This is a genomic window from Pseudomonas sp. BW7P1, from assembly GCF_024981055.1.
GTDB lineage: Bacteria > Pseudomonadota > Gammaproteobacteria > Pseudomonadales > Pseudomonadaceae > Aquipseudomonas > Aquipseudomonas bananamidigenes.
In genome coordinates, this window is sequence record NZ_CP103374.1 from 1,215,686 (window position 1) to 1,271,313 (window position 55,628).

The 55,628-nt window shown below is 60.9% G+C and carries 56 protein-coding genes and 1 pseudogene (2 of these 57 running past the window's edge); 31 read left to right on the forward strand and 26 right to left on the reverse strand.

Annotated features, from left to right (window positions below; genetic code table 11):
* The 3 genes in view from NWV16_RS05320 to NWV16_RS05330 are tightly spaced (at most 60 nt apart) and all read right to left on the reverse strand, a layout consistent with a single transcriptional unit that may run on beyond the window.
* Window positions 1-354 carry the 5' end (the start) of an acyltransferase gene (locus tag NWV16_RS05320; RefSeq protein WP_260522238.1) on the reverse strand. Its footprint begins 549 nt before the window's first position, so the window shows 354 of its 903 coding nt (coding positions 1-354); it begins with the start codon at window positions 352-354; its stop codon lies off the left edge, out of view.
* Window positions 355-358: 4 nt separating this feature from the next.
* Window positions 359-2,458 carry a phosphate acetyltransferase gene (gene pta / locus NWV16_RS05325; RefSeq protein ID WP_260522239.1) on the reverse strand — a complete coding sequence of 700 codons (2,100 nt, stop codon included), beginning with the start codon at window positions 2,456-2,458 and terminating at the stop codon, window positions 359-361.
* Window positions 2,459-2,518: 60 nt separating this feature from the next.
* Entirely contained in the window at window positions 2,519-2,845 is a 327-nt protein-coding gene (locus tag NWV16_RS05330; RefSeq protein WP_260522240.1) for a DUF3565 domain-containing protein, read from the reverse strand.
* On the opposite strand from NWV16_RS05330, the gene NWV16_RS05335 reads away from it, so the two are divergent.
* From NWV16_RS05335 to NWV16_RS05345, 3 genes are all read left to right on the forward strand, one after another.
* Window positions 2,814-3,299 carry a peptidylprolyl isomerase gene (locus tag NWV16_RS05335; RefSeq protein WP_260522241.1) on the forward strand — a complete coding sequence of 162 codons (486 nt, stop codon included), beginning with the start codon at window positions 2,814-2,816 and terminating at the stop codon, window positions 3,297-3,299. The two genes, NWV16_RS05330 and NWV16_RS05335, sit on opposite strands and share 32 nt — an antisense overlap.
* 122 nt (window positions 3,300-3,421) lie before the next feature.
* Window positions 3,422-3,904, forward strand: coding sequence for a glutathione peroxidase (locus tag NWV16_RS05340; RefSeq protein ID WP_260522242.1), 483 nt, complete (start codon window positions 3,422-3,424; stop codon window positions 3,902-3,904).
* 157 nt (window positions 3,905-4,061) lie between these two features.
* Entirely contained in the window at window positions 4,062-5,165 is a 1,104-nt protein-coding gene (locus tag NWV16_RS05345) for an NADH:flavin oxidoreductase (RefSeq protein ID WP_260522243.1), read from the forward strand.
* On the opposite strand, the gene NWV16_RS05350 is transcribed toward NWV16_RS05345, so the two are convergent.
* Together NWV16_RS05350 and cysZ are read right to left on the reverse strand one after the other, a co-directional pair.
* Entirely contained in the window at window positions 5,134-6,354 is a 1,221-nt protein-coding gene (locus NWV16_RS05350; RefSeq protein ID WP_260522244.1) for a glycosyltransferase family 4 protein, read from the reverse strand. The two genes, NWV16_RS05345 and NWV16_RS05350, sit on opposite strands and share 32 nt — an antisense overlap.
* Window positions 6,355-6,396: 42 nt before the next feature.
* Entirely contained in the window at window positions 6,397-7,149 is a 753-nt protein-coding gene (gene cysZ / locus NWV16_RS05355) for a sulfate transporter CysZ (RefSeq protein ID WP_260522245.1), read from the reverse strand.
* A 312-nt stretch (window positions 7,150-7,461) separates the two neighbouring features.
* Between cysZ and trxB the strand changes: the two genes are divergently transcribed.
* Window positions 7,462-8,424, forward strand: a complete 963-nt coding sequence (gene trxB / locus NWV16_RS05360) for a thioredoxin-disulfide reductase (protein ID WP_065261753.1) — start codon at window positions 7,462-7,464, stop codon at window positions 8,422-8,424.
* Between the two features lie 64 nt (window positions 8,425-8,488).
* On the opposite strand, the gene NWV16_RS05365 is transcribed toward trxB, so the two are convergent.
* The 6 genes from NWV16_RS05365 to NWV16_RS05390 form a co-directional block, all read right to left on the reverse strand.
* Window positions 8,489-8,827, reverse strand: coding sequence for a HopJ type III effector protein (locus NWV16_RS05365; RefSeq protein ID WP_260522246.1), 339 nt, complete (start codon window positions 8,825-8,827; stop codon window positions 8,489-8,491).
* Complete coding sequence (locus NWV16_RS05370; RefSeq protein ID WP_260522247.1) at window positions 8,820-9,116, reverse strand: DUF1244 domain-containing protein; 297 nt, start codon at window positions 9,114-9,116, stop codon at window positions 8,820-8,822. The genes NWV16_RS05365 and NWV16_RS05370 overlap by 8 nt, the downstream gene beginning before the upstream one ends.
* A 96-nt stretch (window positions 9,117-9,212) precedes the next feature.
* On the reverse strand, window positions 9,213-9,584 hold the full coding sequence (folX, locus tag NWV16_RS05375) for a dihydroneopterin triphosphate 2'-epimerase (protein WP_065261486.1): 372 nt from the start codon (window positions 9,582-9,584) through the stop codon (window positions 9,213-9,215).
* A complete protein-coding gene (gene folE, locus NWV16_RS05380) occupies window positions 9,585-10,145 on the reverse strand; it encodes a GTP cyclohydrolase I FolE (protein ID WP_260522248.1) in 561 nt (186 codons plus the stop codon). It abuts the gene before it with no gap.
* 21 nt (window positions 10,146-10,166) lie between these two features.
* The gene (folM, locus tag NWV16_RS05385) at window positions 10,167-10,877 is read right to left on the reverse strand and encodes a dihydromonapterin reductase (RefSeq protein WP_260522249.1); all 711 of its coding nucleotides are present in this window, start codon (window positions 10,875-10,877) and stop codon (window positions 10,167-10,169) included.
* A gap of 56 nt (window positions 10,878-10,933) precedes the next feature.
* Entirely contained in the window at window positions 10,934-11,503 is a 570-nt protein-coding gene (locus NWV16_RS05390) for an antibiotic biosynthesis monooxygenase (protein WP_260522250.1), read from the reverse strand.
* A 213-nt stretch (window positions 11,504-11,716) separates the two neighbouring features.
* Between NWV16_RS05390 and NWV16_RS05395 the strand changes: the two genes are divergently transcribed.
* On the forward strand, window positions 11,717-12,676 hold the full coding sequence (locus tag NWV16_RS05395; RefSeq protein ID WP_260523482.1) for a MerR family transcriptional regulator: 960 nt from the start codon (window positions 11,717-11,719) through the stop codon (window positions 12,674-12,676).
* A gap of 3 nt (window positions 12,677-12,679) precedes the next feature.
* Here NWV16_RS05395 and NWV16_RS05400 read toward each other — a convergent pair whose 3' ends face one another.
* Together NWV16_RS05400 and NWV16_RS05405 are read right to left on the reverse strand one after the other, a co-directional pair.
* The gene (locus NWV16_RS05400) at window positions 12,680-13,285 is read right to left on the reverse strand and encodes a hypothetical protein (RefSeq protein WP_065261482.1); all 606 of its coding nucleotides are present in this window, start codon (window positions 13,283-13,285) and stop codon (window positions 12,680-12,682) included.
* 54 nt (window positions 13,286-13,339) lie between these two features.
* Complete coding sequence (locus tag NWV16_RS05405; RefSeq protein WP_260522251.1) at window positions 13,340-13,816, reverse strand: PAS domain-containing protein; 477 nt, start codon at window positions 13,814-13,816, stop codon at window positions 13,340-13,342.
* 153 nt (window positions 13,817-13,969) lie between these two features.
* Between NWV16_RS05405 and NWV16_RS05410 the strand changes: the two genes are divergently transcribed.
* On the forward strand, window positions 13,970-14,425 hold the full coding sequence (locus NWV16_RS05410; RefSeq protein WP_260522252.1) for a flavodoxin: 456 nt from the start codon (window positions 13,970-13,972) through the stop codon (window positions 14,423-14,425).
* On the opposite strand, the gene NWV16_RS05415 is transcribed toward NWV16_RS05410, so the two are convergent.
* A complete protein-coding gene (locus tag NWV16_RS05415; protein ID WP_260522253.1) occupies window positions 14,415-15,302 on the reverse strand; it encodes a LysR family transcriptional regulator in 888 nt (295 codons plus the stop codon). The two genes, NWV16_RS05410 and NWV16_RS05415, sit on opposite strands and share 11 nt — an antisense overlap.
* Window positions 15,303-15,397: 95 nt before the next feature.
* On the opposite strand from NWV16_RS05415, the gene NWV16_RS05420 reads away from it, so the two are divergent.
* From NWV16_RS05420 to NWV16_RS05450, 7 genes are all read left to right on the forward strand, one after another.
* Window positions 15,398-15,784 (forward strand): CidA/LrgA family protein, encoded by a 387-nt coding sequence (locus tag NWV16_RS05420; RefSeq protein WP_260522254.1) that lies wholly within the window; start codon window positions 15,398-15,400, stop codon window positions 15,782-15,784.
* Window positions 15,774-16,460: an LrgB family protein gene (locus NWV16_RS05425; protein ID WP_260522255.1), complete on the forward strand. Its 687-nt coding sequence runs from the start codon at window positions 15,774-15,776 to the stop codon at window positions 16,458-16,460. Before NWV16_RS05420 ends, NWV16_RS05425 begins: the two co-directional genes overlap by 11 nt.
* 131 nt (window positions 16,461-16,591) lie before the next feature.
* The gene (locus NWV16_RS05430) at window positions 16,592-17,374 is read left to right on the forward strand and encodes a class II aldolase/adducin family protein (RefSeq protein ID WP_260522256.1); all 783 of its coding nucleotides are present in this window, start codon (window positions 16,592-16,594) and stop codon (window positions 17,372-17,374) included.
* Window positions 17,374-18,276, forward strand: a complete 903-nt coding sequence (locus NWV16_RS05435; RefSeq protein WP_260522257.1) for an alpha/beta fold hydrolase — start codon at window positions 17,374-17,376, stop codon at window positions 18,274-18,276. Before NWV16_RS05430 ends, NWV16_RS05435 begins: the two co-directional genes overlap by 1 nt.
* A 151-nt stretch (window positions 18,277-18,427) precedes the next feature.
* A complete protein-coding gene (locus NWV16_RS05440) occupies window positions 18,428-19,339 on the forward strand; it encodes an SDR family oxidoreductase (protein ID WP_260522258.1) in 912 nt (303 codons plus the stop codon).
* A 62-nt stretch (window positions 19,340-19,401) separates the two neighbouring features.
* Window positions 19,402-19,617 carry a hypothetical protein gene (locus NWV16_RS05445; protein WP_260522259.1) on the forward strand — a complete coding sequence of 72 codons (216 nt, stop codon included), beginning with the start codon at window positions 19,402-19,404 and terminating at the stop codon, window positions 19,615-19,617.
* Between the two features lie 667 nt (window positions 19,618-20,284).
* Window positions 20,285-23,734: a dermonecrotic toxin domain-containing protein gene (locus NWV16_RS05450; protein ID WP_260522260.1), complete on the forward strand. Its 3,450-nt coding sequence runs from the start codon at window positions 20,285-20,287 to the stop codon at window positions 23,732-23,734.
* Window positions 23,735-23,746: 12 nt separating this feature from the next.
* Here the strand turns inward: NWV16_RS05450 and NWV16_RS05455 are convergent, their stop codons facing one another.
* A complete protein-coding gene (locus NWV16_RS05455; RefSeq protein WP_260522261.1) occupies window positions 23,747-24,529 on the reverse strand; it encodes an IclR family transcriptional regulator in 783 nt (260 codons plus the stop codon).
* A 163-nt stretch (window positions 24,530-24,692) separates the two neighbouring features.
* Here NWV16_RS05455 and hmgA point away from each other — a divergent pair, with 163 nt between their 5' ends.
* The 4 genes from hmgA (at window position 24,693) to NWV16_RS05475 (ending at window position 29,399) form a co-directional block, all read left to right on the forward strand.
* The gene (hmgA, locus tag NWV16_RS05460) at window positions 24,693-25,988 is read left to right on the forward strand and encodes a homogentisate 1,2-dioxygenase (RefSeq protein ID WP_260522262.1); all 1,296 of its coding nucleotides are present in this window, start codon (window positions 24,693-24,695) and stop codon (window positions 25,986-25,988) included.
* A 3-nt stretch (window positions 25,989-25,991) separates the two neighbouring features.
* Window positions 25,992-27,296 (forward strand): fumarylacetoacetase, encoded by a 1,305-nt coding sequence (gene fahA, locus NWV16_RS05465; protein ID WP_260522263.1) that lies wholly within the window; start codon window positions 25,992-25,994, stop codon window positions 27,294-27,296.
* Window positions 27,297-27,308: 12 nt separating this feature from the next.
* Complete coding sequence (maiA, locus tag NWV16_RS05470; protein ID WP_260522264.1) at window positions 27,309-27,947, forward strand: maleylacetoacetate isomerase; 639 nt, start codon at window positions 27,309-27,311, stop codon at window positions 27,945-27,947.
* A gap of 81 nt (window positions 27,948-28,028) precedes the next feature.
* Window positions 28,029-29,399, forward strand: a complete 1,371-nt coding sequence (locus tag NWV16_RS05475) for an MFS transporter (RefSeq protein WP_260522265.1) — start codon at window positions 28,029-28,031, stop codon at window positions 29,397-29,399.
* Between the two features lie 51 nt (window positions 29,400-29,450).
* Here NWV16_RS05475 and NWV16_RS05480 read toward each other — a convergent pair whose 3' ends face one another.
* Window positions 29,451-30,254, reverse strand: a complete 804-nt coding sequence (locus NWV16_RS05480; RefSeq protein WP_260522266.1) for a transglutaminase family protein — start codon at window positions 30,252-30,254, stop codon at window positions 29,451-29,453.
* A gap of 183 nt (window positions 30,255-30,437) precedes the next feature.
* Between NWV16_RS05480 and NWV16_RS05485 the strand changes: the two genes are divergently transcribed.
* Window positions 30,438-31,457 (forward strand): Glu/Leu/Phe/Val dehydrogenase family protein, encoded by a 1,020-nt coding sequence (locus tag NWV16_RS05485; protein ID WP_260522267.1) that lies wholly within the window; start codon window positions 30,438-30,440, stop codon window positions 31,455-31,457.
* Between the two features lie 153 nt (window positions 31,458-31,610).
* Here NWV16_RS05485 and NWV16_RS05490 read toward each other — a convergent pair.
* Window positions 31,611-31,868: pseudogene (locus tag NWV16_RS05490) on the reverse strand (YebG family protein); the annotation flags it as partial.
* A gap of 293 nt (window positions 31,869-32,161) precedes the next feature.
* Here NWV16_RS05490 and NWV16_RS05495 point away from each other — a divergent pair.
* On the forward strand, window positions 32,162-32,662 hold the full coding sequence (locus NWV16_RS05495) for a phosphate-starvation-inducible protein PsiE (RefSeq protein WP_065261465.1): 501 nt from the start codon (window positions 32,162-32,164) through the stop codon (window positions 32,660-32,662).
* On the opposite strand, the gene NWV16_RS05500 is transcribed toward NWV16_RS05495, so the two are convergent.
* From NWV16_RS05500 to NWV16_RS05510, 3 genes are all read right to left on the reverse strand, one after another.
* Window positions 32,659-32,976 (reverse strand): DUF3509 domain-containing protein, encoded by a 318-nt coding sequence (locus NWV16_RS05500; protein ID WP_260522268.1) that lies wholly within the window; start codon window positions 32,974-32,976, stop codon window positions 32,659-32,661. The genes NWV16_RS05495 and NWV16_RS05500 overlap by 4 nt on opposite strands.
* A gap of 199 nt (window positions 32,977-33,175) precedes the next feature.
* Window positions 33,176-34,477: an HAAAP family serine/threonine permease gene (locus NWV16_RS05505; protein WP_260522269.1), complete on the reverse strand. Its 1,302-nt coding sequence runs from the start codon at window positions 34,475-34,477 to the stop codon at window positions 33,176-33,178.
* Between the two features lie 63 nt (window positions 34,478-34,540).
* On the reverse strand, window positions 34,541-35,917 hold the full coding sequence (locus tag NWV16_RS05510) for an L-serine ammonia-lyase (protein ID WP_260522270.1): 1,377 nt from the start codon (window positions 35,915-35,917) through the stop codon (window positions 34,541-34,543).
* 135 nt (window positions 35,918-36,052) lie between these two features.
* On the opposite strand from NWV16_RS05510, the gene NWV16_RS05515 reads away from it, so the two are divergent.
* The 6 genes from NWV16_RS05515 to NWV16_RS05540 all read left to right on the forward strand — a co-directional run bounded on the left by NWV16_RS05515 (window position 36,053) and on the right by NWV16_RS05540 (window position 42,275).
* Window positions 36,053-36,994, forward strand: a complete 942-nt coding sequence (locus NWV16_RS05515) for a LysR substrate-binding domain-containing protein (RefSeq protein WP_260522271.1) — start codon at window positions 36,053-36,055, stop codon at window positions 36,992-36,994.
* Window positions 36,995-37,201: 207 nt separating this feature from the next.
* Complete coding sequence (locus NWV16_RS05520) at window positions 37,202-37,609, forward strand: HPF/RaiA family ribosome-associated protein (RefSeq protein ID WP_260522272.1); 408 nt, start codon at window positions 37,202-37,204, stop codon at window positions 37,607-37,609.
* Window positions 37,610-37,817: 208 nt separating this feature from the next.
* Complete coding sequence (locus NWV16_RS05525) at window positions 37,818-38,123, forward strand: DUF3649 domain-containing protein (protein WP_260522273.1); 306 nt, start codon at window positions 37,818-37,820, stop codon at window positions 38,121-38,123.
* A 65-nt stretch (window positions 38,124-38,188) separates the two neighbouring features.
* Window positions 38,189-38,755 (forward strand): RNA polymerase sigma factor, encoded by a 567-nt coding sequence (locus NWV16_RS05530; protein WP_260522274.1) that lies wholly within the window; start codon window positions 38,189-38,191, stop codon window positions 38,753-38,755.
* Window positions 38,752-39,741 carry a FecR family protein gene (locus NWV16_RS05535; protein ID WP_260522275.1) on the forward strand — a complete coding sequence of 330 codons (990 nt, stop codon included), beginning with the start codon at window positions 38,752-38,754 and terminating at the stop codon, window positions 39,739-39,741. Before NWV16_RS05530 ends, NWV16_RS05535 begins: the two co-directional genes overlap by 4 nt.
* 104 nt (window positions 39,742-39,845) lie before the next feature.
* A complete protein-coding gene (locus NWV16_RS05540) occupies window positions 39,846-42,275 on the forward strand; it encodes a TonB-dependent receptor (protein ID WP_260522276.1) in 2,430 nt (809 codons plus the stop codon).
* 65 nt (window positions 42,276-42,340) lie between these two features.
* Here NWV16_RS05540 and NWV16_RS05545 read toward each other — a convergent pair whose 3' ends face one another.
* Complete coding sequence (locus NWV16_RS05545; RefSeq protein ID WP_260523483.1) at window positions 42,341-43,216, reverse strand: AraC family transcriptional regulator; 876 nt, start codon at window positions 43,214-43,216, stop codon at window positions 42,341-42,343.
* A gap of 143 nt (window positions 43,217-43,359) precedes the next feature.
* Between NWV16_RS05545 and NWV16_RS05550 the strand changes: the two genes are divergently transcribed.
* The gene (locus tag NWV16_RS05550) at window positions 43,360-44,262 is read left to right on the forward strand and encodes a DMT family transporter (protein WP_260522277.1); all 903 of its coding nucleotides are present in this window, start codon (window positions 43,360-43,362) and stop codon (window positions 44,260-44,262) included.
* 52 nt (window positions 44,263-44,314) lie between these two features.
* Here NWV16_RS05550 and NWV16_RS05555 read toward each other — a convergent pair whose 3' ends face one another.
* The 3 genes from NWV16_RS05555 to NWV16_RS05565 form a co-directional block, all read right to left on the reverse strand.
* Window positions 44,315-45,289: a 2-hydroxyacid dehydrogenase gene (locus NWV16_RS05555; protein WP_260522278.1), complete on the reverse strand. Its 975-nt coding sequence runs from the start codon at window positions 45,287-45,289 to the stop codon at window positions 44,315-44,317.
* A gap of 548 nt (window positions 45,290-45,837) precedes the next feature.
* A complete protein-coding gene (locus NWV16_RS05560; protein ID WP_260522279.1) occupies window positions 45,838-46,212 on the reverse strand; it encodes a DUF6124 family protein in 375 nt (124 codons plus the stop codon).
* 317 nt (window positions 46,213-46,529) lie between these two features.
* Complete coding sequence (locus NWV16_RS05565) at window positions 46,530-47,498, reverse strand: LysR family transcriptional regulator (RefSeq protein WP_085711718.1); 969 nt, start codon at window positions 47,496-47,498, stop codon at window positions 46,530-46,532.
* A 182-nt stretch (window positions 47,499-47,680) separates the two neighbouring features.
* Here NWV16_RS05565 and NWV16_RS05570 point away from each other — a divergent pair, with 182 nt between their 5' ends.
* The 4 genes from NWV16_RS05570 (at window position 47,681) to NWV16_RS05590 (ending at window position 52,580) form a co-directional block, all read left to right on the forward strand.
* A complete protein-coding gene (locus NWV16_RS05570; RefSeq protein WP_260522280.1) occupies window positions 47,681-49,180 on the forward strand; it encodes an efflux transporter outer membrane subunit in 1,500 nt (499 codons plus the stop codon).
* A 140-nt stretch (window positions 49,181-49,320) separates the two neighbouring features.
* A complete protein-coding gene (locus tag NWV16_RS05580) occupies window positions 49,321-51,513 on the forward strand; it encodes an FUSC family protein (RefSeq protein WP_260522281.1) in 2,193 nt (730 codons plus the stop codon).
* The gene (locus NWV16_RS05585) at window positions 51,503-51,703 is read left to right on the forward strand and encodes a DUF1656 domain-containing protein (protein ID WP_003221811.1); all 201 of its coding nucleotides are present in this window, start codon (window positions 51,503-51,505) and stop codon (window positions 51,701-51,703) included. The genes NWV16_RS05580 and NWV16_RS05585 overlap by 11 nt, the downstream gene beginning before the upstream one ends.
* 10 nt (window positions 51,704-51,713) lie before the next feature.
* Window positions 51,714-52,580 carry an HlyD family secretion protein gene (locus NWV16_RS05590; RefSeq protein WP_085698530.1) on the forward strand — a complete coding sequence of 289 codons (867 nt, stop codon included), beginning with the start codon at window positions 51,714-51,716 and terminating at the stop codon, window positions 52,578-52,580.
* 122 nt (window positions 52,581-52,702) lie between these two features.
* Here NWV16_RS05590 and NWV16_RS05595 read toward each other — a convergent pair whose 3' ends face one another.
* Window positions 52,703-53,527 (reverse strand): SDR family oxidoreductase, encoded by an 825-nt coding sequence (locus tag NWV16_RS05595; protein ID WP_260522282.1) that lies wholly within the window; start codon window positions 53,525-53,527, stop codon window positions 52,703-52,705.
* Between the two features lie 35 nt (window positions 53,528-53,562).
* Complete coding sequence (locus NWV16_RS05600) at window positions 53,563-54,027, reverse strand: multidrug transporter (protein WP_260522283.1); 465 nt, start codon at window positions 54,025-54,027, stop codon at window positions 53,563-53,565.
* A gap of 181 nt (window positions 54,028-54,208) precedes the next feature.
* On the opposite strand from NWV16_RS05600, the gene NWV16_RS05605 reads away from it, so the two are divergent.
* Window positions 54,209-55,628, forward strand: partial view of an RHS repeat domain-containing protein gene (locus tag NWV16_RS05605; protein ID WP_260522284.1) — the 5' portion only. The gene runs 1,262 nt beyond the window's last position; the window shows 1,420 of its 2,682 coding nt (coding positions 1-1,420); its start codon is at window positions 54,209-54,211; the stop codon falls past the right edge of the window.

Sequence of the window (55,628 nt, forward strand, 5' to 3'; positions counted from 1 at the left end):
GAGAAAGAACTTCAGCGGCTGGATGCGCCGGTTCAGCACGTATTGCAGCACCAGAATGTCGACCCAGCTCTGGTGATTGCTGGTGATCAGGTATGAGTGCCGGTAGTCCAGGCCCTGCAGACCGCTTAGGTGCCACCGGGTGCGACGGACCAGGTTCATCCAGCCCTTGTTGTTGCTGATCCAGGCTTCGTGGGTGTGGCTCATCAGCCAGCGCGAAGCACGACGGGCGAGGTCGAACGGCAGCACTTTGATCAGCGCCACGAGAAACAGGAACGAGCACAGCAGAATCGTGTTCAGCGCCAACAGCAGCGCGGCGATCACGCCGCGCAGGGTGGCAGGGAGAAAAGCCAGCATCGGGTCAGATATCCAGAGGTCGGTTGGCAGCCTGAATGGCGGTCAGGGCGATGGTGTAGACGATATCGTCGACCTGCGCGCCACGCGGCAGATCGTTCACCGGTTTGCGCAGGCCTTGCAGCATCGGGCCGAGGCTCACGCAGTCGGCGCTGCGTTGCACGGCCTTGTGGGTGGTGTTGCCGGTGTTCAGGTCGGGGAACACGAAGACCGTGGCGCGCCCGGCCACCGGGCTGTTCGGCGCCAGTTGCCGGGCGACGGTTTCGTTGGCGGCGGCGTCGTACTGCAACGGCCCGTCGATCAGCAGCGAGTGCTGTTGTTCATGGGCGAGCAGGGTGGCTTCGCGGACTTTCTCGACTTCTTCACCAGTGGCGGATTCACCGCTGGAGTAGCTGATCATCGCTACTCGTGGCGTGATGCCGAACGCGGCGGCCGAGTCGGCGCTTTGCAGGGCGATCTCGGCCAGTTCGCTCGCGCTCGGGTGCGGGTTCATCACGCAGTCGCCGTAGACCAGCACTTCTTCGGGAAACAGCATGAAGAACACCGACGACACCAGCGTGCAACCCGGCGCCGTCTTGATCAGTTGCAGAGCCGGACGGATGGTATTGGCGGTGGTGTTGATGACGCCGGAGACCAGTCCGTCGACCTCATCCAGCGCCAGCATCATGGTGCCGATCACCACGGTGTCTTCCAGTTGCTGCTCGGCCATCGGTGCGTTGAGGCTTTTGCTCTTGCGCAGGGCCACCATCGGTTCGACGTAGCGCTCGCGGATCAGATCCGGATCGAGGATTTCGAGGCCCGGCGGCAACACGATGCCCTGGGCCCGGGCGACAGCTTCAACGTCCGCCGGTCTGGCCAGCAGCACGCAGCGGGCAATCCCGCGTTCCTGACAGATCGCCGCCGCCTGCACGGTGAGCGGCTCGCTGCCCTCGGGCAGGACGATGCGCTTGTTGGCGGCCTGCGCACGTTGAATCAATTGATAGCGGAACACCGCCGGCGACAGGCGCATTTCCCGCGGTGTACCGCAGCGCTGATGCAGCCAGTTGGCATCCAGATGACTGGCGACGAAATCAGTGATGATCTCGGCGCGCTCGCGGTCATCGACGGGGATTTCCTTGTTCAGGCCGTTGAGCAGGTTGGCGGTGTCGTAGGAGCCGGTGCTCACCGACAGCACCGGCAGACCGGCCTGCAGCGCGCCACGGCACAGGTCCATGATGCGCGGGTCGGGCAGGGTATCGCTGGTCAGCAGCAGGCCGGCCAACGGTACGCCGTTGATGGCCGCGAGGCTGACGGCGAGGATGATGTCGTCGCGGTCGCCGGGGGTCACGACCAGCACGCCGGGTTTGAGCAGGTCCACGGTGTTGCGCATCGTGCGCGCACAAATGATGGTCCTGGTCATGCGCCGGGTTTCGTAGTCGCCGGCATTGAGTACCTGGGCGCCCATCAGGTCGGCGACGTCACGGGTGCGCGGGGCGTTCAGTTCCGGCTGGAACGGGATGCAGCCGAGCAGACGGAAATCACCGCTGCGCAGCAAGGGCGAATGCTCTTTCAGGCGCGCGGCGAAGGCGTCCATGCTTTCGTCGGTCTTGACCTTGTTGAGGATCACGCCGAGGACTTTCGGGTCTTTCGGCCCGCCGAACAGTTGCGCCTGCAACTCGACGCGACCGGAGAGTTCGGTGAGCACTTCGTTTTCCGGAGCCGAGACCAGAATCACTTCGGCGTCCAGACTTTTGGCCAGGTGCAGGTTGACCCGCGCCGCATAGCTGGCGCTGCGGGTCGGCACCATGCCTTCGACGACCAGTACGTCCTTGCCGACGGCAGCCTGCTGGTAAAGCGTGATGATTTCTTCGAGCAACTCGTCGAGCTGACCGTCGCCGAGCATCCGTTCGACGTGTGCCAGGCCCAGTGGCTGCGGTGGTTTCAGGCCGTGGGTGCGAGCCACCAGTTCGGTCGAGCGCTCAGGGCCGGTGTCGCCCGGGTGCGGCTGGGCAATCGGTTTGAAGAAGCCGACTTTCAGCCCGGCCCGTTCCAGCGTACGCACCAGCCCGAGGCTGATGGAGGTCAGACCCACTCCAAAATCGGTGGGTGCGATAAAAAAAGTTTGCATGCGGATTCTCTAAGGGTGCATGGCAAGGGCGTGGGCCTGTGGCTGGCCTTCCACCGTTTTTCAGGCGTCAAGGTTAGCGCTAACCGCGCCCTGAGCGCACCAACCGCAAGCAAAGGGTTGGCCTATTTTTTCAATACGTTGCGTTGCGTCCAGCACCCATTCACGCGACTGCCAGGGGGGCTGGTGGCGCAGATGCTGGGTATGGCCGCAGGAGAGCTGGACCACCCAGTGACCGTCCTCGTCCTGATGGAAACCGGTGATCGTCGAATCCCGTTTGTCAGGGTTGTGTTCGCTTTCGAGCGATTGCTTCGCTAAACTTGTCCTTTCTATATTCTTATGCAAAAGGTCTCGCCCCATGCTGATCGCCGCCAATAAGGCTGTCTCCATCGACTATACCCTGACCAACGACGCTGGTGAGGTCATCGACAGCTCCGCCGGCGGCGCTCCGCTGGTTTACCTGCATGGCGCAGGCAACATCATCCCGGGCCTGGAAAAAGCCCTGGAAGGCAAGGAAGCCGGCAACGAGCTGGAAGTTTCCGTAGAGCCGGAAGAGGCTTACGGCGAGTACTCGGCCGAACTGGTCAGCACCCTGAGCCGCAGCATGTTCGAAGGCGTCGACGAACTGGAAGTCGGCATGCAGTTCCACGCTTCGGCGCCGGACGGCCAGATGCAGATCGTCACCATCCGTGACCTGGACGGCGATGACGTCACCGTCGACGGCAACCACCCACTGGCCGGTCAGCGCCTGAACTTCAAGGTGAAGGTCGTTGCCATCCGTGATGCCAGCCAGGAAGAAGTCGCTCATGGTCACGTCCATGGCGAAGGTGGCCATCATCACTGATTTTCTGCGCTAAGCTCAGAGAACTGGAGAGGCGCCCGAGGGCGCCTTTTTAGTCCGCGGCTGTCCCTGGCCGTTTCGCCAGGTGGCTGTTTCGAGTAGAACACGGGAATCTGGAGTCCGTCATGAGTGCTTTTCACGACCTTAAGTTGACAGCCCTGGATGGTCAGGAGCTACCGCTGGCACCCTTCAAGGGCCAAGTCGTGCTGGTGGTCAACGTCGCCTCCAAATGCGGCTTGACTCCACAGTACGCGGCGCTGGAAAACCTCTATCAGCAGTACAAGGGCAAAGGCTTCAGCGTGCTGGGCCTGCCGTGCAACCAGTTTGCCGGTCAGGAGCCTGGCAGCGAGAAGGAGATCCAGGAGTTCTGCAGCCTCAACTATGGCGTGAGCTTTCCGTTGTCGAAGAAACTCGAAGTCAACGGTCATGACCGCCATCAGCTGTACCGGCTGCTGGCAGGCGAGGGCGCAGAATTTCCCGGCGACATCACCTGGAACTTCGAAAAGTTCCTGCTCGGCAAGGACGGTCGCGTGCTGGCGCGATTCTCGCCACGCACTGCGCCGGATGATCCGGCGGTGATCACGGCGATTGAAAAAGCCCTGGGCTGAAACGCGAAAATCGCAGCCATCGAGCTGCGATTTTTTTCGCCTGCCTTTTGACCCTTAATCATTCAGATCAATAGTGCTATGAGCCTGTTGGAACTCCGCATATTATCGTCGTCATATGGATCATGTATCCGTCGATGACCTTTTCGTGGAGCCTCCGATGCCCGTTCAAGCCTTGTTCAAACCGTTCCAGCTCGGCACCCTCGAACTGCCGACCCGCGTGGTCATGGCGCCGATGACCCGTTCGTTCTCGCCCGGTGGCGTACCCAATTCCAAAGTGATCGAGTACTACCGTCGTCGCGCGGCGGCCGGTGTCGGCCTGATCATCACCGAGGGCACCACCGTCGGCCACCGGGCGTCCAATGGCTACCCGAATGTGCCGCAGTTCTTTGGTGAGGCGGCACTGGCCGGCTGGAAGAAGGTCGTCGACGCCGTGCACGCCGAAGGCGGCAAGATCGTTCCGCAACTGTGGCACGTCGGCAGCGTTCGTCGTATCGGTACCGAGCCGGATGCCAGCGTGCCGGGTTATGGCCCGACCGAGAAGCTCAAGGATGGTCAGGTCGTGGTGCACGGCATGACCAAGCAAGATATCCAGGATGTGATCGCAGCCTTCGCCCAGGCTGCCAAGGATGCCCAAAGCATCGGCATGGACGGCGTGGAAATCCACGGTGCCCACGGTTACCTGATCGACCAGTTTTTCTGGGAAGGCAGCAACCAGCGCACCGACGAATACGGTGGCAGCCTGGCCAACCGTTCGCGTTTTGCCATCGAGCTGATCCAGGCCGTGCGCGCTGCGGTGGGCGAGGGCTTCCCGATCATCTTCCGTTTCTCGCAGTGGAAGCAGCAGGACTACACCGCCCGTCTGGTGCAAACTCCGGAAGCGCTGGGCGAGTTTCTCAAGCCGTTGTCCGATGCCGGCGTGGACATTTTCCACTGCTCGACGCGGCGTTTCTGGGAGCCGGAATTCGACGGTTCCGAACTGAACCTGGCTGGTTGGACCCGCAAGTTGACCGGCAAGCCGACCATCACCGTCGGCAGTGTCGGCCTCGATGGCGAGTTCCTGCAGTTCATGGTCAACACCGACAAGGTGGCGCAACCGGCCAGCCTGGAAAAACTGCTGGAGCGTTTGAACAACGATGAGTTCGATCTGGTGGCCGTGGGTCGCGCACTGCTGGTGGATCCGGACTGGGCGCAGAAAGTGCGCGAAGGCCGTGAGCAGGACATTCTGCCGTTCAGCCGTGAGGCGTTGATGACGCTGGTTTGACCGATGCGCAGGGCTTGCCGCGAACGTCGCGGCAAGCCACCTGCAGATGGTTTTCAAACTGCTCGATGATCGCCGCCCAGCCTTGCCGACTGGCATGCTGGCGGGCGTTCAGTCGGATGCAGCGCAAGGTTTCATCCTCTTCCAGCAGCCACTGTGCTGCGTCGCAAAATGCTTCTTCATCTCCGGGCATGGCAAGCACGCCGTTGTAGCCGTGGCGAATGTGCTGCGCAGCCGCCGCCTGATCGTAAGCCACCACGCCAAGGCCCGAGGCCAGGGCTTCCAGCACGACGTTGCCGAACGTTTCGGTCATGCTCGGAAACAGGAACAGATCACCGGACGCGTAATGCGCCGCCAAGGCTTCGCCACGTTGCGAGCCGCAGACAATCGCATCGGGCAATTCCTTTTCCAGGGCGACACGCTGCGGTCCGTCACCGACGATGATCAGTTTCAGATTGCGCTGTGGATAAGCGCTGGCGAGTTTTTCGAAACAACGCTTGAGCAGACCGAGGTTTTTTTCCGGCGCCAGGCGTCCCACGTGAATGACCGCGATATCCTGCTCGCTCAGTCCCCATTGCGCTCGCAAGGCATTCAGGCGTTTGGTCGGGTGAAACAACTGACTGTCGACCCCGCGGGAAAGCAACGCCAGACGATCGAAATGCCTGCGTTCCAGTTCCAGACGCTGGCTGACACTCGGAACCAGGGTCAGCGTCGAACGATTGTGGAACCAGCGCAGATAGTGGGTCAGCAAACGCGTCAGCAGGCCAAGGCCGTACTGGTTGGTGTACTGCTGGAAATTGGTGTGAAAACCGCTGACCACCGCGATGCCCAGACGGCGTGCCGCGCGCAGTGCCGACAACCCGAGCGGGCCTTCGGTGGCGATGTACAGCACATCCGGGCGCTGACGTGTCCAGCGTCGCAGCAACTTGTGCATCGACGACTGTCCCCATTGCAACCCCGGATAACCCGGCAACGGCCAGCCCCGGCACAACAACAGCCCATCGTCTTCACTGCGCTGCGGATCGTCACCCTGACGCGGCCGCACCAGTTCCACCCGGTGCCCCCGTGCTCGCAAACCATCACACAAGCGGCCAAGGGTATTGGCCACGCCGTTGATTTCCGGTGGGAAGGTTTCGCTGATCAGGGTGATGTGCAGAGCTGTCGTCATGACCTCAGTGTCGGCTGAGGCCATGTCGCGCTTGTGACGTTCGGATGATGGATTTGTGACGTGGGCTCAGCGTTGTGTCACGAGGTTTTCGACGCCGCGCTCGCGCACCCAGAACAGTGTCGCGCCAGCCACTGCGGCCGGCATCATCAGGATGTTCACTACCGGGATCAGCAACGCCAGGTAGACGATCCCGCCGAAGCTCATGCTCTGCCAGCGCTTCTGGCGCAGCCAGGCGAGCATCTCGTTCCAGCCCAGTTTGTGGTTGTCCGCCGGGTAGTCGATGTACTGGATCGCCATCATCCAGACGCCGAACAGCAGCCACAGCGGCGCGGCGACAATGTTCACCATGGGGATGAACGAAAGGATGAACAGGCCGATGGCGCGGGGCAGGAAGTAGCCCAGTTTGCGCATTTCACGGGTGAAGGTGCGCGGGATCATGGCGATCAGTTCACCCCAGCTGAAGGCCGGGAAATCGTCGGTGCCGCGCACCACGACTTCGACTTTTTCCGCGAGAAAACCGTTGAACGGCGCCGCGATGACGTTGGCCAGCAGAGTGAAGGTGAAAAACACCATCAACACCACCAGTACCACGAACAGCGGCCACAGGATGTAGCTCAGAAAACCCAGCCAGTCGGGGAGCGACGGCATGAGGGCGTCGACCCACAGGCTGAACTGGTGCCCGGCGAAATAGATCAATCCGACGAACAGTACCAGGTTGATCGCCAGCGGCAGCAGCACGAACAGGCGCAGGCCCGGGCTGAGAACCAGTTTGAGGCCTTCGCGCAGGTATTGCGGGCCGGACAGGACAGGGGCGGGCATAGAGTGCTCCGAGCAAGGGAAAACGCGCCGACCTTACCGGCTTTGCATACGCTGCGAAAGCTCGGCAGCGGGATCGACATTCACTGTAACAAAGACTTCCATCTCGTCAGTGTCTCGGCATAGAGACCACCTATGAGCTGGATTGTTAAACCGTATTTCCTTAATCTTGCCCCCCTCGATACGCTGCACCCAACTTTTTACAGGACTGTCGAGCCCACGCCTTCCCCAAGGTTATCCACAGTCCTTTTTTATTCTCGCCGGCAGTCCGGCGTCCGCGCCTGATGTATCGGCCGGTCAACAGGAGACAGGTTCATGTCTGAAGTCCGTCATTCGCGAGTGATCATTCTCGGTTCCGGCCCTGCCGGTTACAGCGCAGCTGTCTACGCTGCCCGTGCCAACCTCAAGCCGCTGCTGATCACCGGCATGCAGGCTGGCGGTCAACTGACCACCACCACCGAAGTCGACAACTGGCCGGGCGACGTCCACGGCCTGACCGGCCCGGTGCTGATGGAGCGCATGCGCGAGCACGCCGAACGTTTTGAAACCGAGATCGTGTTCGATCACATCAACGCCGTGGACTTCGCTTCCAAGCCTTACAGCCTGACCGGCGACAGCGGCACCTACACCTGCGACGCGCTGATCATCGCCACCGGCGCCAGCGCCCGTTACCTGGGCCTGCCGTCGGAAGAAGCGTTCATGGGCAAGGGCGTTTCGGCCTGCGCGACCTGCGACGGTTTCTTCTATCGCAACAAGCCGGTCGCCGTGGTCGGTGGCGGCAACACCGCTGTCGAAGAAGCCCTGTATCTGGCCAACATCGCCAGCAAGGTCACCCTGATCCATCGTCGCGAAACCTTCCGCGCCGAGAAGATCCTGATCGACAAGCTCAACGCCCGTGTGGCCGAAGGCAAGATCGAACTGAAGCTGAACGCGACCCTGGACGAAGTGCTGGGCGACAACATGGGCGTGACCGGTGCGCGTCTGAAGAACAACGACGGCAGCTTCGACGAAATCAAGGTCGACGGTGTGTTCATTGCGATCGGCCATACTCCGAACACCTCGCTGTTCGAAGGTCAGCTGGAGCTGAAGGACGGCTATCTGGTGGTTCAGGGCGGCCGTGATGGCAACGCCACCGCGACCAGCGTCGAAGGCATCTTTGCCGCCGGCGACGTGGCCGACCACGTTTACCGTCAGGCCATCACCTCGGCCGGCGCCGGCTGCATGGCGGCACTGGACACCGAGCGTTACCTGGACGGTCTGCAGAACGCTTCGTTCTAAGATCACAGAAACGAAAAAACCGGCCCATTGGCCGGTTTTTTTGTACCTGCGATTCGCTCGGGAATCAGCGGCGGGTCAGCGGCTGCGCGTCGAACTTCACGCCGGCCAGACCGTGCTTGATCAGCGCACGGATATTGCCGTGATCGCTGCCTTCAGGCGTTGCCACGACCGAACGGTAGTGTTCGCCGAACGCCAGCAGCGCTTCTTCATCGCTCAAGCCTTCCAGCAGCGCCAGACCCAAAGTCTTGCACGAACCTTCGTTCTGCCCGGCCGCGTTTTCCACGCCGCCGTTGTTGAACGCCTGAGGCTGGTAGTCGTACCCGGCAGCGATGAAGGACAAGGTGTCGGCAAAAACGTGTTCGCCGCTCTTGAGGCTGGCGCGCAGGGTGTTCAGTTCACTCATTGGGTTTTCCCTTGGCGAACGCCGCTTGTTGTTCGGCGCTGGCTTCTTGCTGATATTGGGCTTTCCAGTCGGCGTACGGCATGCCGTAAACCACTTCACGGGCGTCGTCGAGGCTGACGTCGAGCTGACGCTCGTCGGCGGCAGCCTTGTACCACTTTGACAGGCAGTTGCGGCAGAACCCGGCGAGGTTCATCAGGTCGATGTTCTGCACGTCCTTGCGGCTGTCCAGGTGGGCGACCAGCCGGCGGAAGGCGGCGGCTTCGAGTTCGAGGCGTTGTTGTTCGGTCATGGAAGTCTCTGCGACACAGCTGTGAGCGGCAAGCTTCGAGCTGCAAGGTGGATGGCGATGGGCAAAGTTTACAGCTTGCCGCATGAAGCTTGAAGCTCAGCGGCTTGCCGCAAGCGTGATCGACACCGATTCGGCAAAGCGCAGCGCGTGAGGCTTGTCGACTTCGACCTCGGCGTACAGCACCGATTCATTGGCCATGACCAGATCCAGCAGCTCCTGGGTCAGGCGTTCGAGCAGCGCGAATCGGTTGCCCTCCACATGGGCGATAATCGCCTTGGTGATGGTGCGATAGTTCAGCGCGTGGTCGATGTCGTTGTCACGCACCGCTTCCTGGGCGGCATACAGAATGGTCAGGTTGATCAGCACATCCTGCTTGTTGAGGATTTCGTCCTCGTTGATCCCGATAAAGGTGCGCAGACGCAGATCCTTGACCCGGATACGCGCCGTTCCCGGTTGAAGTTGTGGCATTTACTTGCTCCGTCCAATCAATTGCAGGAACTCCTGACGGGTGTTGCTCGACTCGCGGAAGGCGCCGAGCATGACCGAGGTGTTCATGGTCGAATTCTGTTTTTCGACACCGCGCATCATCATGCACATGTGCCGGGCTTCGATGACCACCGCAACACCGGCGGCATCGGTGACCTGCTGGACCGCCTCGGCGATCTGCCGGGTCAGGTTTTCCTGGATCTGCAGGCGCCTGGCGAACATGTCCACCAAGCGCGCGATCTTCGACAGGCCCAGTACCTTGCCCGTCGGAATATAAGCCACATGGGCCTTGCCGATGAAGGGCAGCAGGTGATGTTCGCACAATGAGTAGAGCTCGATGTCGGCGACGATGATCATCTCGTCGCTGTCGGAAGCGAACAGCGCACCATTGACGATCTCGTCGACGCTCTGTGCATAGCCGTGACACAGGTATTGCATGGCCCTGGCCGCGCGCGCAGGTGTGTCGAGCAAGCCTTCGCGGTCGGGATCCTCGCCTAAGCCGATCAGGATCTCGCGGTAGTTTTCGGGCAGGGAGCGGCTCATGGAGGATCCTCGCGGGGCAATTTACTTGATGTGCCGCCCGCCGTTGACGGTCAGGGTGGTGCCGGTGACATAGGGATTGTCGAGCAGGTAACGCAGACTCTGATAGATCACTTCACTGCCGGGCTCGATGCCCAGCGCAGACTTGGCCAGCGCCCTGGCGCGGTACGCTGCGTCATCGTCGGGATTGAACAATAGCAGGGCCGGTGCGATGCCGTTGACCTTGATTGACGGTGCAAAGCGCGCGGCGAAGGACAGCGTGAGGCTGTCGAGCCCGGCCTTGCTGGCGCAGTAACCGATGTGTTTGCTGCTGCCCTTGCGCGTGACGTCGTCGCTGATGTGGATGATGTCGGCGGGGCTCGAACGTTGCAGCAGTTCGGCGCTATGAAGGTTGATCAGATAAGGCGCCAGCATGTGGATGTTGAACATGCGGGTGAAGGCTTCGGCTTCGCCATCGCCGTTTTCCGCCAGCCATTCGGAGGCGTTGTGCACGATCGCTCGCAGACTGTCGGTGTGGATTTTCAGTTCGGTGATGAATGCCAGGATGGACGCTTCGGTGGAAAAGTCTGCGTACACGCCGGTGGCGCCCAGATCCCTCAGCACCTTCACGCCCGGGCGTTCACTGCGGTAAGTGAAGATGACCCTGTGGCCGTCCTCCAGCAAGCGCTGCGCACAATGCAGTCCGACGCGCTGGCCGGCGCCGGTGATGAGAATGGGAGCGGCGGAAGAATTCATGAACGGCTCGCGTCGAGGTCAGAGCAAAAACTATAACAGCGACGCGAGCGATGGTTTCAGCGATTTTGCGTGGACGCCGCGCCGGGCAACGGACGGGCGGAAGAACTGTTGAGCCAGCCGGCCAACAGGCGTGTCGACAATGGGATGAAGAAGTAGACCATCAAGGGTGTCAGGCACAGCGTGCTGACGAACACGCGAGCAAGCAGAGTCATTTCCCCGAGCAGCGGGCCCAGTACGAAGTTGAACAGCAACGATACCGGGAAGAACGCCAGCCAGATTGCCACGGCCTGCTTCCAGCGGGGGGGACGGACGCCTGCTGCACCGAACCAGCCTTCGATGCCGCTGACCCGATGTTCTTTCGGATGGGCGAACAGATCACTGCCGCGGGACAGCCAAGCGGTACGCGAAGCGGAATGCTCCCAGGTGTGCAGGGTCTGTTCATCGACGAAGCGGAAAATGATCTGGAATTCATTATCGCCGGGAGGCGGAGCCAGGACACCGGAACCGAGATAGCCGGGAAAGTCGGTGGCCAGTTGTTCGCCTTCGCGCAGCCAGGCGATCAGTTCCTGATAGCGGCCATCGGCGACGCGACGCGCGACCATCAGCGTGACGGGGGAAGTAGACATTGTGTATCTCCGAATTGCATGCGCGTCGCTCCGGGTAGGAGTTTCGCCTGACGCAGCGCCGGGGTAGCGGGCTGCGTATTTCGACTAGCAAGGATTGTTCCTGATTATTGTGAAAAATCAGAGACGTTGGTCCCATTTCATCCCCTTGAATCAGGATGGGGCATCAGAGGTAGAATGGGATCCAACTACGCCAACAAGGATGTGACCGCCCACATGCCTGTCCTGACTGACGTTCGCCCGGTTTCGCAAGCTTCTGTTGCGCTTGGGCGCGAGGAGCTTTTCCCCATACGAGAGGTGGCACGGCTGACCGGCGTCAATCCGGTTACGCTGCGCGCGTGGGAGCGTCGTTATGGCTTGATTCAGCCGACGCGCACCGAAAGTGGGCACAGACTGTATTCGATGACCGATATCGAGCGCGTTCGCAGTATCGTCGACTGGATCGATCGCGGCGTGGCAGTGAGCAAGGTCGGCAAGATCCTGGCCAGGACCGAACCGATGAAGGCACTGGCGCACATCATTCCCGATGATCTGGTGCAGGCCGACTACCTGCAGTGGCAGGCGCAGATTCAGCGCGCGGTCAGTTCATTCGACGATCAGGACCTCGACCGGGTTTACGGTCAGATTTTCTCCTCTTATCCATTGCCTGTGGTGTTTCAGGACATCCTGATGCCGCTCTGGCTGCAGATGCTGCAGCGCCAGGACGCCTTTGGGCAAACCAGCGAGTGGCTGTTCTTCGACGGGTTCCTGCGGGCGCGGGTGTTGCAGCGCATCGTCATGCTTCGTGGCTCGCAACCGCGCAAGGTGATCGTCAGTGCCCTGGCCGGGCAGTGCCGTGAGCTGGAGTTGCTGGTAGCGGCGCTGTTTCTCAGTGATCACGATGCGGGGGTACGCGTGTTGACCACCGGGCAGCCGTTCGACGAATTGACGCTGGTCTGCGAAAAGATCAAGCCCCAGGCGCTGGTGCTGTTCTCCAATCACGCGCCGACGGCGGAATTGCCCCGGCGCCTGAATCGCCTGGCGCTGAGTCTCGACTGTCAGTTGTTGCTGGCCGGTGATGCGTCGGACCTGGCGCAGGACAGTCTGGCCGGCTCATCGGTGGGTTGTCTGGGTAACGAAGGGGCGACCATGCGCCAGCGCATGAACCGGTTTCTGGCAGGGACGCTGGATACCTGAAGATCAGGTATGCAGGGCCGGGTGAGTCAGTCGGTGTTGCTGAAGAATGAACTGGCGCAGCCGCTCGGTTTCATCGGCATCGCTTTGGGTAAGGTCGTAGGCGAAGAAGCCGCTTTCGGTTTCCCGTTCGAAAGTACCGCGCAGGGAAATCCGCTCATAGCCTGAAGGGCTGAACCACAGGGCAAAATGTCGCGGCGGTTTGGTCTTGTTGCGCACTTCCAGCAGAACGCCTTTGTGCGAAACCTCATGAACCCACAGCATGCCCGGTTGCCCTTTGGCATTCTCCAGGGCGACCGGTTCTTCCAGGGTCAGACGCCACGGGCGCACCATCGGTCCGTCTTCGTAAATGCTCGGTACACCCAGACGCAGATGCAGCGCGTGGAATTCGTCCTCCACCAGATGCAACGGAAAGGTCATTTGCTGGTTTTCGAAACTGGCCTGGATGGTGACCTGCTCATGGGCCGCCAGGCGCGTGAGCAGGTCACGGATTTGCGAACCACCATTGACCAGCAGGCTGGACGTCGCATCCCGCACATTGAGCTGCGGGTTGTGTTGCATGGTCTGGATGAAGTCCAGCTCATCCTGGGTCAGGAGGGCGTCGCGTTGCATGGCTAACTCGAAATAAATAATTACAAAGTCATTGGTGATTGTAGTTAATGACACTTAGTTCGCAGTTTTGTTTGCGCCGTTCGTCGCTTTCAGGGCCGCAAGCTCGGCTTCGAGGGCCGCGACCTGCGCCTCCAGCTGCGCAACACGCTGCTGTGCCTTGACCTGAACAGTGACGTCCTTTTGCACACCGACGAAGTATGTCTGTCCGTCATCCGCATTTTTTACCGTCGACAGCGACAGTTCGTTCCAGAACGGCGTGCCGTCCTTGCGATAGTTGCGGATGATTTCCCGGCACGAACCGTTATTGCGCAACGCTTCCCGGATCAGCGCCAGACTCTCCTGATCCCGGTCTCCGGCCTGCAGGAAACGGCAATCCTGATAAAGGATTTCCTCGCTGGTGTAGCCCGTCAGGCGTTCGAAAGCCGGGTTCACGTAAATCAGGATGTTGTCGTCCTTGCCTTCCCGTTCGGCCACCACGATGCCATCGTTCGACGCATTGATCACCATTTGCAGCAGACTGGCGTTGATCATCGTTGAATCCCTTCAAGGTTGTCGGTGGCAGGCATTCTAGAAGATCAAACGGCGCTGTCTACTGGCCATCAGCGCTTATCGAGAGCCAATCGCAACAGGGCGACGACGGCTGTTACTATCGCCGCTCATTTTTACAGTTGCAGGATCAGATTGATGAAAGTCGCCATCCTCTCCGGCTCGGTGTACGGCACCGCCGAAGAAGTCGCCCGCCACGCCCAGAACCTGTTGAAAACCGCCGGTTTTGAAACCTTCTATAACGCACGCGCCAGCCTCGCCGACCTTCAGGCCTTTGGCCCGCAAGCCTTGCTCGCCGTAACTTCGACTACCGGCATGGGTGAGTTGCCGGACAACCTGCAACCGTTGTACTCGAGCATTCGCGATCAGTTGCCGGCGGCCTGGCGCGGTTTGCCTGGCGCGGTGATCGCCTTGGGTGACGCCAGTTACGGCGACACCTTCTGCGGCGGCGGTGAGCAGATGCGTGAGTTGTTCGGTGAGCTGGGAGTACGGGAAGTGCAGGACATGTTGCGCATCGACGCCAGCGAAAGCGTCACCCCGGAAACCGACGCAGAGCCATGGCTCGCGCAGTTGATCGCCGCGTTCAAGGGCTGAACCGGCGTTCGCGCAGCAACGCGAGCCAGGCTTGTGCAGCCTTTGACAGATAGGCGCCGCGCCGCCAGATGAAGGCGATGTCCCAGCGCAGGTAGTCCGGCGCCTTCAAGCTCAGGCGAATCACGCCTGGGCGTACCAGACCGCGAGCGACCACTCTGGGCAGCAGCACCACACCTTGGCCGGCGGCCACCAGCGCCGCGAGAAAGTCCGCCTGGCCGCTGCGCCCGCCTTCCTTGGGCGTGAAGCCCATTTGCTGGCAGGCCTGAAGCAAGCGGTCATTGAGCACGAAGCTGCGCTGATACAGCAGGAACGGCGTGTCGGCCAGCTCCTCCAGAGCGATCTCGTCTTTCGTCGCCAACGGATGCTCCAACGGCAGCAGCGCATCGAGCGGTTCATCGCAGAACTGCTGACAGTCGAATTGCGGATCGTTCGGTAGCAGACTGCCGCCCAGCTCCAGTTCACCGCTCAACACGGCTTGTTCGATATGGCGACTGCCACCTTCGAGCAATTGCACGCTGATGTTCGGGTAACGTCGCCGGTACTCGGCGAACAGGCCGGCAAACAGAGCGTCGCTGCCCAGCAACGGCAATCCCAGACGTAACTCGCCCCGTGCCAGATGGCTGAGATCGTCCAGTTCCGTGAGTAATTCATCGCGCAGGCGCAGCATGCTTTCAGCCCGTTGCAGCACTACGCTGCCGGCGGCGGTCAGGCGTAGCTGCGAGCCCAGGCGTTCGAGCAGCGGCGTGCCGAGACTCTGTTCGAGCTGCGCGATCTGCTTGCTCACGGCGGACTGACTGATGTGCAGGGTTTTCGCCGCCTGGGTGAAGCCGCCCTGATGCATGACTTCGACGAAGCTTTTGAGCTGTTTGAATTCCATGAGTCGATTCCAGATTGGAATGGATTTGAGTCTAACAATTCGCTTCGGGGATGGTAGACGGGTTCGTAAAATAGGCACCTGAAAGGAGCCCGCCCATGAAAACCTCGACCCTCAAGTATCTCTCTCGCCTGCTGGCCGAACTGGCCGTGCTGCTCGGCGTTTATCTGCTCGGCTGCCAGGTGGCCGCATGGCTGGCCATGCCGATCCCCGGCGGCGTGATCGGCATGGCATTGCTGCTGCTGGCTTTTGCATTCGGCTGGGTCAAGCCGGCGGCGCTGCAAATGGGCGCAGGATTGCTGATGGCCGAGATGCTGCTGTTCTTTATCCCGGCGTTGATGAGCCTGCTGGATTACGGCGCCTTGCTGCGTGACGACGGCTGGCGGATTCTGCTGGTGATCGCCGTCAGTACGCTGATGGTGATGCTGGTGACGGCGTTCACCGTTGAACTGGCCGTGCGTCTGAGGCGGTCCCATGAAGCTTGAACTGATGCCGATGTTCTGGCTGGCGTTCACCTTGCTGGCCTATCTGTTCAGTCGCTGGCTGTATCGCCGCACCGGGCGTTACCTGCTGTCGCCGCTGATTCTGGTCCCCGCCTTGTTGCTGGCGCTCGCAGTGCCGCTGCACACCGCTTACGCCGAATACGCGAGCAACACCCACTGGTTGATGCTGGTGCTTGGTCCGGTCACCGTCGCGTTTGCGGTACCGATCTGGCAACAGCGACGTTTACTGGTGCGGCACTGGTCGGCATTGTTGCTGGGCATGCTGGCCGGCAGCGCCGCATCGATCGCTACCTCGTTCGGTCTGGCCAGGGCATTGGCGCTGGACAGCTCGGTTACGCTGTCACTGGTACCACGCTCGATCACCACACCGTTTGCCATGCCGCTGGCACAGGATCTGGGGGGCGTGCCAGAGCTGACGGCGGTGTTCGTGATGTTCACCGGGGTGTTCGGTGCCATGCTGGGCGGGGTGTTGCTCAAGTGGCTGCCGCTGCGCAGCGCTCTGGCTCGCGGCGCCTTGTTTGGCGTTGGCGCTCATGGCGCCGGCGTCAGTCGTGCCCATGAAGTGGGTGGTGAAGAAGGTTCAGTGGCGGGGCTGGTAATGGTGCTGACCGGGCTGCTCAATCTGTTCTCCGCGCCTTTGCTGGCGTCTGTGCTTTGACACGGATCCAAACGGTTTGCACAGCTGACTCGCTCAGTCATCAAGCTGGCTGCCAATGCAACTACGCGAACCTGCGGGGCTGACTAGACTGCTGACACCTGCCGAAAAAAACAAAAACAGAGGTGCATACAGTGAGCGTAGCCCCCGTCCCGTCATCCCTCGATGTAAAAAACCAGGTCAGCGCCGCGGAGTGGCAGACCCGGGTCGATCTCGCCGCCTGCTATCGACTGGTCGCCCTGCATGGCTGGGACGATCTGATCTTCACCCACATCTCGGCCAAGGTGCCGGGCACCGAAGATTTCCTGATCAATCCGTTCGGAATGATGTTCCATGAGATCACTGCCTCCAGCCTGGTGAAAGTCGACCAGGCCGGCAACAAACTGATGGACAGCCCCTACGAGATCAACCCTGCCGGCTACACCATCCACAGTGCGGTCCACGAAGTTCGCCATGATGTGACCTGTGTGCTGCATACCCACACGGCGTCCGGAGTTGCGGTGTCGGCGCAGAAGCAGGGCGTGTTGCCGATCAGTCAGCAATCGCTGTTCGTGCTGTCCAGTCTGGCCTTCCATGCCTATGAAGGCGTAGCGCTCAATCATGAGGAGAAAGCCCGGCTGCAGGCCGATCTTGGCGACAACAATTTCCTGATGCTGCACAACCATGGGCTGCTGACCTGTGGCGGTACCATCGCCGACACGTTTCTGATGATGTTCACCTTCCAGCGTGCCTGCGACATTCAGGTCATGGCGCAGAGTGGCGGTGCCGAACTGATCGCCATCGAACCGCAGATCCTGGCCGGTGCCAAGGCGATGATCGCCGGCGTCACCAAAAGCGCTCAAGGCATGGGTGGCGCGCTCGCCTGGCCGGCGCTGCTGCGCAAACTCGATAAACAAGACCCGGGGTATAAAGTCTGATGCCGCTCGCCGAGATTCCTCTGAGTGTCTGGCGCAAACGCAGCCAGTCGTTTGTCTTCCGTGGTCAGTCGATCCGTTACTGGACAGCCGGGCAGGGTGAACCGCTGCTGTTGATTCATGGCTTCCCGACGGCCAGTTGGGACTGGCATTACCTGTGGCAACCGCTGGGTCAGCGCTTTCGGGTGATCGCCTGCGACATGCTCGGTTTCGGCGACTCGGCCAAACCGTTGAACCATACCTACAGCCTGCTGGAGCAGGCCGACCTGCAACAAGCCTTGCTCGCGCATCTCCAGATCGAACAACCGGTGCACCTGCTGGCGCACGATTACGGTGACAGCGTTGCTCAAGAGCTGCTGGCCCGGCATTACGAAGAAAGGATCGAAGTCGCCAGTTGCGTGTTCCTCAACGGTGGATTGTTCCCGGAAACCCATCGGCCACTGCTGGCGCAAAAACTGCTGCTCAGCCCGCTGGGCTGGATGATCGGCCGGGCATTTACCCGTGATGCACTGGTGAAAAGCTTCCGGCAGATCTTCGGTCCGGACACCTGCCCCAGCGAAAGCGAGATGGATGATTTCTGGAGCCTGGTCGAATGCAACCGCGGGCCGCGGATCATGCACAAACTGATCACCTACATCCCTGAGCGTCGTGTGCAGCGAGATCGCTGGGTCGCGGCGATGCAGCGCGGTGAAGTGCCTTTGCGGGTGATTGATGGTGCAGCCGATCCGATCTCCGGCGCGCACATGGTCGAACGCTATCGCGAGCTGATCCCCGACGCAGACACGGTGCAGTTGGCAGGCATCGGTCATTACCCGCAAAACGAAGCGCCGGTGCAGGTGCTCAAGCACTATCTGGAATTTCGCGATCATTTCGTCCTGCCGCCGCGCAAGGTGGCCTGCTCCTGAGCGCCGGGTGGAGGTGCTTCGCGCCTCTGCACGGTCCCATCATCCCCCTGCCTTATCGGGCACCATTCAGCCTCTGCCCTGTTCGTTGTGACCGGACGCAGCGTGCCTGACACTCGGGACACTGTCCCTCAGGCCTGCTGGAGTTGCCTCGATGAATGAGTCTGTGCGTTTCGAAGATAAAGTCGTGATCGTCACCGGAGCCGGTGGAGGCCTGGGCCGGGCACATGCTTTGCTGTTCGCCAGGCAGGGCGCCAGGGTGCTGGTCAACGACCTCGGTGGCTCGACCCAGGGCGAAGGCGCCAGCGCCTCGGCCGCCGACCGGGTGGTGGCGCAGATCCGCGAGGCCGGGGGTATCGCCGAGGCCAACCATGACTCGGTGACCGACGGCGACAAACTGGTGCAGAACGCCCTCGACGTGTTCGGTCGCGTCGATGTAGTGGTCAACAACGCCGGTATCCTGCGGGACAAGAGCTTCAACAAAATGGAGGACGCCGACTGGGATCTGGTCTATCGCGTTCACGTCGAAGGCGCCTACAAGGTGACCCGCGCCGCATGGCCGCACCTGCGCGAGCAAAATTACGGCCGGGTGATCTTCACCGCATCGACCTCGGGCATCTATGGCAACTTCGGCCAGTCCAACTACGGCATGGCCAAGCTGGGTCTATACGGCTTGACCCGTACGCTGGCCATCGAAGGTCGCAAGAACAATATCCTGGTCAACGCCATTGCTCCCACCGGCGGTACGCGCATGACCGAAGGCCTGATTCCGCCACAAGTGTTCGAACAGCTGAAACCGGAACTGGTCAGTCCGCTGGTGGTGTATCTGGCCAGCGAACAATGCCAGGAAACCGCCGGCCTGTTCGAAGTCGGCGGCGGCTGGATGGGCAAGGTGCGCTGGGAGCGCAGCCTGGGCGCCGGATTCGATCCGCGCAAGGGTTTCGGCCCGGAAGATGTTGCTGCGCACTGGCAACAGATTTGTGATTTCGAAGGGGCGGCGCATCCGAAGGACAATATCGAAGCCCTCAAAGAAATGATGGCGAATCTGCAGAAGTATTCGCTTTGACGCCGTTGTGTCGTCTGACAGGACTCGTCTGAGTCCTGTCGTACCCGCCAAACATCCCCGCCTTGGAGTTCCTGCAAAAAACACCGCCCATAAAAAAGGCCGCTGCAAACGCAGCGGCCAAGGCAAGACGTTGGATCAAGGAGCTACAAATCAACGTCAGTGAACACCTGGGCGATGGAGCGAAAAACGCTTCAATCCATCAGAAATCGGTTGCCGACGATCCGATCGTGGACTTTTGCTTCGTGGGCGGGGCTGCCGTGAAAGCCCGCACAGAATAAGCGCCTGAGACCAAAGGAAAAATAGCGATTCCGGACATGCACTGTTACGGGGCATGTAACAGTGGCCGATGCAAAACGGTGAAAATTCTCCCATTTGTGTGTGGAACATCCCGTTCCTCCATGAGCAGGCGTTGTCGCTGACGGCGGGCGAAATACTCATCGTCGTGCGATAAGCGCAAACCCTGCCCGGTAGTGCTTTGAAAGATACCGGCTACTTCAATGTGTCGGGATTATCAGGTTTGAGGGTTAATGACTGAGTGCTTGTGTCGAGCGGGTGCAGGAAAATAAGTTTTCTATTTAAAGTGGCGATAAAGGTTCATTGAGTTGAGAGTGTCTCAAGTTGTGGAGCTGATTGCTCCGAGAAACACCCACCGAAAAATGGGCAAGTTGTTCATCTCATTACATACGGTTAAAACTCATGTCTGATGTATTCACGTCAGAATGAGCATGACGCGTCGGGCATATGCCGTGGCGCGTGCGAGAATGCTTGGGTTTGTGCAGTTAATTGTCAGTTAATGAAGTTGTAGGTCATGTGATCGGGCTGAAGTTTTCAATACTTCGTAAAGTGTGGGGGGTATTTTTATTGGTGCTTTTCAAACTAGGTTGATTACACGGTTCGGGCGATGCCGTATTGCCTGGTTGTAAAGTGTATTTTCGGAGTTTGTTTATGAGTGCCATGGAAAAAACATCGATTGAAACAGGTCTGGGGAAAGTTGATGAGAGTTTTGTAGAGTTTGAACGCACACTGGGAACGTTGCCTTCGTTCAAGTCGGTTTTGCAGGATGTGGTGTTAAAAGAGCTTCAGAGTTTGCTGCCGGATATTTACATCAGCAAGACTTACATCACCGCAAGAGGTCGAGAAATCGTCAATCCACAACCGACCGGGCTGCTCATGGACGTATTCATGCAGTGCCTGGCGCTGGGTCGGGCACCTGTCTATGACGCCAGCCAATACGGCGTCTACGACTGGCCCGACTCCACGGATGACGAGGATCGAATTTTGGGGCTTGATGTGGTTGCCGTCGGCTCAGTGATCGGGAACGTGTTGGGCTCGCTGGTTCATCTGTACCCGCCCTTTTTGACGCAATACTGGGCCGCGTCTTCCGGCAAGGATGACAAGGGGCGCGAGCTGCCGTCGCGCAGCCGTCAGCTTCAGGATGCCCATGCAGCCCTGTTCTGGCATGAATTGAATGCGACAGTGCGGTTACAGGGCGTGCGGCCGGAAGTGGAGGAAAGTTTTGCCGTCTACATCAGGGGTGCATCCAACACGCCGGCCTATAGTGTTTCTCTGCAACTGGATGACGGTCGATTCGCGACGCTGGCCGGTTGCTTTGTCACTTACCTTGCTGGCCGCTCGGTCCCTGAATTGATCGCCGGTGACGATGATTGGGTCGTACTGTTCACCCATGTGAACGGCCTGGAAACATTCCGCACATCGGCCATGATGCAGCGGGTTCTGGAGCAGCGGCTGGAAAACGCAGAAAGCCGGGCGCAACTGCTCAAGGGTGTCCCGCTCGAGGACGCCGCCCAGGTCAGAAGTATTCCGGCTATCCGTTACCTGAACATCCGGGGTGAACTCTTCCGGACAGTCACGTCCCAGTTGCTTGATAAGCAACAAAAAGACATCGCCTGGCATCTTCGCCAACTGAAAAAAAGCGGCACAGATCTGCAAGCCATCATTCGTTCCATCGAATCGACCCATCGCCAGGAGGACGCCATCGATGCCGCCAGGGGACGCATCGCTCGTCTGCTGGTCTTGATGACCCAAAAAAACCGGCCGCAATGGCTCAAGGATGCTCCCGCCACCCATCAGGAAGTTTTCGCCTCGATGGAAAAGGGATTGTTCAAAAGCCAGGTGGCATTGCATGAGTCGATGGGCGGGGTGTCTTCATTCCAGGAGTATGTGCGCGGTGTCGTCGAAACTCATATTTCCGCAGGCGACACCCAACGCTTGGACCCTGATGCGATCTGGGTGACGGTGCAACATTCGCTGCCGATGGGCAGCCGGCGTATCGAACATATCGAGCGAAAAACCCTGACCCAGCTGTTCATGTATGGCGTGCATGACAAGGGGGCTGCGTACTCGATCAAGTTCGAGGCGTTTCACAATAACCCGCGGCTGACAGCGTCCAATATCGAACGTGCCATCCGCCAGTTTGATCTGCGGGTGCAATATGCCAACGAACGCAATGATCGCTTTGGACGGGCGCCTGTCAGAGAAGCCATGCGCGAAGTGCTGGCGCAGCAGATTGCTGTCAGCAACTTCGCCGCGATCCTGCAAAAACACATCAGTCCACAGGCGCAGGATCTGGTGCAGCGGTATTTGCTTGGGGATCCGGGAATAGAGGCATCGAGTGTTGCTTTCCGGCGTTACTACAAACCGTTCAGGGACATGCTTGCCTTTCGTGCGAAAGGACCGACGCCTGATCGCTCCATGCATGCTCTGTATGCGCCCGGCGCACCGACAGGGCAGCAGTGGTTCGAATTTTCCGATTTTACGGCACTGAAGCGACAGTTCATTGCCTGGGGATTCGAGCCGCGGGACCGTGAGTTTCTGATCGCTCAGGCATTCAGCGAAGATCGTGCGGATTTCGAGAAGGAGTACCTTTCCTTCAGTGAACCGGGCCCGGTATTCCAGCCATGGTGGTGGGAGGGCGTGACATTGGTGCAATTGTCTCAAGGGCTGGATGATGGCCCACTGATGGGGGCTGTCCACAGGATCATCGATTGGGAAGTCGCAGAGGAAAAAGTGGCCACACCTGTCTGGTACCGGAACGCGGCGGCACAGGATCGTGAGCTGCTCAACCGGCTGAATACGGAGTTCAAGGCGATCTATGAAGTGTCAAAAGATGAGCTGAATATTCCCACCATGATGTCGTTTTCCCGAGATCTGGTGATGGAAAGGCTCAACAGTCAGCTGCGCCGGTCTGACCCGAAACACCCACTGATCGATCCTGATCAAGTGAACGTCAAGGTACGAGGGCAGGACTGGATGACACTCACCCAGCTGTTCATTCAGTGGCAGCTCTGGCCGAGCGACGGTCAGGTGACATTGGCTTCCGCCAATGGAATCTCGCTGGGTAGCCTGAATGCGAATGTCGTGGGATCACTGATAAGTCTACGACCGGCCATGGCGTATGAGTGGTATCTGGTTGACCGTTTCGCCAACTCCCCGTCGCAGGATCTCAAGGCGAAGCTCTTCTGCAAGGTCAAGCAAAACGAAATGCTCAGGGTCGCATTGATCCAAAAGATGCAGGGTTCCCTGTCCTCCGAACAATTTGATTGGCTGACGAGCCTGATCGAGGGACTGGATCATGACCGTCCTCATGAACAGGAACCGTTCAAGCCTGGAACCACGCCGCAGGAGGGCGTCTACACCCTGGTTCTCGAAGGCCGACGTATCGAGGGTGCCTACACATTCGGTCACGGGGTGGCGGGTAAACTGCAACGGCTGGTCTACATTCCCAAGGCACCGGACGGTTTGAGCTTTCGCCCGCTTGAGTCCCTGACGCTGGGGCTCAAGGGTGCCGATCTGGGCGATCACGTCGTTGCACTGACAAGGCTGGAGCACCGGGCCGTCGTGCAGAACTTCGTCACTCGTTGCCGGAGCGCTGTAAACGCTCTCCCGACGCCTGCATTGAATAACAGTTACCCCGTGACTCATTTCAAGTTCGAGTACGACAGCATGATTTCGCGGGTGCTAAGGGACGTTGACTATCAGACGACTACACCTGCCGAGCGATTCTGGAACACGGTGCTGGTGGTCACGGAACTGGCGCTGGATATCGTCTCGCTGTTTGTCCCGCCGGTAGGGCTGGTCACCAGCATCGTACGGATCACGCGATCGATCGTTCAAGGCATCGTTGCCTACAGCCTGGGCGATGATGAAGTGGGCAAGCAGCATCTGGCCACAGCCTGGAGAAGCTCCATTCTCTTGTATGTCGGTGTGATCGCGGGAGTGGGTGGATCGGTTTCAGCGGTGGGAGCGTTGTCACGAGTCAAGGACATCGCAGACATCGTATCGACCGCGACCGGCGTGCCGGTGGGGGTGGGTTACATCACCGCTGCGGTTTCTCCCTACGTGATTGCGGACAGCCGGACGCATATCATCGGTTGATGATTCAATTCTTCAGGCGGACTGATACCCCATTCGCCAGCTCACGGCCCGCGTCGCAGCCAACAGCCGCTGCGCCGCCGGGCCGTTTTCGTCGGCGTGGAACAGTGACGTCGGGCCGACGATGGTCAACACCGCCGCGATCTGCCCGAGGGCGTTGAACACCGGTGCCGAGAGGGCATCGACACCCGGCATCAGCAAACCATGGACATGATGCAGACCGCGTTCGCGGATCTGTTCGCACAACACTGCATAAGCGTTTTCGTCTGCCAGCGGATGGGCGCCGACGGCGATTTCCTGTTCGCGCAATTCGTTGGTTTCCCGATGCGGCAGATAGGCGCCGAACACCAGACCTGTCGAAGAACTGAGCAGCGGCAACACCGAGCCCAGTTGCGTCACTACCGTCACTGCACGCGCCGCCGGCTCGATGTGTACCACGGTCGCGCCCTGATTGCCCCACACCGCCAGGAAACAGGTTTCGTTGAGTTCGTCGCGCAGTTCGGCCAGGGGCAGGGCAGCGACTTTCAGCACGTCCATACTGTTGAGTGCCGCCAGGCCCACGCGCAGGGCTTCGCGACCCAGGCCGTAATGGTTGGTGGCGGTGTTCTGCTCGGCGAAGCCGCTGGCGATCAATGCCTGCAAATAACGGTGAACCTTGCTCGCCGGCATCTGCACATGTTCGGCCAGGCGCGACAGCGAAGTGGACGGCGACAACTCTGCCAACGCCTTGAGGATGTCGGTGCCGACTTCGGCGGAGCGGACTTTCTGTTTGCCGTTGCTGTCGCTGGTTTTTTCCATGGTGGTGCCGTGTCCCGGAACGAATGGGCGTCTTTATAGCTTGACGCTGGATAGCGAGCAAATTACGTTATGCGTAATCGAATTACGATAAAAATAACCCCGGCGTGCCAAGACCTCTGACCCAGAGCGTCCGGCCATGCCGACTCCCTGTTCAGGAGGCTCCATGAACCTCGATTCAGCCCTGGCTTACCAGTCCGGTTTCGGCAACGAATTCAGCTCCGAAGCGTTGCCGGGCGCACTGCCCGTCGGCCAGAACTCTCCGCAGAAAGCCCCTTACGGTCTCTACACCGAACTGTTCTCCGGCACCGCCTTCACCATGACCCGCAGCGAAGCGCGGCGCACGTGGATGTACCGGATCCAGCCGTCGGCCAATCACCCGGCATTCGTCAAACTGGAGCGGCAACTGGCGGGCGGCCCGTTGGGCGAAGTCACCCCCAATCGCCTGCGCTGGAACCCGCTTGAAATCCCGGCCGAACCGACCGATTTCATCGACGGTCTGGTGAGCATGGCGGCCAACTCCGCTGCCGAAAAACCGGCCGGCATCAGCATCTACCACTACTGCGCCAACCGTTCGATGGAGCGGGTGTTCTTCAATGCCGACGGCGAGTTGTTGCTGGTGCCGCAACTGGGGCGTCTGCGCATCGCCACCGAACTCGGCGTGCTGGACGTGGCGCCGCTGGAAATTGCCGTGTTGCCTCGGGGCCTTAAATTCCGCGTCGAACTGCTCGATGCGCAGGCACGCGGTTACATTGCCGAAAACCATGGTGCGCCGCTGCGTCTGCCGGACCTGGGACCGATCGGCAGCAACGGTCTGGCCAATCCACGGGATTTCCTGACCCCGGTCGCCGCCTACGAAAACCTGCAACAACCCACGACGCTGGTGCAGAAGTTCCTCGGCCAGCTGTGGGGCACCGAACTCAATCATTCGCCGCTGGACGTGGTCGCCTGGCACGGCAACAACGTGCCGTACAAATATGACCTGCGCCGTTTCAACACCATCGGCACTGTCAGTTTCGATCACCCGGACCCGTCCATCTTCACCGTGCTGACCTCGCCGACCAGCGTCCACGGTCTGGCCAACCTCGACTTCGTGATCTTCCCGCCGCGCTGGATGGTGGCCGAGAACACCTTCCGTCCGCCGTGGTTCCACCGCAACCTGATGAACGAGTTCATGGGCCTGATCCAGGGCGAATACGACGCCAAGGCCGAAGGTTTCGTGCCCGGCGGTGCGTCCCTGCACAGTTGCATGAGCGCCCACGGCCCGGATGGCGAGACCTGCACCAAAGCCATCAACGCGGACCTGAAACCGGCGAAGATCGACAACACCATGGCCTTCATGTTCGAGACCAGTCAGGTGCTGCGCCCAAGCCGCTTCGCCCTCGATTGCCCGCAACTGCAATCCACTTACGACGCCTGCTGGGCCACGCTGCCCGCCACGTTCGACCCGACCCGGAGATAATCCATGACTCAGAATTCCATCACCCGCAGTTGGGTCGCCTCGGCCAACGGTCACGCCGATTTCCCGTTGCAGAACCTGCCACTGGGCGTGTTCAGTATCGACGGTTCGGCGCCGCGTGCTGGCGTGGCGATTGGCGAACATATCTTTGATCTGCAAGTGGCGCTTGAAGCCGGTCTGTTCGACGGTACCGCACGCCGTGCGGTCGAAGCCATGCACGGCGGTCAGTTGAACGCCTTCTTTGAACTCGGTCGCGACGCCCGCGTCGCTCTGCGTGAACGTCTGCTGGAACTGTTCAGCGAGGGCAGCACCCATCGCGGCAACATCGAAGCCCAGGGCGCAAAACTGCTGCGGTTGGCTGCCGATTGCCAGATGCATCTGCCAGCGCGCATCAACGATTACACCGACTTCTACGTCGGCATCGAGCATGCGCAGAACGTCGGCAAACTGTTCCGCCCGGACAACCCGTTGCTGCCGAACTACAAACATGTGCCGATCGGTTATCACGGTCGCGCATCCACCGTTCGCGCCTCCGGTGCCGACGTGCGCCGTCCGAAAGGTCAGACTCTGCCGGCCGGTGCGAGCGAGCCGACCTTCGGCCCGTGCGCGCGGCTGGACTATGAGCTGGAACTGGGAATCTGGATCGGCCAGGGCAACGAAATGGGCGAGCCGATTGCCATTGGCGATGCCGCCGAACACATTGCCGGTTTCTGCCTGCTCAACGACTGGTCGGCCCGTGACATCCAGGCCTGGGAATATCAGCCGCTCGGTCCGTTCCTGTCCAAGAGCTTCATCACCAGTGTCTCGCCATGGGTGGTAACCGCCGAGGCGCTGGCGCCATTCCGCACCGCTCAACCGGCCCGTCCGCAAGGCGATCCGCAGCCGCTGCCGTATCTGCTCGACAAGCGCGATCAGGATGGCGGTGCTTTCGACATCGAGCTGGAGGTGCTGCTGCTCACCGAGAAGATGCGCGAGCAGAACCTGCCGGCTCATCGCCTGACCCTGAGCAATACCCGCTACATGTACTGGACCGTCGCGCAAATGGTCGCGCACCACAGCGTCAACGGTTGCCAGTTGCAGGCCGGTGACCTGTTCGGTTCGGGCACTTTGTCCGGACCTGAAAACGGTCAGTTCGGCAGCCTGCTGGAAATCACCGAGGGCGGCAAAAAGCCGATCGAACTGGCCTCCGGTGAGGTACGCAAATTCCTTGAAGACGGCGATGAAATCATTCTGCGTGCTCGCTGTGCCCGCGAAGGTTTCGCCTCGATCGGCTTCGGCGAATGCCGTGGTACCGTGCTGGCGGCACGCTGACAGGAGCGGCTCATGGATCTCTATACCTATTACCGTTCCACCTCGTCGTACCGGGTGCGGATCGCGCTGGCGCTCAAGGGCCTCGACTATCAGGCGTTGCCGGTCAATCTGATCGCACCACCGGGTGGCGAGCATCGGCAACCGGCGTATCTGGCGATCAACCCCCAGGGCCGAGTGCCTGCCTTGCGCACCGACGATGGCAAGCTGCTGATTCAGTCGCCGGCAATCATCGAATACCTGGAGGAATTTCATCCACAGGTGCCGTTGTTGCCCGAAGACCTTGTTGCCCGCGCACAGGTGCGCGGCGTGGCGGCGGTGATCGGTTGCGATGTGCATCCGCTGCACAACGTCAGTGTGCTCAATCGCCTGCGCGGTCTGGGCCACGACGAGTCGCAGGTGAACGAGTGGATCGCTCACTGGATCGGTCAGGGTCTGGCGACGGTGGAGCAGTTGATCGGCGACAGCGGCTTCTGTTTCGGCGAGTGGCCGTGCGTGGCTGACGTGTATCTGATTCCGCAGTTGTACGCGGCCGAGCGTTTCAACGTTTCGCTTGAGGCGTATCCACGGATTCGTCGGGTGGCGGCGCTGGCCGCCGAACATCCGGCGTTCATCGCGGCGCATCCCGCGAACCAGCCGGATACGCCGAAGTAGTATTGGATGGCTCCCGTGCAACGCACGGGAGCCATTGCAGTTACCCGACAAAAATCATAAAAACAAAACAGGTACCTTGCGATGCACAACCAGATTGCCAGCTTCCGGGCGGCACTCGACGCCCGTCCTGTGTCCCGTTTTCAGTGGTTGCTCCTGATCCTTCTCGCCTTGCTGCTGGTCACCGACGGCTATGACGCCCAGGTACTCGGTTACGTGGTGCCGGCGCTGGCGCAGGACTGGGGGCTGGAGAAATCGGCGTTCGGCCCGGTGTTCAGCGCCAACCTGCTCGGTCTGACACTCGGTTCGCTGGCCGTGACGCCGCTGGCCGATCGTTTCGGCGTGCGGCGGATCTTGCTCGCGTGCGTGCTGATCTACGCCAGCCTCACCGTGCTGATGGTGTTTGCCGACTCCCTGAATACGTTGATGGTCGCGCGCTTCATCTGCGGCATCGGCATGGGCGGCGCGATGCCCAGCGCCATGGCGTTGATGTCGGAGTATTCACCGCCACGCCTGCGTACGCTGATGGTGACGCTGGCGGCGTGCGGCTTTTCCTTCGGCGGGGCGGCGGGTGGTTTTGTCGCGGCCGGTTTCATTGATCGTTTCGGCTGGCAGGCCGTATTCCTCGCCGGCGGTGTCACGCCGTTGCTGTTGTTTCCGTTTCTCTGGTGGATGCTGCCGGAATCCCTGCCGCGCCTGCTGCGCGATGCGCCGCCCTATGCGCGCCTGCGCAAGGTCACCGCGAAAATGTTGCCGGACTGGCAACCGCCCGCCGCGTCGGTCGAGCAGAACGAGCGGGAGCAGGGTAGCAAACTGACCGTGGTGGAGTTGTTCCGCAACGGTTATGCGCGCCCGACGTTACTGATCTGGTCGACTTTTTTCGTCAGCCTGATCCTGCTGTATTTCATGATCAGCTGGCTGCCGTCCCTGCTGCTGGAAAGTGGCCTGAAACTCAACGAAGCGAATCTGGTGACGTCGATGTTCCTGTTCGCCGGTACGTTGGGGGCGATCTGCATGGCGTGGTTCGCCGACCGATTGAAAAGCAAGGTGCGTCTGTTGTCCGCTGTGCTGGCGGGCGCGGCGCTCTGTGCGATTCTGCTGGGCCTCAATCACGACAATCCGCGCTATCTGGTGGCCTGTGTATTTGCGGCAGGCTTCTGCATCATCGGCGGGCAACTGACGCTGAACGCATTCGCCAGCAATTTCTACCCGGCCCACGTGCGCGCCACCGGCACTGGCTGGGCGCTGGGAGTGGGTCGTTTCGGGTCGATTCTCGGGCCGCTGTTGGGCAGCCTGCTGCTGGCAATGCACATCCCGGTGCAGCAGATTTTCTTCTTCTGCGCGATCCCGGCAGTGATGGCGGCGTTGTTGATCATTCAGGTGCGTTCGCCTTCGCAGCTTGCGCAAAATCCTGTGGGAGCGAGCCTGCTCGCGAAGAACGATAACGCGGTTTGATAGAGAAACCGTGTCGGCTGATTCGCGAGCAGGCTCGCTCCCACAAAGGCGTCAATGGACGACCGAGTTCGGCGGAAGATGCCCCAGCCGCTCCGTCAGGCGAAGCCGCTGAATCGGGTCCTCGCTGAGCAGCAATGCGTGTTCGAGGTCGAAACGTTCGGCATTCGGACAATCGAGACGCTGATACAGACTGGCCCGGGCCAGATAGTCGGCGGCGCTGGCGTTGCCCAGTTCGAGCACGCGTTCGGCATCGATCAGTGCCGCGATGCAGTCATCGTGGGTCAGGTGCAACTGGCGCAGATTGCGCGACAGGCGCTGCAGCATTTGCAGCGGTGTGGCAGTCAGCAGGTGATCGGCGTTGAGCTGCATCTGCTGGCCGTACTGACGATGCAGCAGTTCGCGGCAGTCGTTGGTATACAGACGTCTTCCGCCGCAAGGGTCGAGCAGGTGATCGGCGCCAGGAACCTTCAACAGGAAATGCCCGGGGAAATTCACGCCAACCAGTGGAATCTCCAGACCCCGCGCCAGCTCCAGTGCAATCAGCGCCAGCGCCAGGGGTTGTCCGCGACGGGTCTGCAGCACCTTGTTCAGCAGCGCCGCCTGCGGGCGCACCGGCGCAAAATCGTCTTGCGCGAAACCCAGCTCGACCATGCGCCGCAGCAACGGTTGCGCCAGTTCGCTGACCGGTAACAACGGCAAACCAAAGCTCACCCGCTGTTGCAGGTCGATGAAGTCCTGCAGCAGCGCATCGGGGTCGACGTGTTTATCGTGTTCGGCAGCCATCCACAGCGCGGCCTCCAGCAGCGCGGGCGGTGAACGGTGCAGACAGTCGAAAAAACGTTGGCGTGCACTCATCGGAATCTCCGGAGAATGCCTCGTTTTAGCTCCGTCTCCATCATTCGTCCAGTGCTGGAGTGCTCTGCTGTCGGGTTATGCCGCCACGCACTGAGCGTGAAGGTGCTTATTCCCGTGCGCTTCAGCAATTTTTGCGCGCAAGCCTATACTGGCGACTACCAGAAGTGATTCGGGAGCCTGCCGATGTTCGCTCTCATGCAAAGCACTCGCCTGGAATCGCTGCACCTTAGCGTTGATCCGGTTAGCGGATTGAAGGCGGTCATTGCCATCCATAACAGTCGCCTCGGGCCAGCCCTGGGCGGATGCCGTTATCTTGCTTACCCGAACGACGAAGCAGCGGTTGCGGACGCCATACGCCTGGCTCAGGGCATGAGCTACAAGGCTGCGCTGGCCGGCCTGGCCCAGGGGGGGGGCGTCGCCGTGATCGTGCGGCCGGCCCACGTGGAAAACCGTGGCGCGCTGTTCGAAGCCTTCGGTCGTTGCATCGACCAACTCGATGGCCGCTACATCACCGCCATCGACAGCGGCACTTCGGTGGCGGACATGGACTGCATCGCCCAGCAGACCCGACACGTCACCAGCACCACCTCCGCTGGCGACCCGGCGCCCCATGCCGCGATGGGCGTGTTCACCGGAATCCGCGCCACGGCCATGGCGCGGCTTGGCAGCGACAATCTCGAAGGCTTGCGCGTGGCGATTCAAGGGCTGGGCAATGTCGGATACGCACTGGCCGAACAACTGCACGCCGCCGGCGCCGAACTGCTGGTCAGCGACATCGACCACGGCAAGGTGCAACTGGCGATGGAACAGCTCAATGCCCACCCGATTGCCAACGACGCTTTGCTCAGCACGCCGTGCGATATCCTTGCGCCGTGTGGACTGGGCGGCGTGCTCAACAGCCACACCGTCCCTCAGTTGCGCTGCTCGGCGGTGGCGGGGTCGGCCAACAATCAGCTGACGCATCTGGACGTCGCCGATCAACTGGAACGGCGCGGCATTCTGTATGCGCCGGATTACGTGATCAATGCCGGCGGACTGATCTATGTGTCCCTCAAACATCGGGGCGAGGAACTGACCACCATCACCGCGCACCTGTCGAAAATCAGTTCAAGGCTGACCGAAGTGTTTGCCCACGCCCAGGCGGAAAAGCGTTCGCCGGCGCGGGTGGCGGACGAACTGGCGGAGAAGGTGTTGTACCGTTGAAGTTTTTGCGGACATGAAAAAGCCCCTGAGTCCTTCAACTCAGGGGCCATTCAATTCAGCTGTCGATTACTTCGCAGCTTTCGCCGCCTTGGCGGGTTTGGCGGGCGCTTCTGCCGGGTCAGACGCTTCTGCTGTCTCGGTTGCCGCAACCGGTGCCGCCGGTGCGTTGATCAGTTCCGACAGGGCATCAGGCTGGCTCTTGAACGCCCGGGCGAACACATCGCGGTTCTTCGCCATGAAGATCCCGACTTCTTCCACTTGCTGCTCGCTCAACGAGGGAACGGCTTTTTCCAGCACTTCGGCCAGCAACTCGGCCAGTTCGAGCATTTTGTCATGACGGTCAGCTTCGGCTTTATCCATGAACAAGCGCTCCAGATCTCGGCTGCTGCGGTATACCACTTCGACGGCCATTCACCACCTCACATGCCTTCACATTGGTTTGTCTTTGCGACTACTGTATTTATATACAGCGAAAAGGATAAGCGAATCCCTGCGCCTTGGGTAGTGGCTTTTTAATTTAGACCGGATTGGGATTTTGTCAGCCCGTTGGCTGCGCGCGGGTGCGACCAAACGCCACGGCGCGGGTTTCGCGGCGTCTCGCCATGATGGCGTGGCCTCTTTTCTGCATGCCACTGCATGCGTGCGCAATAACCGTCACGTCCAGCGTGCAACATCCGCTCGAACCGGGCTAAGGAACCTTCATCGTGAAAATCAACTGGGCCGAGAAACTGCGGCAAAACGTGCATCAACTGGCCGAGTCCCTGGGCAACCTGTTCGTCGAGACCTTCCACTATCTGGCACTGTTCGCCATCGGTGCGGTGACCGCATGGGCGGCAGTGGTGGAGTTTCTCGGTATGCTCGAGCAAGGGCACATCAAGATCGATGACATCCTGTTGCTGTTCATCTATCTGGAACTGGGGGCGATGGTCGGGATTTATTTCAAGACCAACCACATGCCGGTGCGCTTCCTGATCTACGTCGCAATCACCGCACTGACGCGCCTGCTGATCTCCAACGTCTCGCACCACAATCCGCCGGACATGGGCATCATCTACCTGTGCGGCGGAATTCTGCTGCTGGCGTTTTCGATTCTGGTGGTGCGTTACGCCTCGTCGCAATTCCCTTCGGTGAAGATCGAGAAGCCGCAACGCAAGCTTGGGGCGGGCTCCGGTGAACATCCCGAGATCGAGAAGGGCGAACTTTAAAGACCGATCGATGGCCGTTGCTGGCCGTTGACCTGGCGCGGTGGCGGATTGAGTCCGTCGCCGCGGGTCATGGCTTCGAGGATCGCCATGGCGCTGTGGCCCTGTTCGATGGCAATGCCGAACTGGATGCTTTGCACCAGTCGCTTCAGGCGTTCGGGGTCGTTGCGCTGATCGGCGCTGATCATCCGTTTGGCGACGATCCGACCGCCGCTGGAAAGGGTCAGCATGATGCTGCCGTCGAGCCCCTGAATGCTCAGATTGATCTGATAGTCCGGCGCGAAGGCATCGGTAATGATCTGAAAAGGATTGTCCATGATGCGTCACCGCCTGATTGAACGTGCAGTTGTTGACCGGCCGTGATCGGGTTGGTTCGCCAAACCTGACCATTGACCCTTCCGTGGTCCTGTCTCCTTCAGCGATAAAGCAAGGGACATGCCGGGAGTATTGGCGAACAATGAAACCGGTAAAAAAGAAGGCGAGCCCATGGCTCGCCTTCTTCGTTTGCGGCACGTTTCAGGGCAGAACCGAGTAAATGATCGCCGACAGTGCAATCAGGCCGATCAGCACCACGAACACGTTGGACGCATGGCCCGAATACTGGCGCAAGGCTGGCACGCGGCGGACGGCGTACATCGGCATCAGGAACAGCAGGCAGGCAATCACCGGTCCGCCGAGGGTTTCGATCATGCCGAGGATGCTCGGGTTGAAGGTCGCCACAGCCCAGCAGCTGAGGATCATGAACAGCGCGGTGGCGCGATTCAGCCAGCTCGCCGACACCACCCGGCCGCGGCCGCGCAGGCTTTTGACGATCATGCCCTGGAAGCCTTCGCTGGCGCCGATGTAGTGGCCGAGGAAGGATTTGGTGATCGCCACCAGCGCGATCAGTGGCGCGGCATAGGCGATGACCGGGGTCTGGAAGTGGTTGGCCAGGTACGACAGGATCGAAATGTTCTGCGCCTTGGCCGCCGCCAGATCCGCCGGCGACAGAGCCAGAATGCAGCTGAAACAGAAGAACATCACGGTCACCACCATCATGCCGTGGGCCATGGCGAGAATACCGCTGCTTTTGCGCTCGGCCTGCTCGCCGTAACGCTGTTTCTGCTCGACGGCGAAGGCGGAGATGATCGGCGAATGGTTGAACGAGAACACCATGACCGGGATCGCCAGCCACAGGGTTTTAATGAACACCGACATTTGCATCGGTTCCTGGGCACTGGCGAAAAAAGCACCGTTCCAGTTCGGAATCAGGCTGATGCCGAGCAGCAGCAGGGCCGCGACGAACGGATAGACCAGCACGCTCATGGCTTTGACGATGACGCTCTGACCGCAACGCACAATCGCCATCAGACCGAGGATCAACGCCAGCGACAGCACCGCGCGCGGCGGCGGGGCGATGTGCAACTGGTGTTCCAGGAAGCTGCTCAGGGTGTTGGTCAGCGCCACGCTGTACACCAGCAGGATCGGGAAGATCGCAAAGAAATACAGCAGCGTGATCAGCTTGCCGGCGCCGATGCCGAAGTGTTCTTCCACCACTTCGGTGATGTCACCGGAACGACCCGACAACACGAAACGGGTCAGGCCCCGGTGCGCGAAGAAGGTCATCGGAAACGCCAGCAACGCCAGGATCAGCAACGGCCAGAAGCCGCCGACACCGGCGTTGATCGGCAGGAACAGCGTGCCGGCACCGATGGCGGTGCCGTACAGGCCGAGCATCCAGGTGGTGTCGAATTTGCTCCAGCCCTTGTGGGCGGTTTCTTTGCTGCGTGTGCGGCCTACAGCGGGATTTTCGGCAGCAGGTGTGCGTACATCGGTCATCGTTTTTGCCTCGTTATTATTCTTGCTCGGGCTCACGTGTTACAGGCGGTCAGGGAGTGTTCCTCAGCACTCCACCCAGCTCACGGCCAGGCCGCCCCGTGAAGTCTCTTTGTATTTGTCATGCATGTCGGCGCCGGTATCGCGCATGGTGCGGATCACCCGGTCGAGGGAAATGAAGTGTTTGCCGTCGCCGCGCAGGGCCATTTGCGTCGCGTTGATCGCCTTTACCGCAGCGATGGCGTTGCGCTCGATACACGGCACTTGCACCAGCCCGCCGACCGGGTCACAGGTCAGGCCGAGGTTGTGTTCCAGACCGATTTCTGCGGCGTTTTCCAATTGTTCCGGGGTGGCACCGAGCACTTCGGCCAGGCCGGCGGCTGCCATTGCGCATGCCGAGCCGACTTCGCCCTGGCAGCCGACTTCGGCACCGGAGATCGAGGCGTTTTTCTTGCACAGGATGCCGACGGCGGCCGCACCCAGAAAGAAAGCGACCACGTCATCGTCCGACGCATCCGGATTGAATTTCATGTAGTAGTGCAGGACCGCCGGAATGATCCCGGCGGCGCCATTGGTCGGTGCAGTCACCATGCGCCCGCCGGCGGCGTTTTCTTCGTTGACGGCGAGGGCATACAGGTTGACCCATTCCATGGCGGACAGGGTTGAACTGATGACATTCGGCTTGCCGATTTCCAGCAGGCTGCGGTGCAATTTCGCTGCGCGACGCGGAACATTCAGACCGCCCGGCAGGACACCTTCGTGACGCAGGCCGTGTTCGACGCACTCGCGCATCACCGACCAGATGTGCAGCAGGCCCTGACGGATCTCGGCGTCGCTGCGCCAGGCCCGTTCGTTGGCCATCATCAGTTCGGACACCCGCAGATTGTGCTGCTTGCAAAGCGCCAGCAGTTCCACAGCACTGGAAAAGTCATAAGGCAGTTCAACGTCACCGGCTACAGCCGCCCCGGACTCGACTTGCGCCGCCTCGATGATGAAACCGCCACCGACCGAGTAGTACGTCTGTGTGAACAGCTCGGCGGATTCGCCAAAGGCTGTCAGCGACATGGCGTTGGGGTGGTAGGGCAGACTCTCGTCCAGAAGCAGGAGATCGTGCTGCCAGTTGAAGGCAATGTCTCTCTGACCGGCCAGACAGAGTTGGCCGGTTTCCCGCAGTCGCTGGATGCGTGGGTCGATGGTCGACGGATCGATGCTGTCCGGCCATTCGCCCATCAGGCCCATGACCGTGGCGCGGTCGGTGGCATGGCCAACACCGGTGGCCGAAAGCGAGCCATACAAACGGATTTCCACACGGCGCACGTCGTTCAGCAAATGCTGGTCGATCAGGGTCTGGGCGAAGGTGGCGGCGGCACGCATCGGGCCGACGGTGTGGGAACTGGACGGACCGATGCCGACTTTGAAGAGATCGAAAACACTGATAGCCATGCTAAAGCCTTACAAGCAATGGAGTAGGAATCGCCGCCATTTTTTGTAGGACAAGCGCAATGTCGGCGATACTGCCTACCTCGCTTCGGCGTGACTAACGAAACTTCCTAAGTAAGTCTTTAGCAGGACTAAACTATGAGCCGTCAATTGCATGCCCAGACTTACGTCTGGCTGCAGGTGTTTTCCTGTGCCGCGCGGCACCTGTCGTTCACCCGCTGTGCCGAAGAACTGCACATCACCCCGGGGGCGGTCAGCCAGCAAATCCGACAACTGGAAGAGCGTCTGGGCTTTCGGCTGTTTCACCGTCGCGCCCGAGGTGTGGAGTTGAGCGCGGAAGGGCAGCGGTTGGCGATCACGGTCAACGAGGCTTACGGCAGCATCGACGCGGAATTGCGTCGCCTCGATGCGGGAATGATCAGCGGGATCCTGCGGGTGCGTTCGATTCCGTCGTTCCTCAGCAAATGGCTGACCCCACGCCTGCCGCGCCTGCAACAGCGCTATCCGGACATTCAGCTGCGGCTGGTGGCCGAGGACAGCAGCGTGCCGTTGCATGAAGGGGATTTCGACCTGGCCATCGATTTGAACGACGGCAGTTATCCGGGCCTGTTATCCACAGCCTTGCTCGACGAGCAGATTTTTCCGGTGTGCGCGCCGAGCCTGTTGCGTGGCCGACCGCCGCTGCACGGACCGGCGGATCTGGTGCATTTCCCGTTGCTGCACGACATCACGGCGTGGCGCGGCAGTTATGAATATGCGGAGTGGGAGTTTTATCTGAATGCTGTCGGCTTCGAAGGCGCCGATGTGCGGCGGGGGCACACGTTCAATCGCAACCACCTGACCATCGAAGCGGCGATTGCCGGTATGGGCGTGGCGATTGCCCGGCGCACGCTGCTCAATGACGAGCTGGAGCGGGGTACCCTGATCGTGCCGTTCGGGATTTCGGTGCCCAATCACAAACGTTATGTGTTGCTCTACGCGCCAGGGGCCCTGAGCCATCCGGGCGTGCGTGCGGTGCATGACTGGCTGGTGGAGGAAGCGGAAATCTTTCGCGGCCTGCACCCGTTGAGTGATGGCTAATTGTGAGCGGATTTTTCAAGGCTGCGGGGCGACCCGACTCCCGACCTTACCAGCGCTTTGCCCGGTTGTCCGGCTTTTTTTGCGTATGAATATTTATCTTTTTCCAGGGGTTGAAATGTTCGTCACACGGGCCGATTGTTGTCATCAAGAGGTCACGAAATCCTGTTCAGGGGCCTCTTGTGAGCTAGCTGAAATAAGGGATGAACTATGCAAATCCAAGTCAACAGCGACAACCATATTCAAAGCAGCAAACGACTGGAGGAGTGGGTACGTACAACCATTGAGAGCATGCTCGACCGTTATGAGGAAGACCTGACCCGTGTCGAAGTCCATTTGAGCGACGAGAACGGTGACAAGCCCGGTCCCCATGACCTGCGCTGCCAGCTGGAAGCGCGGCCGAAAGGCCAACCACCGATTTCCGTGACCCACAAGGCCGACTCGCTGGAGCAGGCGCTCGAAGGTGCTGCGGAAAAACTCGAACATGCGCTGGAGCACAAGTTCGGCAAGCTGCGCGGCAAGCCACGTGCGAATGTAGTGCCGCTTCAGGGCAAGGCCAATGACCGGCTGCTGGAGGAAGAGTTTCTGGAGAACGAACAGGCAGCGATCAACAGTTGATCCGCTGATTTTCCAAGCCACCCAATGAGAACGGGCCTGCCATTGCAGGCCCGTTTTGTTTTCAGCGCAGATCAGAACGCCACAGAAGTCGCTCATCGAGCGAATGCCGGCAATCAGACTCTTTTGCGCATGAGAATATTTATCATTAAAATCGCTGTCCTGTTGCCTCGATCTGTTGATCGGGCGTTAACCGTTTCAGGGCCGAAACATGAAAGCCAAATTCGCCGCACTTCCCATGTCCTATCGTCTGGCCGTTACTTCGCGTTTGCTCGCAGCGGTGTTCGGCGGGTATCTGCTCGCGGCTCTGGCCAGTCTCACGTTAGCCCTGTGGTTGCCGCTGAACCGCACTGAAGCAGTCGTCACCGGCATGACGGTCTCGTTCCTCGTCTATCTGGTGGCGGTGCTCTGGTGTTTCGCCTGCCGCAGCGCATGGGCGGCGTGGGTCGGCCTGTTGGTGCCCAGCGTGATTCTGGCGACGATCTCCGGCGCCGCTCGTGGCCTGGGGTACGCATGAAAGAGGGTTCAAGGCAGGCAATGCCCGGCCGCTGTCGCTCCCTTTCGCAGGGTGCTTGAACTGACATGCTGATCAGTCATCCCCCCGAGCCCCACGAAGATGAACCCCACGGCGCCCGTGCACATTTTCTGCAGGTGTTTTTGTCCCGGCGCTCGCAAATGGAAGCGTTGGTGAGTCGCCGCGTCGGTTGCCGAGCGACGGCGGCGGATCTGGTTCAGGACCTGTTCCTGCGTTTCTGGCGCCGGCCGCTGGTGCAGGTCGAAGAGCTCGGCACCTATCTGTTGCGCTGCGCCGGCAACATCGCCATCGACCATTTGCGTAGCGAGGGCACGCGGGTGCGGGTCAACGAAGGCTGGCAGCCGAATGATCCGGACAGCAGCGCCAGCGAACCGCAAGCCGCACTTGAAGCAGGCAATGATCTGCGCCACGTCGAAGCGGCCCTGCGTGCCTTGCCCGAACGCACGCGGCAGATCTTTTTGCTCAATCGCATCCACGGGCGCAAGTACGCCGAGATCGCCAAAGTCATGGGCCTGTCCCAAAGCGCCGTGGAAAAACATATGATGCGCGCCCTCGAGGCCTGCAAGGCCAGTCTGCGCGAACCCGCGCCACGCCTGCCAGGGAAAGCACCGTGATTCACTCCCACCGCATTACCCCGACGCCCGCGCAGGAGCAAGCGGCCCTGGCCTGGCTGAGCCAGTTGCATGATCACCCAAGCACCGGCGATCAACTGATCTTCAGCCAATGGCTGCATGCCGACCCGGCCCATGCCGAGGCCTACGCCCGGGCGCAGGTCATCTGGGAGTTGAGCGAAGGCCCGGCGCGCACGCTGGCTGACGAAGACGCGTCCGTCCTGCAGGGCTATCTCGACGCGATGGATCGACCACGTCGTCCACAGGTCCGGCGTTGGGCCGCAGCGCTGGCGATGGCGGCCTGCCTGTTGTTGATGATCAGCCTCGGCAGCGGTTGGCAGCCGCAGCGCTGGATCGATGATCTGGGCGCCGATTACGTTTCGGCTCCCGGCGAAATCCGCACCGTGACACTGGCCGATCAGTCCCGGGTCACACTGGACGCCGACAGCGCCATCGCCGTGGATTTCAGCCATGGCGAGCGTCACGTTCAATTGCGTCGGGGCGCGGGATTTTTCAGCGTGACCCATACCGGGGAGCCGTTCGTGGTCGAGGCCGAAAAAGGCCAGGCTCGGGTGCTCGGCACGCAGTTCGAAGTGCGCCTGCAGCCACACGGGGCACAAGTCACCGTTCTGTCCGGGCGTGTCGGCGTGACGGCATTGCGGGATGCCCAACAGCAGATTCTCACCGCCGGGCAACAAGTGGCGTACGGCGAAGGATCCGCGCAAAAACTGCACGCTGTGGACAGCGAAGCGCAACTGGCCTGGCGTCAGGGCTGGCTCACCTATTACCAGTCGACCCTGGCCGATGTGGTGCAGGATCTGCGGCGTTATTACCCGGGACGGATTGTGCTGCTCAACGATGAACTGGGTGCGCGCAAGGTCAGCGGAAGCTTTCCGTCCAGGGATCCGCAAGCGGTGCTGAATTCTCTGCAAGGGGTACTGGGGTTCGAGCAGCATCAGGTGCTGGGCAGGCTGATTATCCTGCGCTGAAAATATTTTCAGATTTGTGGTGAGGTAAATCCCGACGCCATCCGTGTATTGACTGAAACTGCGAGTCATTCGCATCCGTTGCGGTTCTACACAGGTCATGAGCAATGAAGTCCAGGGCAAAATCGGGTTCGGTCAAACAGTGGTTCGGTGCCTCGGCACTGGGTTTTGCGGCGCTGGCATGGCTGCCGATGAATGTGGCGCAGGCCGCTGAAAGCAACAGCGCTCAGCCACAGAAACAGTTCAGTTTTTCCCTGGCCGCCAAACCGCTGCCACACGCCTTGAGTGACTTCAGTCGTGTGACAGGCCAGAGTGTGGTCTACACCGTCGAAGCGCCCTACGGCCTCAACGCGCCGGCGGTCGATGGCCGGATGAGTGCCGAACAGGCGTTGCAACGCCTGCTCGGCGGTTCCGGCCTGACCTTCCGCCGCACCGACAGCCATACCCTGACAATCGAGCCCGAGCCCACCGACGGCGTACTGAACCTCGGTGCGACCACTATCACCTCGATGGAAAATCAGCCGCTGAGTTACCAGCCACCGGAAACCAGTTCGGTGATGCGCTCCTCGGCCTCGCTCCAGGAAGTTCCCCAGACCGTCAACGTGATCCCCGCGCAGGTCATTCGCGATCAGGCGCCGCGCAATCTCGATGACGCGCTGGCCAATGTCAGCGGCATCACCCAGGGCAATACGCTGGGCAGCACCCAGGACTCGGTGATGACCCGTGGCTTCGGTGACAACCGCAACGGCTCGATCATGCGCGACGGCATGCCGGTGGTGCAGGGCCGTGGCATGAACGCCACCGTGGATCGCGTCGAAGTGCTCAAGGGCCCGGCCTCGCTGCTGTACGGGATTCAGGACCCGGGCGGTGTGGTCAACATGGTCAGCAAGAAACCGGAGTTGACTCAGTACAACGCTGTCACCCTGCGCGGCTCGACCTACGGCGACGGCAAGAACGGCAGCGGTGGTTCGTTCGACAGCACCGGTGCGCTGGGCGATTCCGGGCTGGCCTATCGCATGGTGCTCGACCATGAGGACGAAGATTACTGGCGCAACTTCGGTACCCACCGTGAAAGCCTGATCGCCCCGTCGCTGGCCTGGTACGGCGAACGCACCAGACTGCTGTTCGCTTACGAGCATCGTGAATTCCTGACGCCGTTCGACCGTGGCACCCTGATCGACCCGCGCACCAACCATCCGCTGGACATTTCGCGCAACGAACGCCTGGACGAGAAATTCAACGACATGGAGGGGCGCTCGGACCTCTACCATTTCGAGGCCGACCACGAACTCAACGACGACTGGAAAGCCCATTTCGGCTACAGCTGGAATCGCGAAACCTACGACGCCAGCCAGGTCCGCGTCACCGCCATCGACACCAAAAAGGGCACCCTGACCCGCAGCATGGACGGCACCCAGGGTGCGATCAGCACCGACCGTTTCACCACCGCCAGTCTCGAAGGCAAGGTCAAGGTGCTGGGCATGCAGCATGACCTGGTGTTCGGCGTCGACGACGAGTACCGCAAGATTTACCGCGCCGACCTGATCCGCCAGAAAAGCCTGAGCACCTTCAGTTACGTCAATCCGGTCTACGGTCGTGAAGTGGCCGGCTCCACTGTCAGCCCGGCGGACAGTGCGCAGACCGATCTGCTGCGCAGCGACTCGGTATTCCTGCAGGACTCGATTCACCTCAATGATCAGTGGATTCTGGTGGCCGGCGGGCGCTTCCAGGAATACGACCAGTACGCCGGCAAAGGCGTGCCGTTCAAGGCCAACACCGACAGCAACGGGCAGAAGTGGGTGCCGCGCGCAGGTCTGGTGTATCGCTACACTGACGCACTGTCGTTCTACGGCAGCTACACCGAATCATTCAAACCGAACTCGACCATCGCCCCGCTGAGCGGCAGCAGTACCGTGCTCGACGGCAGCATCGCGCCGGAAGAAGCCAAGTCCTGGGAGCTGGGCGCACGTCTCGACATTCCGGGACGCGTCACCGGTAACATCGCCCTGTTCGATATCAAGAAACGCAACGTGCTGGTGGCCAACGCCGAAGGCCCGACCACGATCTACAGCGCCGCCGGTGAAGTGCGTTCCCGTGGTCTGGAAGTGGACGTGACCGGCCAGCTCAGCGACCGCTGGAGCATGATCGGCAGCTACGCCTACACCGATGCCGAGGTTACCGAAGATCCGGACTACAAGGGCAACAAGCTGCAAAACGTGGCGAAGAATACCGGCTCGCTATCGGCGGTCTACGACTTCGGCAGCGTGATCGGCGGCGATCAACTGCGGGTTGGCGCCGGTGCGCGGTACGTCGGTGAGCGCGCAGGCAATGCAGTGAATGATTTCGAGCTGCCGAGCTACACCGTGGCCGATGCGTTCGCCACTTACGACACCAAGGTTGAAGGGCAGAAGGTCAAGTTCCAGCTCAACGTGAAGAACCTGTTCGACCGCACCTACTACACCTCGGCGGCCAGCCGGTTCTTTGTGTCGATGGGCGATTCACGGCAGATTTCGTTGTCGAGCACGCTGGAGTTTTAAGGAAAGATCAAAAGCCTCTCACCCTGACTCTCCCGAAACGTCGGACCGCCCGGAGGGAGAGGGACTCAACGCAAAAACGCCTGGCGATACTCGCCGGGCGTTCCACCCAGCACCTGGCGAAAGCGGTTGGTGAAGTGGCTGGCACTGGCGAACCCACACGCCAGGGCAATCTCCCCCAACGGTAACACCGTCCCGCGCAACAACTCCCGCGCCCGGCTCAGACGCCGTGCCAGTACGTACTGATGCGGTGGCAGGCCGAAGCTCACCCGGAACATCCGCGCAAAGTGATATTCCGACAACGCACACAATCCTGCGAGTTGTCCGAGACTGATCGGCTCGGCCAGCTGGTTGTCGATGTACTCCACCAATTGCCGGCGCTGATGCGGCGCCAGTCCCCCCTTGAGACGCAAGCCCTCACGCACGCCGACCTGGCTGAGCAGGGTATGGCTGATCAATTCGTGGGCCAGACTGCTGGTCAGCAGACGTTCGCCGGGCTCGTCCCAGTTGAGGGTGAGCAACTGGCGAAACCGTCGGGCCTGTTGCGGGTCTTCGAGAAAGGTCTTTTCGCGCAACTGCATTTCCCGGGGCTCGCGATCCAGCAGCGTGACGCAACCCAGGGCAAATTGTTCGGCGCTGAAATACAGGTGGGCCAGCCGGATATCACCGTTGATCACCCAGCCCGACTCGTGATCGGCCGGCAGGATACAGAGCTTGTCCGGCCCACCTTTCTGCCCGGGTTGATCGCGACGGAATGTGCCGGTGCCGCCGGCGATGTAGCAGGAGAGGGTGTGATGGCTCGGCGCTTCATATTCCTGGGCATCGTGGTGGTTGGTCCACAGGGCTGCGGACAGGCCATCGCCCAGCTCGGCGCTGTGCACAAGACGTGCGTTCGGCGAGCTGTTTAACGCTTGAAAGACTTGCAGGGTATCGATGGCGGCCATGGTCAGTCGGTTCTCTTCAACGCCTTGCATCCTACTCCCTGGATTTCGCGCTGCCAGCCTGCGCGCCGACAAAAGCGCAAGTTTATGCAAGCGCGAGTGGATGGCGTGGGCGGACACTGAAACCCAATCGAGGAGTGTCTGCCATGAACCTGTCGTTGTATGTGTTGACCGTACTGATCTGGGGCACCACCTGGATCGCCCTTAAATGGCAACTGGGTGTGGTGGCGATTCCGGTGTCGATCGTCTATCGCTTCGGCCTCGCCGCGCTGGTGTTGTTCGCGCTGTTGCTGCTCAGTCGCCGTCTGCAACCGATGAACCGGCGCGGGCATCTGATCTGTGTGGCGCAGGGTTTGTGCCTGTTCTGCGTCAACTTCATGTGTTTCCTGACCGCCAGCCAATGGATCCCCAGCGGTCTGGTGGCGGTGGTGTTTTCCACCGCGACCTTATGGAATGCGCTGAATGCACGCGTGTTCTTCGGCCAGCGCATTGCGCGCAATGTGCTGATGGGCGGGGCGCTGGGACTGTTTGGCCTGGGCCTGTTGTTCTGGCCGGAACTGGCCGGGCATCACGCCAGCCCGCAAACCCTGCTCGGTCTTGGTCTGGCGCTGTGCGGCACCCTGTGTTTCTCGGCGGGCAACATGTTGTCGAGCCTGCAACAGAAGGCCGGTCTCAAGCCGCTGACCACCAATGCCTGGGGCATGGCCTACGGTGCGGCGATGCTGTCGGTGTGGTGTCTGGTCAAAGGCATTCCGTTCGAAATGGAATGGACGTCGCGCTACATCGGCGCGCTGCTGTATCTGGTTATTCCGGGTTCAGTGATCGGTTTTACCGCTTACCTGACTTTGGTCGGGCGCATGGGGCCAGAGCGCGCGGCCTATTGCACGGTGCTGTTCCCGGTGGTGGCGCTGAACGTTTCGGCCTTTGCCGAAGGCTACCAATGGACAGCGCCGGCGTTGGTGGGATTGGTGCTGGTGATGCTGGGCAATGTGTTGGTGTTCCGTAAACCCAGGGTCCCGGTATTGCCGGGTCACGGCAAGCTGGCCTGAGGGTTCTGCTGACAAAAGGGGCAGGCGTCCGGCGACGTCTGCCCCTTTTTTATCAGCCTTTCCAGACCTGCGGATTGACCAGATCCTGCGGCCGTTCGCCCAGCAGGGCGCTGCGCAGGTTGGCCAGTGCGCGGTCGGCCATGGCTTCGCGGGTTTCATTCGTGGCCGAACCGATGTGCGGTAAGGTCACGGCGTTTTTCAGCTGGAACAGCGGCGATTCGCTCAACGGTTCTTTTTCGTAGACGTCGAGACCGGCGCCGCGAATGCGGTTGTTCTGCAGCGCTTCGATCAGCGCTGGTTCGTCGACCACCGGGCCACGGGAGATGTTGACCAGAATCGCTTCCGGCTTCATCAGCGCCAGTTCGCGATGGCTGATCAGGTGGCGGGTCTTGTCGCTGAGCGGTACCACCAGACAGACAAAATCGGCTTCGGCCAACAGTTGGTCAAGGCTGCGGAACTGCGCGCCGAGTTCCTGTTCCAGTCCGGTCTTGCGGCTGTTGCCGCTGTAGAGAATCGGCATGTTGAAACCGAAGCGCCCGCGACGGGCAACGGCGGCGCCGATGTTGCCCATGCCGACGATGCCCAGGGTCTTGCCGTGCACGTCGCAACCGAACAGCGGTGCACCGACGCTGGCCTGCCACTGGCCTGCCTTGGTCCAGGCATCCAGTTCGGCGACGCGGCGGGCGCTGCTCATGATCAGGGCGAAGGCCAGGTCAGCGGTGCTTTCGGTGAGCACGTCCGGGGTGTTGGTGAGCATGATCCCGCGTTCGTTGAAGTAGGCGAGGTCGTAGTTGTCGTAGCCGACGGAGACGCTGGAGACCACTTCGAGTTTCGCGGCGTTTTCCAGTTGGGCCTTGCCGAGTTTGCGACCGACGCCGATCAGGCCGTGGGCGTGGGGCAGGGCTTCGTTGAACTGGGCGTTGATGTCGCCGTTCTTTGGATTCGGGACGATGACGTCGAAGTCCTGTTGCAGGCGTTCGATCATGGGTGGGGTGATGCGGCTGAAGGCCAGGACTGTTTTTTTCATTGGCATTGGGCTCGGCTGTTCTGGGTTGCCAAGCAAGCTAACATTTCTGTTTTGGGTTGTCTTGGCGGCCTCTGGGCCGACCAGACTTTTGGGGTTTTGGGTGAATATCCGTTTCTGCGGGTGTGGCGGATTATGGTTCCGCCCTTACGGCGGGTCACTTTTGACAAACGCCTCAAAAGTAACCAAAAAGGCTTGGCCCCTGCGTTCGGCACCTCGCTGTGGCTCGGTGTTCCTTCGTTCCGGGATTGATCCGGGGGCATCGCCTACGGTTTGCTTCGCTGCACCTCCTCTCGATGTGTTTGGCTTCGCCAAACGGTCGCTGCGCTCCCACCCCGGATCAATCCCTCCACTCAGCCTTCCGATGGGGCCGGCACGTCAAAAGCGGTACTCGAGCTAACGCTCATCGTTTTGAGTGGTGAGAAGCGAAGAGCGAAAAGCGAAAAGCGAGTGCGGGCTGGCTTTGCTTTTGATCGTTCCCACGCTCTGCGTCCCCATCGATCTGCCAGCGAATGCAGTCGGCGCTGGCAGGTCGGTTTTGTCGGAACGGCTTAGCTGGGTGTCGGGTAACGCTGTACTTCGACGTTATCCAGCACGCGGTTCACTGCCAGTTCGGCAAGCATGATGACTTGTTGTATGCCCAGAATCCGGTGACGCTGTGGTGAGTCGACATAGGCTGCCACGTCACTGGCCATGACGCTGGCCGAGGCCAGGGATTCACAGGCGTGGGCCAGCAGGCTTTCGTCGTCCATGTCCGGTGAAATCTGGAACATTTCGCTCGGTTTGCGGCCGGAGCATTTTTTCGGGAGGGGGTTCAGGTAGTGATCGAGGGCGCGTTCGGCAGCCTCGTGGAGTTTTTTTGAATCGGCGGATTCGTAGGGCGAGGTGTCGTTGGTTTCAGGGGGATTCGGAGTAAGTTTTTTCATGGCATAGATCCTTAAGTCTTGGAGGAGCTGCCATTTTTCGTTTTCCAGGCGAAAGAGGTGGCAGCTGTACGCGGACTGGAAAAACCGGAAAGGATCAAACCCGGCAGACCCGGAGGTCTCCCACGTACAGCTACCATAACGTCGCGAAAAAACGCCGCATTATGTCATGTGCTGTGATCCTGAACTTCGGGTTTTCCAGACCCGGCCGCCGATGCGTCAGCGACCCCAAAAGCCTATCCACCTCGTTTCCGAGGGACAACCGACACGACTTGTCGGAAACATCCCCCAAAAATCAGCACGTCTGTAGGACGGCCAAGTCAATTCGCCACCCGCACCCCGGCCAGACTCCCACTCATTTCATAAGCCGCCAGTTCCGCCTGATGCCCCGCCAGAATCTCCGGCAGCGATCCGCGCAAATACTCGACCCACGTCTTGATCTTCGCATCCAGATACTGCCGCGACGGGTAGATCGCGTACAGGTTCAGTTCCTGCGAGCGGTAGTTCGGCATCACCCGTACCAGCGAGCCGTTGCGCAAGCCTTCGATGGCGGCATACACCGGCAGCACGCCGACGCCCATCCCACTGGTGATCGCGGTTTTCATCGCGTCGGCGGAGTTGACCAGGAACGGCGAGCTGTTGATGGTGACCATTTCCTGGCCTTCGGGGCCGTCGAAGGCCCATTTTTCCAGGGGGATCACCGGGCTTACCAGGCGCAGGCAGGCGTGGTTCAGCAGGTCGCTGGGTTTTTGTGCACAGCCGTTGGCTTTCACGTAGGCCGGGGAGGCGCAGACGATGCTGTAGGTGATGCCCAGGCGTTGCGAGACGAAGCCCGAGTCCGGCAGTTCGCGGGCCAGGACGATGGACACGTCGTAGCCTTCGTCGAGCAGGTCCGGCACACGGTTGGCCATGGTCAGGTCGAAGGTCACGTCCGGATGGGTCTTGCGATAGCGGGCGATGGCGTCGATCACGAAGTGCTGGCCGATGCCGGTCATGGTGTGCACTTTCAATTGTCCGGCCGGGCGCGCGTGGGCTTCGCTGGCTTCGGCTTCGGCCTCTTCGACGTAGGCAAGGATCTGCTCGCAGCGCAGCAGGTAGCGCTTGCCGGCCTCTGTAAGCGCGATGCGCCGGGTCGTGCGGTTCAGCAGGCGGGTTTGCAGATGGGCCTCAAGGTTGGAGACCGCGCGCGAGACGTTGGCCGTGGTGGTGTCGAGTTGCACGGCGGCGGCGGTGAAGCTGCCCGCTTCGGCCACACAACTGAAGGCGCGCATGTTTTGCAATGTGTCCATGGGGTGCTCTCAAGGGAGATGGCAAATTGTGACACGAAGTTTCAGGGGCTGAGACCCCCGACCAAGGGATTATCTCGTTAACCGTAACAAAGATTCGCAGAAAACCCAGCTTATCGCCGTTCAGGGCCGCCCCTAGAATTGCGCTCACCTCGAAACATCCCCCACCTCAGGAATTCGCAGCAGTGCCGCGTCGCATCAACAGAGCGCTTTTGCCGCTCAGTGTTCTGGCTATTTCGTTAGGTCTTGGCGGCTGCATCGGAACCGGAGGGATTGCCCCGCAGGGCAAGGCTCTGGAGGCCAATGAACTGGCCACCGACGAGGCCATCGCCCACGCCGCCCGTGACGCAAACTGGCCCACCGCCCAATGGTGGCAAGCCTATGGCGACCCGCAACTCAATCGCTGGATCGACCTGGCCGTGCAAGGCAGCCCGACCCTGGCCATGGCGGCTGCGCGAGTGCGTCAGGCCAAATCCATGGCCGGTGTCGCCGAAGCCGCCGAGTCGTTGCAGATCAATGGCGAGTCGACTCTCAAGCGCCACAACTGGCCGACCGACCAGTTCTACGGTCCCGGCGAGCTGGCCAATACCACCACCTGGGACAACAACGCCGCGCTGGGCTTCAGTTACGCCCTCGATCTCTGGGGCCGTGAAAGCAACAGCACCGAACGAGCGGTTGATCTGGCGCACATGAGCGCTGCCGAAGCGCGGCAGGCGCAGCTCGAGTTGCAGAACAACATCGTGCGCGCCTACATCGAGCTGTCGCTGCATTACGCCCAGCGCGACATTGTCGCGGCGACGCTCAAGCAGCAACAGCAGATTCTCGAATTGGCGCAGAAGCGCCTGGACGGTGGAATCGGTACGCACTTCGAAGTCAGTCAGGCTGAAACCCCGCTGCCGGAAACCCATCGGCAACTGGATGCGCTGGACGAGGAAATCGCCCTGAGCCGCAACCAGATTGCGGCACTGGCCGGCAAAGGGCCGGGCGCCGGTGCGCAATTGCAGCGTCCGACCCTGTCCCTCGGTGCGGCCCTGAAACTGCCATCGGCATTGCCCGCCGACCTGCTCGGCCAGCGCCCGGATGTGGTCGCCAGTCGCTGGCAAGTGGCGGCGCAGGCGCGCGGGATCGATGTCGCGCATGCCGGCTTCTATCCCAACGTCGATCTGGTCGGCAGCCTCGGTTACATGGCCACCGGTGGCGGGGCGCTGGAGTTTTTGACCGGCAAGAAGCTCAACTACACCGTCGGGCCGGCAATCTCGCTGCCGATCTTCGACGGCGGGCGCCTGCGCGCCGAACTCGGTGAAGCCTCGGCGGGTTATGACATCGCCGTGGCGCATTACAACCAGACCCTGGTCAATGCGCTGAAGAACATCTCCGACCAGTTGATTCGCCGCGAGTCGATGGACAAGCAGCAGACGTTCGCCGCCGAATCCGTGGCCACGGCGCAGAAGACTTACGACATCGCGATGATCGCTTACCAGCGCGGGCTCACCGATTACCTCAATGTGCTCAACGCCCAGACCCTGCTGTTCAAACAGCAGCAGGTTCAGCAGCAGGTACAGGCAGCGCGGTTGAGTGCCCATGCGGACCTGGTGACGGCGTTGGGCGGTGGTCTTGGTGCGGGTAAAGACGTGCCGACCGCGCAACAAACCCAGGCACCGAAAACCCCGGCTCTCCTGCGTTGAACACACAACCCGATGTGGGAGCGAGCCTGCTCGCGAAAGCGGTGTTCCAGTCGCCATCCATGTCGAATGTGACGCCGTCTTCGCGAGCAGGCTCGCTCCCACAGGTTTCGAGTCCAGACTGAATTTTTGAGCACAATTGAATGACTTCCTTGCCCGCACCCTTGCGCTGGCTCTACTCCCTGGAATGGCGCCGGGGCTTTTTCGAATGGGCGCGCAGCGATGGCGTGACCTGGGTCTACATCTTCAAGGTGTTGATCGCTGCATTCCTGACCCTGTGGCTGGCCATGCGCCTGGAACTGCCGCAGCCGCGCACGGCGATGATCACGGTGTTCATCGTCATGCAGCCGCAGAGCGGCCAGGTGTTCGCCAAGAGCTTTTATCGCTTCCTCGGCACTCTGGCCGGTTCGGCAATGATGGTCACGCTGATTTCGCTGTTTGCCCAGAACACCGAACTGTTCCTCGGTTCGCTGGCAATCTGGGTCGGCATCTGCTCGGCCGGTGCCGCCCGTTGCCGCAACTTCCGCGCCTACGGTTTTGTGCTGGCGGGCTACACCGCTGCAATGGTCGGGTTGCCGGCGCTGGCGCATCCCGACGGAGCGTTCATGGCGGCGGTGTGGCGGGTGCTGGAGATCTCGCTGGGGATTCTCTGCTCGACCCTGGTCAGCGCCGCGATCCTGCCGCAGACCGCCAGCGCGGCGATGCGCAACGCCTTGTATCAGCGCTTCGGTGTGTTCGCCCTGTTCGTCACCGATGGCTTGCGCGGACGCAGCAAAACGGAATCGTTCGAGGCCAGCAACGTGCGCTTCATCGCCGAAGCGGTGGGCCTGGAAGGGCTGCGCAGCGTGACCGTGTTCGAGGACCCGCACATGCGTCGGCGCAACGGTCGTCTCAGTCGCCTGAACAGCGAATTCATGGGCATCACCACCCGCTTCAACGCCTTGCATCAGTTGCTCGAGCGTCTGCGCGTCAATGACGAAGCGCATGTCGTGGCGGCGATCAAACCGGGCCTGCAGGATCTGGCCGAAGTGCTCGACGGGTTCAGTGGTCGTGCCCTGACCAGCCCGGATGCGGCGCGTCTGGTGCTGGCGCTCGCCACGTACAAGGAAGGATTGCCGGCGCGGGTGCGCAGCCTGCGGGCGGCCTTCCAGGAAAGCGGGCCGGGCGAGGCCGAGTTGCTGGATTTTCACACGGCCTATGAACTGCTCTATCGCTTCGTCGACGACCTGCACAGTTACGCACAGACCCACGCCTCGCTGGCCGATCACCGCCACGAACGAGAGCGCTGGGACGAGCCGTTCACCCCGCAGACCAGTTGGTGGGCGGCAGCGGCTTCAGGGATTCGTGCCGCGTTCATTCTCGTTGTACTCGGCAGTTACTGGGTCGCCACCGCGTGGCCGAGCGGCGCGACCATGACCCTGATCGCGGCCGCTACCGTGGGCCTGTCGGCGGCGACACCGAACCCGAAACGCATGGCATTCCAGATGGCGTGCGGCACGTTCCTCGGGGCGCTGATCGGCTTCGTCGAGATGTTTTTCATCTTCCCGTGGATCGACGGTTTCCCGCTGCTGTGCGTGATGCTCGCGCCGGTGATCGTGCTCGGCTCGTTCCTCGCGTCACGACCGCAATACGCGGGGGTTGGCCTGGGTCTGCTGATCTTCTTCAGTACCGGCTCGGTGCCGGACAACCTGACGATCTACAACCCCTACACCTTCATTAACGACTACATCGCCATGGTCATGGGCATGCTGGTCTGTGCGGCGGCGGGGGCGATCATCCTTCCGCCGAACAGCCGCTGGCTGTGGCAGCGTCTGGAACAGGATCTGCGCGGGCAAGTGGTGTACGCCATCAGCGGCAAACTCAAGGGCCTGGCGTCGAGTTTCGAAAGCCGTACCCGCGATCTGATGCATCAGGCCTACGGTCTGGCGGCCGGTCAGCCGCTGGTGCAGAAAAACCTGCTGCGCTGGATGTTCGTGGTGCTGGAAGTCGGCCACGCGATTATCGAGCTGCGCAAGGAACAGGCGATCCTGCCGGTGCATCCGGCCTATGCCGAATCGCAGCCATGGCGCCAGGCAATCCGGGTCATGGGGCGCTCGTTGGTGCGGCTGTTCCTGCAACCGAATGCGAGCAATCTGGAGCGCGCACTGGTGGCGGTGGATCACGCCATCAGCCGTGTCGCCGCCACCGATGAGCCGTTCGCCCCGCACTTCGACACGTCGGCACTGCGGCGGGTGAAAAGCTACCTGCACTTCATCCGCACCTCGTTGCTCGACCCGCAATCGCCCCTTGCTGCCTATGCCATCGCCAAGCCCGAAGGACTTGCCCATGCCTCGTGAAATCGCCTTCCACGGCGTGTACATGCCGACCATGACCCTGATGTTTTTCGTCGCCGCGGCCCTGGCCTGGGCGCTGGACCGATTCCTGTCCGGATTCGATCTGTACCGCTTTTTCTGGCACCCGGCGCTGCTGCGTCTGAGCCTGTTTACCTGTCTGTTCGGCGCGATGGCGCTGACTGTCTACCGTTGAGAATGTCCCGATGAAAAAGTTTTTCAGCCTGCTCGCGACCCTGCTGGTGCTGGCCCTGGCGCTGTGGATCGGCCGCACGTTGTGGGAGCACTACATGAACACGCCGTGGACCCGCGACGGTCGGGTCCGCGCCGACATCATCAACGTTGCGGCCGACGTGACCGGTGAAGTGGTGGACGTGCCGGTGCGCGACAACCAGTTGGTGAAGAAAGGTGATCTGCTGATGCAGATCGACCCCGAGCACTACCGCCTGGCGGTGAAGCAGGCGCAGTCTCTGGTCGCTTCGCGCAAGGCCACGTGGGAGATGCGCAAGGTCAACGCCCATCGCCGCGCTGACCTGGACAACCTGGTGATCTCTAAGGAAAACCGCGACGACGCCAGCAACATCGCAGACTCCGCACTGGCTGATTACCAACAGGCCCAGGCGCAACTGGAAGCCGCCGAACTCAACCTCAAGCGCACCGAAGTGCGGGCAGCGGTGGACGGTTACGTAACCAACCTCAACGTCCATCGCGGCGACTACGCTCGCATCGGCGAGGCGAAAATGGCCGTGGTCGACATGAACTCGTTCTGGGTCTACGGCTTCTTCGAAGAAACCAAACTGCCTCACGTGCGCGTCGGCGACAAAGCCGACATGCAACTGATGAGCGGCGAAGTCCTGAAGGGCCACGTGGAGAGCATTTCCCGCGGTATCTACGACCGCGACAACCCGGAAAGCCGCGAGCTGATCGCCGATGTGAACCCGACCTTCAACTGGGTGCGTCTGGCGCAACGGGTGCCGGTGCGGATTCACATCGATGAAGTGCCGGAAGGTGTGCTGCTGGCGGCGGGGATTACCTGCACCGTGGTGGTGAAGCAGGGCGCTGTGGATAACTGACAGGCCGAGCCCCTGTCTTTCGCGAGCAGGCTCGCTCCCACAGGTATCACGGCAGCTGAGCATCTTGAGCGCGCCTCAATACCTGTGGGAGCGGGCTTGCCCGCGATGGGACCGACTCGGTTTCAGAGTTGCCCGCGCAACCCGAAGCGCTTCATCAACGTCGATTCCAGCAACCCCTTCGGCAACAACGTCGCCAGCAACGGCAACGCCCGGCTGCCATTGCCGATGCGGATCAGCCGTGGCGGCTTGCTCTGTTGCACAGCCTTGAGCAGTTCGGCGGCGAACTCGCTGGCCGGTGTCGGTTTGTCCTGAGAAGCCTTGGCTCGCGCCCGGATGCCTTCGCGCAGGGGAAACCATGGCGATTGTTCGTTGATCAATTGCTCGGCCTCGTGCCCGGCGTTTTTCGCGAAACTGGATTGAATCGCCCCCGGCTGCACTTCCATCACACGAATCCCGAACGGCGCCAGTTCCATGCGCAGCGCGTCGCTCAATGCATGTACCGCCGCTTTCGAGGCGCAATAGGCTCCGGCGAACGGGGTGACCAGAACGCCGGAAACACTGCCCACATTCACCACCAGACCTTTGGCCCGGCGCAGCACCGGGAACAGCGCGCGAGTCACGCCGACAATCGAAAACACATTGGTTTCGAACTGGCGCTGCATGGCCGTCACACCGCCATCGAGCAGCGGGCCCATGGCGCCGTAGCCAGCGTTGTTGATCAGCACGTCGAGGCCGCCATGTTGCTGGTTGATTCGCTCGGCGAGTTGTTCCAGCGCGCAGTTGTCATTGACGTCCAGTTGCACCGCCGTGAACCCGGCGGCGCCGAGTGCCGCGACATCATCGGTCTTGCGCGCACTGGCCCAGACCTCGTAGCCGGCGCTTTTGAAGGCATCGGCGAGGGCGCGGCCGATGCCGCTGGAACAACCGGTAATCAACGCAACGGGCATGGCGCGTTCCTTGTGCAAAAGAGTGGGGAAGAGGATCAGTCGGAGAAACTACCCTGCAATCGCTCGGCGCGAAACTCCAGAGTCTGAGGGCGATAGCCGGGACGCAGCGGGGGCAGCGGCAAACAGTCTTCCCAGTTGCCGCCGGCCTGCAGTTCACCGGGGCCACGATAGCGAGGGGCGGCGTATTGGTTGTCGGCCAGATTCACCGTGTCGCCCGGCGCGTATGCTGCGATGCGCCAGCGCAGTTCGGTCAGCGGCACGTCGTTGCCGTTGTTCATCTTCAGTTGCAAAGGGCGATCCGCCGGGCACTGCTCAGGTGCATAGGTGATACGCAACTCCAGTCGCGCCAGTTGCTTGATCTCACGGTTGTCCAGCCACACCACCCATATCGCCACCAGCCCGAGGCCGACAGCGGCGGCCATGGACACCGGCAAGGCCTTGGCCGGGTAGCGCAACAACAGGACCAGCCAGGTAATGACCAGCAAGACGCCGATGAACATGTTCGAACGCTCCTTGAACGTGTGAATGCCATCCTACCGAAGGGGCGCGGGAATGGACATTCGCGGATTGATCGATGGCACCATTGGTCGGGACTGTAGTTTCTGACAGTAGTCGAATCCGCGCCGGGCCTGCTCAGATGCCGGAAGTACAAAGAACGCCGGTCGTGCGGGAGCACGCTCCATGAGCTTGCACATCAATACACCGAGGATGTCTGTGTTCGAGCCGCGCGGCTTGCCGGTGCGTGCGGTCGATTATTGTCGAGCCGTCGAGGACGGAGCGGTCGAGTCCCGGATCAACCGCACGCTTCGCGATCCGGCAGGGCGTGCGGTGAAAACTTGGGATCCGCGACTTTGGCGGTCACAAGCCGGCGACCCGCTGACACCGGCCAACCTGACGCAGGTGTATGCACTGGACGCCTCGGTCGTACATTCGGACAGTGTCGATGCCGGTGCGCAAATCGAGTTGAAGGGGCTCGCCTCGCAAACGCTGCTCAGTTGGGACAGCCGTCAGACCCGTCGCGAGATCGAACACGATGCGCAGCTGCGGCCAGTCGCGATATTCGAACACGGGGCGAGTGAGCCTCGGCGCTGTGTCGAGCGATTGACCTATGGTCATCCCGGCAGCGGGGATCAGTCGCATAACCAGTATGCTCAGTTGATTCGCCATGACCATCCGGCCGGCAGCATGTTGTTCGATACCTTCGCGATCAGCGGCCAATGCACCGAGGACACCCGCCACTTCACTCTCCAACCGCTGACACCCGACTGGCCGGAGCAGGAGGCGGATCGTGCACGGCTGCTGGAGCCAGGCGCCGGTGCGACATCGCGGTGGCGCCATGGTGCGCTGGGGGATGTGCTGGAACAGACGGACGCCCGGGATAACCGGCATGCGTTCGCACTGACTGTCGATGGCCGTTTGCACGAGCGCCGTTTGCAGTTGAAGGGGGAGGCTGAACAAATCCTGATCAGCGATATTCACTACAACGCTTACGGCAGTATCGAGCGGGAAACTGCCGGTAACGGTGTGCAAACTACCCGCACATATCGCCCCGAAGACGGTCGCCTGCTGATCCGCCGGTCCGAAGACGCTCACGGTCTCGTGCTGCAACACCTGAGTCATGAATACGACAGGATGGGCAATGTCCTGAGTATCGAAGACAAGGCACTGCCGATCCGTTACTTCGCCAACCGGCGCATCGAGCCAGTCAACCGCTTTGTCTACGACAGTCTTTACCAGTTGATCAAGGCGTCCGGCTGGGAAGCCGGCACTGTCAATCAAGGTCCGCAATCGATGGAGCGCATCGATCCGACGGCGATCAGCAACTATGCGCAGACTTACGAATATGATCCCGGCGGCAACCTGCGCAGGCTGGTTCATGTCGGCCCGCAAAGTCATGGGCGCAAACTGCAGCCGGCGAGTTACAGCAACCGCAGTCTGCCCTACGAAGACACGCCGCCTACCGATGCACAAATCGAAGCCGCATTCGACCGCAGAGGCAACCTGCTGCAGCCGGAACCGGGGCGGCTGCTGAGCTGGAACCTGCGCAACCAACTGCAATCGGTCAGCCCGGTGGAGCGTGTCTCCGGGCTCAACGATCAAG

Coding starts and splice junctions, on each gene's coding strand:
- pta (WP_260522239.1), bottom strand. CDS start 2,458: ATGCAAACTTTTTTTATCGCACCCACCGATTTTGGAGTGGGTCTGACC.
- NWV16_RS05335 (WP_260522241.1), top strand. CDS start 2,814: ATGCTGATCGCCGCCAATAAGGCTGTCTCCATCGACTATACCCTGACC.
- NWV16_RS05330 (WP_260522240.1), bottom strand. CDS start 2,845: ATGGAGACAGCCTTATTGGCGGCGATCAGCATGGGGCGAGACCTTTTG.
- NWV16_RS05340 (WP_260522242.1), top strand. CDS start 3,422: ATGAGTGCTTTTCACGACCTTAAGTTGACAGCCCTGGATGGTCAGGAG.
- NWV16_RS05345 (WP_260522243.1), top strand. CDS start 4,062: ATGCCCGTTCAAGCCTTGTTCAAACCGTTCCAGCTCGGCACCCTCGAA.
- NWV16_RS05350 (WP_260522244.1), bottom strand. CDS start 6,354: ATGGCCTCAGCCGACACTGAGGTCATGACGACAGCTCTGCACATCACC.
- cysZ (WP_260522245.1), bottom strand. CDS start 7,149: ATGCCCGCCCCTGTCCTGTCCGGCCCGCAATACCTGCGCGAAGGCCTC.
- trxB (WP_065261753.1), top strand. CDS start 7,462: ATGTCTGAAGTCCGTCATTCGCGAGTGATCATTCTCGGTTCCGGCCCT.
- NWV16_RS05365 (WP_260522246.1), bottom strand. CDS start 8,827: ATGAGTGAACTGAACACCCTGCGCGCCAGCCTCAAGAGCGGCGAACAC.
- NWV16_RS05370 (WP_260522247.1), bottom strand. CDS start 9,116: ATGACCGAACAACAACGCCTCGAACTCGAAGCCGCCGCCTTCCGCCGG.
- folX (WP_065261486.1), bottom strand. CDS start 9,584: ATGCCACAACTTCAACCGGGAACGGCGCGTATCCGGGTCAAGGATCTG.
- folE (WP_260522248.1), bottom strand. CDS start 10,145: ATGAGCCGCTCCCTGCCCGAAAACTACCGCGAGATCCTGATCGGCTTA.
- folM (WP_260522249.1), bottom strand. CDS start 10,877: ATGAATTCTTCCGCCGCTCCCATTCTCATCACCGGCGCCGGCCAGCGC.
- NWV16_RS05390 (WP_260522250.1), bottom strand. CDS start 11,503: ATGTCTACTTCCCCCGTCACGCTGATGGTCGCGCGTCGCGTCGCCGAT.
- NWV16_RS05395 (WP_260523482.1), top strand. CDS start 11,717: ATGCCTGTCCTGACTGACGTTCGCCCGGTTTCGCAAGCTTCTGTTGCG.
- NWV16_RS05400 (WP_065261482.1), bottom strand. CDS start 13,285: ATGCAACGCGACGCCCTCCTGACCCAGGATGAGCTGGACTTCATCCAG.
- NWV16_RS05405 (WP_260522251.1), bottom strand. CDS start 13,816: ATGATCAACGCCAGTCTGCTGCAAATGGTGATCAATGCGTCGAACGAT.
- NWV16_RS05410 (WP_260522252.1), top strand. CDS start 13,970: ATGAAAGTCGCCATCCTCTCCGGCTCGGTGTACGGCACCGCCGAAGAA.
- NWV16_RS05415 (WP_260522253.1), bottom strand. CDS start 15,302: ATGGAATTCAAACAGCTCAAAAGCTTCGTCGAAGTCATGCATCAGGGC.
- NWV16_RS05420 (WP_260522254.1), top strand. CDS start 15,398: ATGAAAACCTCGACCCTCAAGTATCTCTCTCGCCTGCTGGCCGAACTG.
- NWV16_RS05425 (WP_260522255.1), top strand. CDS start 15,774: ATGAAGCTTGAACTGATGCCGATGTTCTGGCTGGCGTTCACCTTGCTG.
- NWV16_RS05435 (WP_260522257.1), top strand. CDS start 17,374: ATGCCGCTCGCCGAGATTCCTCTGAGTGTCTGGCGCAAACGCAGCCAG.
- NWV16_RS05440 (WP_260522258.1), top strand. CDS start 18,428: ATGAATGAGTCTGTGCGTTTCGAAGATAAAGTCGTGATCGTCACCGGA.
- NWV16_RS05450 (WP_260522260.1), top strand. CDS start 20,285: ATGAGTGCCATGGAAAAAACATCGATTGAAACAGGTCTGGGGAAAGTT.
- NWV16_RS05455 (WP_260522261.1), bottom strand. CDS start 24,529: ATGGAAAAAACCAGCGACAGCAACGGCAAACAGAAAGTCCGCTCCGCC.
- hmgA (WP_260522262.1), top strand. CDS start 24,693: ATGAACCTCGATTCAGCCCTGGCTTACCAGTCCGGTTTCGGCAACGAA.
- fahA (WP_260522263.1), top strand. CDS start 25,992: ATGACTCAGAATTCCATCACCCGCAGTTGGGTCGCCTCGGCCAACGGT.
- maiA (WP_260522264.1), top strand. CDS start 27,309: ATGGATCTCTATACCTATTACCGTTCCACCTCGTCGTACCGGGTGCGG.
- NWV16_RS05475 (WP_260522265.1), top strand. CDS start 28,029: ATGCACAACCAGATTGCCAGCTTCCGGGCGGCACTCGACGCCCGTCCT.
- NWV16_RS05480 (WP_260522266.1), bottom strand. CDS start 30,254: ATGAGTGCACGCCAACGTTTTTTCGACTGTCTGCACCGTTCACCGCCC.
- NWV16_RS05485 (WP_260522267.1), top strand. CDS start 30,438: ATGTTCGCTCTCATGCAAAGCACTCGCCTGGAATCGCTGCACCTTAGC.
- NWV16_RS05500 (WP_260522268.1), bottom strand. CDS start 32,976: ATGGACAATCCTTTTCAGATCATTACCGATGCCTTCGCGCCGGACTAT.
- NWV16_RS05505 (WP_260522269.1), bottom strand. CDS start 34,477: ATGACCGATGTACGCACACCTGCTGCCGAAAATCCCGCTGTAGGCCGC.
- NWV16_RS05510 (WP_260522270.1), bottom strand. CDS start 35,917: ATGGCTATCAGTGTTTTCGATCTCTTCAAAGTCGGCATCGGTCCGTCC.
- NWV16_RS05515 (WP_260522271.1), top strand. CDS start 36,053: ATGAGCCGTCAATTGCATGCCCAGACTTACGTCTGGCTGCAGGTGTTT.
- NWV16_RS05520 (WP_260522272.1), top strand. CDS start 37,202: ATGCAAATCCAAGTCAACAGCGACAACCATATTCAAAGCAGCAAACGA.
- NWV16_RS05525 (WP_260522273.1), top strand. CDS start 37,818: ATGAAAGCCAAATTCGCCGCACTTCCCATGTCCTATCGTCTGGCCGTT.
- NWV16_RS05530 (WP_260522274.1), top strand. CDS start 38,189: ATGCTGATCAGTCATCCCCCCGAGCCCCACGAAGATGAACCCCACGGC.
- NWV16_RS05540 (WP_260522276.1), top strand. CDS start 39,846: ATGAAGTCCAGGGCAAAATCGGGTTCGGTCAAACAGTGGTTCGGTGCC.
- NWV16_RS05545 (WP_260523483.1), bottom strand. CDS start 43,216: ATGGCCGCCATCGATACCCTGCAAGTCTTTCAAGCGTTAAACAGCTCG.
- NWV16_RS05550 (WP_260522277.1), top strand. CDS start 43,360: ATGAACCTGTCGTTGTATGTGTTGACCGTACTGATCTGGGGCACCACC.
- NWV16_RS05555 (WP_260522278.1), bottom strand. CDS start 45,289: ATGAAAAAAACAGTCCTGGCCTTCAGCCGCATCACCCCACCCATGATC.
- NWV16_RS05560 (WP_260522279.1), bottom strand. CDS start 46,212: ATGAAAAAACTTACTCCGAATCCCCCTGAAACCAACGACACCTCGCCC.
- NWV16_RS05565 (WP_085711718.1), bottom strand. CDS start 47,498: ATGGACACATTGCAAAACATGCGCGCCTTCAGTTGTGTGGCCGAAGCG.
- NWV16_RS05580 (WP_260522281.1), top strand. CDS start 49,321: ATGACTTCCTTGCCCGCACCCTTGCGCTGGCTCTACTCCCTGGAATGG.
- NWV16_RS05585 (WP_003221811.1), top strand. CDS start 51,503: ATGCCTCGTGAAATCGCCTTCCACGGCGTGTACATGCCGACCATGACC.
- NWV16_RS05590 (WP_085698530.1), top strand. CDS start 51,714: ATGAAAAAGTTTTTCAGCCTGCTCGCGACCCTGCTGGTGCTGGCCCTG.
- NWV16_RS05595 (WP_260522282.1), bottom strand. CDS start 53,527: ATGCCCGTTGCGTTGATTACCGGTTGTTCCAGCGGCATCGGCCGCGCC.
- NWV16_RS05600 (WP_260522283.1), bottom strand. CDS start 54,027: ATGTTCATCGGCGTCTTGCTGGTCATTACCTGGCTGGTCCTGTTGTTG.